This window comes from Kitasatospora sp. NPDC033851 (genome assembly GCF_055576085.1).
This window is the reverse complement of record NZ_JBVIRL010000015.1, coordinates 107118-161559: the sequence shown is the minus strand read 5'-3', so window position 1 is coordinate 161559 and position 54442 is coordinate 107118. Positions and strand designations below refer to the sequence as shown.

51 protein-coding genes, 1 tRNA gene and 5 pseudogenes (2 of these 57 only partly in view) are annotated in these 54442 nt (G+C 74.0%); 26 read left to right on the top strand and 31 right to left on the bottom strand.

Annotation, left to right across the window (positions count from 1 at the left end; genetic code table 11):
* From ACZ51D_RS26685 to ACZ51D_RS26670, 4 genes are all read left to right on the top strand, one after another.
* Positions 1 to 411: the 3' portion of a methyltransferase domain-containing protein gene (locus tag ACZ51D_RS26685; protein ID WP_465615138.1), read on the top strand. The gene continues 408 nt to the left of window position 1, outside the view; 411 of the gene's 819 nt are visible here — the last part of the coding sequence; its start codon lies off the left edge, out of view; the stop codon is at positions 409 to 411.
* Between the two features lie 194 nt (positions 412 to 605).
* Positions 606 to 794, top strand: coding sequence for a hypothetical protein (locus ACZ51D_RS26680; RefSeq protein WP_360497798.1), 189 nt, complete (start codon positions 606 to 608; stop codon positions 792 to 794).
* A 224-nt stretch (positions 795 to 1018) separates the two neighbouring features.
* Positions 1019 to 3079: an NAD-dependent DNA ligase LigA gene (gene ligA, locus ACZ51D_RS26675; protein WP_465615136.1), complete on the top strand. Its 2061-nt coding sequence runs from the start codon at positions 1019 to 1021 to the stop codon at positions 3077 to 3079.
* A gap of 180 nt (positions 3080 to 3259) precedes the next feature.
* Positions 3260 to 4438 (top strand): serine hydrolase domain-containing protein, encoded by a 1179-nt coding sequence (locus ACZ51D_RS26670; RefSeq protein WP_465615134.1) that lies wholly within the window; start codon positions 3260 to 3262, stop codon positions 4436 to 4438.
* Positions 4439 to 4523: 85 nt separating this feature from the next.
* Here ACZ51D_RS26670 and ACZ51D_RS26665 read toward each other — a convergent pair.
* A tRNA-Glu gene (locus ACZ51D_RS26665) sits at positions 4524 to 4592 on the bottom strand.
* 258 nt (positions 4593 to 4850) lie between these two features.
* Between ACZ51D_RS26665 and ACZ51D_RS26660 the strand changes: the two genes are divergently transcribed.
* Entirely contained in the window at positions 4851 to 5885 is a 1035-nt protein-coding gene (locus tag ACZ51D_RS26660; protein WP_465615132.1) for an AraC-like ligand-binding domain-containing protein, read from the top strand.
* A gap of 199 nt (positions 5886 to 6084) precedes the next feature.
* Here the strand turns inward: ACZ51D_RS26660 and ACZ51D_RS26655 are convergent, their stop codons facing one another.
* Positions 6085 to 7077: a DUF4232 domain-containing protein gene (locus tag ACZ51D_RS26655; protein WP_465615130.1), complete on the bottom strand. Its 993-nt coding sequence runs from the start codon at positions 7075 to 7077 to the stop codon at positions 6085 to 6087.
* Between the two features lie 248 nt (positions 7078 to 7325).
* Positions 7326 to 7895: an NADPH-dependent FMN reductase gene (locus ACZ51D_RS26650; RefSeq protein WP_360497432.1), complete on the bottom strand. Its 570-nt coding sequence runs from the start codon at positions 7893 to 7895 to the stop codon at positions 7326 to 7328.
* 279 nt (positions 7896 to 8174) lie between these two features.
* Here ACZ51D_RS26650 and ACZ51D_RS26645 point away from each other — a divergent pair, with 279 nt between their 5' ends.
* Positions 8175 to 8846, top strand: coding sequence for a TetR/AcrR family transcriptional regulator (locus ACZ51D_RS26645; protein ID WP_360497435.1), 672 nt, complete (start codon positions 8175 to 8177; stop codon positions 8844 to 8846).
* 39 nt (positions 8847 to 8885) lie between these two features.
* Here ACZ51D_RS26645 and ACZ51D_RS26640 read toward each other — a convergent pair whose 3' ends face one another.
* From ACZ51D_RS26640 to ACZ51D_RS26630, 3 genes are all read right to left on the bottom strand, one after another.
* Positions 8886 to 9938: an alpha/beta fold hydrolase gene (locus tag ACZ51D_RS26640; RefSeq protein ID WP_465615126.1), complete on the bottom strand. Its 1053-nt coding sequence runs from the start codon at positions 9936 to 9938 to the stop codon at positions 8886 to 8888.
* A gap of 178 nt (positions 9939 to 10116) precedes the next feature.
* A complete protein-coding gene (gene infA, locus ACZ51D_RS26635) occupies positions 10117 to 10341 on the bottom strand; it encodes a translation initiation factor IF-1 (protein ID WP_360497441.1) in 225 nt (74 codons plus the stop codon).
* Positions 10342 to 10372: 31 nt separating this feature from the next.
* Positions 10373 to 11185, bottom strand: coding sequence for a GNAT family N-acetyltransferase (locus ACZ51D_RS26630; RefSeq protein ID WP_465615124.1), 813 nt, complete (start codon positions 11183 to 11185; stop codon positions 10373 to 10375).
* 501 nt (positions 11186 to 11686) lie between these two features.
* Here ACZ51D_RS26630 and ACZ51D_RS26625 point away from each other — a divergent pair.
* The gene (locus tag ACZ51D_RS26625; RefSeq protein ID WP_465663719.1) at positions 11687 to 11977 is read left to right on the top strand and encodes a hypothetical protein; all 291 of its coding nucleotides are present in this window, start codon (positions 11687 to 11689) and stop codon (positions 11975 to 11977) included.
* 125 nt (positions 11978 to 12102) lie between these two features.
* Here ACZ51D_RS26625 and ACZ51D_RS26620 read toward each other — a convergent pair whose 3' ends face one another.
* Positions 12103 to 13200 (bottom strand): baeRF3 domain-containing protein, encoded by a 1098-nt coding sequence (locus ACZ51D_RS26620; RefSeq protein ID WP_465663718.1) that lies wholly within the window; start codon positions 13198 to 13200, stop codon positions 12103 to 12105.
* Between the two features lie 240 nt (positions 13201 to 13440).
* On the opposite strand from ACZ51D_RS26620, the gene ACZ51D_RS26615 reads away from it, so the two are divergent.
* The 3 genes from ACZ51D_RS26615 to ACZ51D_RS26605 all read left to right on the top strand — a co-directional run bounded on the left by ACZ51D_RS26615 (position 13441) and on the right by ACZ51D_RS26605 (position 19243).
* Positions 13441 to 14661: an MFS transporter gene (locus tag ACZ51D_RS26615; RefSeq protein ID WP_465663717.1), complete on the top strand. Its 1221-nt coding sequence runs from the start codon at positions 13441 to 13443 to the stop codon at positions 14659 to 14661.
* 176 nt (positions 14662 to 14837) lie between these two features.
* The gene (locus ACZ51D_RS26610; protein ID WP_465663716.1) at positions 14838 to 16856 is read left to right on the top strand and encodes an NHL repeat-containing protein; all 2019 of its coding nucleotides are present in this window, start codon (positions 14838 to 14840) and stop codon (positions 16854 to 16856) included.
* 155 nt (positions 16857 to 17011) lie between these two features.
* Positions 17012 to 19243 carry an MMPL family transporter gene (locus ACZ51D_RS26605; protein ID WP_465663715.1) on the top strand — a complete coding sequence of 744 codons (2232 nt, stop codon included), beginning with the start codon at positions 17012 to 17014 and terminating at the stop codon, positions 19241 to 19243.
* Positions 19244 to 19257: 14 nt separating this feature from the next.
* Here ACZ51D_RS26605 and ACZ51D_RS26600 read toward each other — a convergent pair whose 3' ends face one another.
* On the bottom strand, positions 19258 to 20148 hold the full coding sequence (locus ACZ51D_RS26600) for a class I SAM-dependent methyltransferase (protein ID WP_465615113.1): 891 nt from the start codon (positions 20146 to 20148) through the stop codon (positions 19258 to 19260).
* A 95-nt stretch (positions 20149 to 20243) separates the two neighbouring features.
* On the opposite strand from ACZ51D_RS26600, the gene ACZ51D_RS26595 reads away from it, so the two are divergent.
* Positions 20244 to 20828, top strand: a complete 585-nt coding sequence (locus tag ACZ51D_RS26595) for a TetR/AcrR family transcriptional regulator (RefSeq protein ID WP_465615112.1) — start codon at positions 20244 to 20246, stop codon at positions 20826 to 20828.
* A 58-nt stretch (positions 20829 to 20886) separates the two neighbouring features.
* Here the strand turns inward: ACZ51D_RS26595 and ACZ51D_RS26590 are convergent, their stop codons facing one another.
* Complete coding sequence (locus ACZ51D_RS26590) at positions 20887 to 22224, bottom strand: M14 family zinc carboxypeptidase (RefSeq protein WP_465615111.1); 1338 nt, start codon at positions 22222 to 22224, stop codon at positions 20887 to 20889.
* A 103-nt stretch (positions 22225 to 22327) separates the two neighbouring features.
* Here ACZ51D_RS26590 and ACZ51D_RS26585 point away from each other — a divergent pair, with 103 nt between their 5' ends.
* A complete protein-coding gene (locus ACZ51D_RS26585; protein WP_465615110.1) occupies positions 22328 to 23005 on the top strand; it encodes a hypothetical protein in 678 nt (225 codons plus the stop codon).
* A gap of 41 nt (positions 23006 to 23046) precedes the next feature.
* On the opposite strand, the gene ACZ51D_RS26580 is transcribed toward ACZ51D_RS26585, so the two are convergent.
* Positions 23047 to 23898: an MMPL family transporter gene (locus ACZ51D_RS26580; protein ID WP_465663714.1), complete on the bottom strand. Its 852-nt coding sequence runs from the start codon at positions 23896 to 23898 to the stop codon at positions 23047 to 23049.
* Here ACZ51D_RS26580 and ACZ51D_RS26575 point away from each other — a divergent pair, their 5' ends adjacent.
* A complete protein-coding gene (locus tag ACZ51D_RS26575; RefSeq protein WP_465615108.1) occupies positions 23899 to 24522 on the top strand; it encodes a TetR/AcrR family transcriptional regulator in 624 nt (207 codons plus the stop codon). It begins immediately after the preceding gene.
* A gap of 37 nt (positions 24523 to 24559) precedes the next feature.
* Here the strand turns inward: ACZ51D_RS26575 and ACZ51D_RS26570 are convergent, their stop codons facing one another.
* On the bottom strand, positions 24560 to 25663 hold the full coding sequence (locus ACZ51D_RS26570; RefSeq protein WP_465615107.1) for a mechanosensitive ion channel family protein: 1104 nt from the start codon (positions 25661 to 25663) through the stop codon (positions 24560 to 24562).
* 254 nt (positions 25664 to 25917) lie between these two features.
* Between ACZ51D_RS26570 and ACZ51D_RS26565 the strand changes: the two genes are divergently transcribed.
* Positions 25918 to 26286 (top strand): PRC-barrel domain-containing protein, encoded by a 369-nt coding sequence (locus ACZ51D_RS26565; protein WP_465615106.1) that lies wholly within the window; start codon positions 25918 to 25920, stop codon positions 26284 to 26286.
* A 76-nt stretch (positions 26287 to 26362) separates the two neighbouring features.
* On the opposite strand, the gene ACZ51D_RS26560 is transcribed toward ACZ51D_RS26565, so the two are convergent.
* From ACZ51D_RS26560 to ACZ51D_RS26535, 6 genes are all read right to left on the bottom strand, one after another.
* Positions 26363 to 26821: an ATP-binding protein gene (locus ACZ51D_RS26560; protein ID WP_465615105.1), complete on the bottom strand. Its 459-nt coding sequence runs from the start codon at positions 26819 to 26821 to the stop codon at positions 26363 to 26365.
* Positions 26822 to 27133: 312 nt separating this feature from the next.
* Positions 27134 to 27526: an STAS domain-containing protein gene (locus ACZ51D_RS26555; RefSeq protein ID WP_465615104.1), complete on the bottom strand. Its 393-nt coding sequence runs from the start codon at positions 27524 to 27526 to the stop codon at positions 27134 to 27136.
* Positions 27527 to 27654: 128 nt separating this feature from the next.
* Positions 27655 to 28557, bottom strand: coding sequence for an RNA polymerase sigma factor SigF (locus ACZ51D_RS26550; RefSeq protein ID WP_465615103.1), 903 nt, complete (start codon positions 28555 to 28557; stop codon positions 27655 to 27657).
* Between the two features lie 170 nt (positions 28558 to 28727).
* Positions 28728 to 29030 carry a DUF7701 domain-containing protein gene (locus tag ACZ51D_RS26545; RefSeq protein ID WP_465615102.1) on the bottom strand — a complete coding sequence of 101 codons (303 nt, stop codon included), beginning with the start codon at positions 29028 to 29030 and terminating at the stop codon, positions 28728 to 28730.
* On the bottom strand, positions 29030 to 29560 hold the full coding sequence (locus ACZ51D_RS26540; protein ID WP_465663713.1) for a RipA family octameric membrane protein: 531 nt from the start codon (positions 29558 to 29560) through the stop codon (positions 29030 to 29032). Before ACZ51D_RS26540 ends, ACZ51D_RS26545 begins: the two co-directional genes overlap by 1 nt.
* 130 nt (positions 29561 to 29690) lie before the next feature.
* A complete protein-coding gene (locus ACZ51D_RS26535; protein WP_465663712.1) occupies positions 29691 to 32615 on the bottom strand; it encodes an AfsR/SARP family transcriptional regulator in 2925 nt (974 codons plus the stop codon).
* A 367-nt stretch (positions 32616 to 32982) separates the two neighbouring features.
* Here ACZ51D_RS26535 and ACZ51D_RS26530 point away from each other — a divergent pair.
* Positions 32983 to 33234 (top strand): annotated as a pseudogene (locus ACZ51D_RS26530) (solute carrier family 23 protein); the annotation flags it as partial.
* A 101-nt stretch (positions 33235 to 33335) separates the two neighbouring features.
* Here ACZ51D_RS26530 and tnpA read toward each other — a convergent pair.
* Positions 33336 to 33646: pseudogene (tnpA, locus tag ACZ51D_RS26525) on the bottom strand (IS200/IS605 family transposase).
* A gap of 85 nt (positions 33647 to 33731) precedes the next feature.
* Between tnpA and ACZ51D_RS26520 the strand changes: the two are divergent.
* The 3 genes and pseudogenes from ACZ51D_RS26520 (at position 33732) to ACZ51D_RS26510 (ending at position 36994) form a co-directional block, all read left to right on the top strand.
* Positions 33732 to 34967: an RNA-guided endonuclease InsQ/TnpB family protein gene (locus ACZ51D_RS26520; protein ID WP_465615099.1), complete on the top strand. Its 1236-nt coding sequence runs from the start codon at positions 33732 to 33734 to the stop codon at positions 34965 to 34967.
* A gap of 13 nt (positions 34968 to 34980) precedes the next feature.
* A pseudogene (locus tag ACZ51D_RS26515) lies at positions 34981 to 36135 on the top strand (uracil-xanthine permease family protein); the annotation flags it as partial.
* Positions 36136 to 36271: 136 nt separating this feature from the next.
* On the top strand, positions 36272 to 36994 hold the full coding sequence (locus tag ACZ51D_RS26510; protein ID WP_465615098.1) for a heparin lyase I family protein: 723 nt from the start codon (positions 36272 to 36274) through the stop codon (positions 36992 to 36994).
* Between the two features lie 69 nt (positions 36995 to 37063).
* Here the strand turns inward: ACZ51D_RS26510 and ACZ51D_RS26505 are convergent.
* The 3 genes and pseudogenes from ACZ51D_RS26505 to ACZ51D_RS26495 form a co-directional block, all read right to left on the bottom strand.
* Positions 37064 to 37195, bottom strand: a pseudogene (locus ACZ51D_RS26505) (DUF397 domain-containing protein); the annotation flags it as partial.
* A 96-nt stretch (positions 37196 to 37291) separates the two neighbouring features.
* Positions 37292 to 37501, bottom strand: a complete 210-nt coding sequence (locus ACZ51D_RS26500) for a DUF397 domain-containing protein (protein ID WP_465663711.1) — start codon at positions 37499 to 37501, stop codon at positions 37292 to 37294.
* Positions 37501 to 38334, bottom strand: a complete 834-nt coding sequence (locus ACZ51D_RS26495; RefSeq protein ID WP_465615096.1) for a helix-turn-helix domain-containing protein — start codon at positions 38332 to 38334, stop codon at positions 37501 to 37503. Before ACZ51D_RS26495 ends, ACZ51D_RS26500 begins: the two co-directional genes overlap by 1 nt.
* A 128-nt stretch (positions 38335 to 38462) precedes the next feature.
* On the opposite strand from ACZ51D_RS26495, the gene ACZ51D_RS26490 reads away from it, so the two are divergent.
* Both ACZ51D_RS26490 and ACZ51D_RS26485 read left to right on the top strand, forming a co-directional pair.
* Complete coding sequence (locus tag ACZ51D_RS26490; RefSeq protein ID WP_465615095.1) at positions 38463 to 38759, top strand: hypothetical protein; 297 nt, start codon at positions 38463 to 38465, stop codon at positions 38757 to 38759.
* Entirely contained in the window at positions 38756 to 39262 is a 507-nt protein-coding gene (locus ACZ51D_RS26485) for an NUDIX domain-containing protein (RefSeq protein WP_465663710.1), read from the top strand. Before ACZ51D_RS26490 ends, ACZ51D_RS26485 begins: the two co-directional genes overlap by 4 nt.
* A gap of 61 nt (positions 39263 to 39323) precedes the next feature.
* Here the strand turns inward: ACZ51D_RS26485 and ACZ51D_RS26480 are convergent, their stop codons facing one another.
* The 3 genes and pseudogenes from ACZ51D_RS26480 to ACZ51D_RS26470 all read right to left on the bottom strand — a co-directional run bounded on the left by ACZ51D_RS26480 (position 39324) and on the right by ACZ51D_RS26470 (position 39755).
* Positions 39324 to 39503, bottom strand: a complete 180-nt coding sequence (locus ACZ51D_RS26480; RefSeq protein WP_465663709.1) for a DUF397 domain-containing protein — start codon at positions 39501 to 39503, stop codon at positions 39324 to 39326.
* Positions 39476 to 39535, bottom strand: a pseudogene (locus ACZ51D_RS26475) (hypothetical protein); the annotation flags it as partial. The gene ACZ51D_RS26480 and the pseudogene ACZ51D_RS26475, both read right to left, overlap by 28 nt.
* Before the next feature lie 10 nt (positions 39536 to 39545).
* Entirely contained in the window at positions 39546 to 39755 is a 210-nt protein-coding gene (locus ACZ51D_RS26470; protein WP_465663708.1) for a DUF397 domain-containing protein, read from the bottom strand.
* 288 nt (positions 39756 to 40043) lie between these two features.
* Between ACZ51D_RS26470 and ACZ51D_RS26465 the strand changes: the two genes are divergently transcribed.
* Positions 40044 to 40271, top strand: a complete 228-nt coding sequence (locus ACZ51D_RS26465) for a hypothetical protein (RefSeq protein ID WP_465615091.1) — start codon at positions 40044 to 40046, stop codon at positions 40269 to 40271.
* 235 nt (positions 40272 to 40506) lie between these two features.
* Here the strand turns inward: ACZ51D_RS26465 and ACZ51D_RS26460 are convergent, their stop codons facing one another.
* The 4 genes from ACZ51D_RS26460 to ACZ51D_RS26445 all read right to left on the bottom strand — a co-directional run bounded on the left by ACZ51D_RS26460 (position 40507) and on the right by ACZ51D_RS26445 (position 44663).
* Positions 40507 to 41703: an erythromycin esterase family protein gene (locus ACZ51D_RS26460; protein ID WP_465615090.1), complete on the bottom strand. Its 1197-nt coding sequence runs from the start codon at positions 41701 to 41703 to the stop codon at positions 40507 to 40509.
* Positions 41704 to 41757: 54 nt separating this feature from the next.
* Positions 41758 to 42117 (bottom strand): hypothetical protein, encoded by a 360-nt coding sequence (locus ACZ51D_RS26455; RefSeq protein ID WP_465663707.1) that lies wholly within the window; start codon positions 42115 to 42117, stop codon positions 41758 to 41760.
* Between the two features lie 107 nt (positions 42118 to 42224).
* Positions 42225 to 43478, bottom strand: a complete 1254-nt coding sequence (locus ACZ51D_RS26450; RefSeq protein WP_465663706.1) for an RNA-guided endonuclease InsQ/TnpB family protein — start codon at positions 43476 to 43478, stop codon at positions 42225 to 42227.
* Between the two features lie 393 nt (positions 43479 to 43871).
* Complete coding sequence (locus ACZ51D_RS26445) at positions 43872 to 44663, bottom strand: alpha/beta fold hydrolase (RefSeq protein ID WP_465615087.1); 792 nt, start codon at positions 44661 to 44663, stop codon at positions 43872 to 43874.
* A 457-nt stretch (positions 44664 to 45120) separates the two neighbouring features.
* Between ACZ51D_RS26445 and ACZ51D_RS26440 the strand changes: the two genes are divergently transcribed.
* The 5 genes from ACZ51D_RS26440 (at position 45121) to ACZ51D_RS26420 (ending at position 52035) form a co-directional block, all read left to right on the top strand.
* Positions 45121 to 46539, top strand: a complete 1419-nt coding sequence (locus tag ACZ51D_RS26440) for an MFS transporter (protein ID WP_465663705.1) — start codon at positions 45121 to 45123, stop codon at positions 46537 to 46539.
* Positions 46540 to 46900: 361 nt separating this feature from the next.
* Positions 46901 to 49687 (top strand): ATP-binding protein, encoded by a 2787-nt coding sequence (locus ACZ51D_RS26435; RefSeq protein ID WP_465663704.1) that lies wholly within the window; start codon positions 46901 to 46903, stop codon positions 49685 to 49687.
* Positions 49688 to 49831: 144 nt separating this feature from the next.
* Positions 49832 to 50935: an NADH:flavin oxidoreductase/NADH oxidase gene (locus ACZ51D_RS26430; protein ID WP_360497544.1), complete on the top strand. Its 1104-nt coding sequence runs from the start codon at positions 49832 to 49834 to the stop codon at positions 50933 to 50935.
* A 162-nt stretch (positions 50936 to 51097) separates the two neighbouring features.
* Positions 51098 to 51520, top strand: a complete 423-nt coding sequence (locus tag ACZ51D_RS26425) for a carboxymuconolactone decarboxylase family protein (RefSeq protein ID WP_465663703.1) — start codon at positions 51098 to 51100, stop codon at positions 51518 to 51520.
* A gap of 47 nt (positions 51521 to 51567) precedes the next feature.
* Entirely contained in the window at positions 51568 to 52035 is a 468-nt protein-coding gene (locus tag ACZ51D_RS26420) for a hypothetical protein (protein WP_465663702.1), read from the top strand.
* A gap of 138 nt (positions 52036 to 52173) precedes the next feature.
* On the opposite strand, the gene ACZ51D_RS26415 is transcribed toward ACZ51D_RS26420, so the two are convergent.
* The 3 genes in view from ACZ51D_RS26415 to ACZ51D_RS26405 are tightly spaced (each overlapping or abutting the next) and all read right to left on the bottom strand, a layout consistent with a single transcriptional unit that may run on beyond the window.
* A complete protein-coding gene (locus ACZ51D_RS26415; protein ID WP_465663701.1) occupies positions 52174 to 53286 on the bottom strand; it encodes a hypothetical protein in 1113 nt (370 codons plus the stop codon).
* Positions 53283 to 54146 (bottom strand): hypothetical protein, encoded by an 864-nt coding sequence (locus ACZ51D_RS26410; protein ID WP_465663700.1) that lies wholly within the window; start codon positions 54144 to 54146, stop codon positions 53283 to 53285. The genes ACZ51D_RS26415 and ACZ51D_RS26410 overlap by 4 nt, the downstream gene beginning before the upstream one ends.
* Positions 54143 to 54442, bottom strand: partial view of a hypothetical protein gene (locus ACZ51D_RS26405; RefSeq protein WP_465663699.1) — the final stretch only. Its footprint extends 570 nt past the window's final position; 300 of the gene's 870 nt are visible here — the last part of the coding sequence; the start codon falls outside the window, past its right edge — the gene reads right to left on this strand; it ends in the stop codon at positions 54143 to 54145. The genes ACZ51D_RS26410 and ACZ51D_RS26405 overlap by 4 nt, the downstream gene beginning before the upstream one ends.

Sequence of the window (54442 nt, the reverse complement as noted above, 5' to 3'; positions counted from 1 at the left end):
CGGGCCGTCGCCGAGATCGCCCGGGTGCTGCGCCCCGGCGGCCGGGTCGCCCTGCTCGACACCGACTGGGCCACCTTCGTCCTGCACCCGGCCGACCCGGAGATCCGCCCCGCGCTGGCCACCGTCACCCAGGCCACCGCCGCCACCCCGGACGCCGGACGCCGCCTGGCCGGCTGGCTGACCGCGGCGGGCCTGACCGTCGACGGGCTCGGCTCCGACGTCCTCCTGCACGACCCGCGCACCGTCAGCCGGCCGATCGTCCGCGGGCTCGCCACGGCGGCCCTCGGGCGGGACCTGATCACCGAGGAGCAGCGCGACCGGCTCTACGCCGGCCTCGAGGCCGCCGCCGGGCAGGGCGCCTTCCACCTGTCGGTGACGATGTTCGCCGCCGTCGCCCACCGCCCCCGCTGACCGTACGGGCGCGGCGGGCGCGGCGGGCACGGCCGGGCCGTTGGCGGTCAGCCGGAGTCGTCCCAGGCCGCGCATTCACTCGAACGGAGTAACTTGGTCGTGTTCCACCCGTCATGGTCCGGCCGTCGGAACGACCATCGAAGGACCGTGCGTACGGGCCACCAGGCGATGAGGTGATGGACATGCGGGAATCGATGAACGAGGGCGTGCCGGAGTCGGCGTCCGGAATGCAGCGGCAGCTCTACACCGGATCGGAGCGTCCCTTCGATCCCGAGGACCTCGTGATGGTGTCGGGCCGCGACGTCACCCCCGGCCGCCTCGAGTGGGCGCGGCAGGAGATCGAGCGCAAGGGCGCCGCTGCACTGGAGCGCTACCTCCCCTGAGCGCAGGCGGGGCCGGCGGACGCGGCGCGGTGGTGCGCCCGTTCGCCGGTGGCACCGCCCTCTGCCCGCCGTGACCGGACGGGCTCCCATGACCGGACGGGCCGGCCGCAAGGGCGGGGCCGGGACGGCCGGGGACGCGGCGGCGGGAGCGGGGCGCGGCCGGTCGCGCCGGTGGTACGGCCCGCCGCCGTCGAATGTCAGTGCCAGTGGCGATGATGCTGCCCATGAACGACGCCGCTCTGCTCACCCCCGGCGACTACGCCGATGCCGTTGCCACCGCCGTCCGGGCGGCCGCCGCCTACTACACCGACGGCGGTACGCCGCTCGGTGACGACGAGTACGACGCCCTGCTGCGTGCCGTCGCGGCCTACGAGCAGGCGCACCCGGGCGAGGTGCTGCCGGACTCGCCCACCGGGAAGGTCGCGGGCGGTGCGGTCGGGGGCGACGTGCCGCACAGCGTGCCGATGCTGTCGCTGGACAACGTCTTCTCGGCCGAGGAGCTCGCGGACTGGGCGGGCGGGCTGGAGCGGCGCCTGGGCCGGCCGGTGGCCGCCTGGTGCGTGGAGCCCAAGCTGGACGGTCTGGCGGTGGCCGCCCGCTACCGTGCCGGGCGCCTGCACCGGCTGATCACCCGCGGCGACGGCCTGGCGGGCGAGGACATCAGCCACGCCGCCGACGCCGTGCTGGGCCTGCCCGCCGTGCTCGCCGAGCCCGTCGACGTCGAGCTGCGCGGTGAAGTCCTGCTCACCCGTGAGCAGTTCGAGCACGCCAACGAGGTGCGCACCGCCCACGGCGCGGTCCCCTTCGCCAACCCGCGCAACGGCGCCGCCGGCACCCTGCGGGCCAAGGACCGGCCCTACCGCGTCGAGCTGACGTTCTTCGGCTACGGCGCGGTCGGCCTCGACGACGACCTCACCCACAGCGCCCTGCTGGAGCGCCTGGCCGCCCTGGGCGCCAACACCGCAGCCACCACCGCCGCCCACCCGCAGCGCTGCGCCACGCTGGAGGAGGCCCAGCAGCGGGTCGGCGAGATCGCCGCGCTCCGCTCCGAGCTGCCGTTCGGCATCGACGGCGTCGTGGTCAAGGCCGACTCCTCGGTGGACCAGCAGGACGCCGGCTCCGGCTCGCGCGCGCCGCGATGGGCCGTCGCCCGCAAGCTCGCCGCCGAGCACAAGGTCACCCGGCTGCTCGACGTGGAGTGGAACGTCGGCCGCACCGGCATCATCGCCCCGCGCGCCGTCCTCGAACCGGTCGTCATCGACGGCGTCACCGTCACCTACGCGACGCTCCACAACCCCGCCGACATCACCCGGCGCGGCCTCATGCTCGGCGACCGGGTCTTCGTCTACCGCGCCGGGGACGTCATCCCGCGCGTCGAGGCGCCGCTGGTCGACGAGCGCACCGGCGACGAGAAGCCGATCGCCTTCCCCGAGGCCTGCCCCCGCTGCGGCGACACCATCGACACCACCGAGCAGCGCTGGCGCTGCGCCCGCGGGCGCAACTGCCAGGCCGTCGCCTCGGTGATCTACGCGGCCGGCCGCGGCCAGCTCGACATCGAGGGCCTGGGCGGCACCCGCGCCGTCCAGCTCGTCGAAGCCGGCCTGGTCACCGACCTCGCCGACCTGTTCTCCCTCACCCGCGAGCAGCTCCTCGGCCTGGAGCGGATGGGCGAGACCAGCACCGACAACCTGCTCGCCGCGATCGAGACCGCCCGGTCGCAGCCGCTCAACCGGGTGTTCTGCGCGCTCGGCGTGCGCGGCACCGGGCGCACCATGTCCCGGCGCATCGCCGCCCACTTCGGCTCCATGGCCGCGATCCGCGCCGCCGACGCCGACACCCTGGCGGCGGTGGACGGCATCGGGGCGGAGAAGGCCCGGGTCATCGTCGCCGAACTCGCCGAGCTCGCACCGCTGCTGGACCGCCTCGCGGCCCGGGGCGTGGGCACCGCCGTCACCGTGCCGCAGGCGCCCGCAGCGGCGTCCGACGCGGCGGACGCCGATGGCCCGGTGGGGCAGGACGCGGCCTCGGGCCCGCTCACCGGCGAGGCCGTCGTCGTCACCGGCTCCATGACCGGCCCGCTCGCCGCGCTGTCCCGCAACGAGATGAACGAGCTCATCGAACGCGCCGGCGGCAAGGCCTCCTCGTCCGTCTCCAAGCGCACCACCCTGCTCGTCGCCGGCGAGAAGGCCGGATCCAAGCGCGCCAAGGCCGAGGAGCTCGGCATCCGCGTCGTCACCCCCGACGACTTCGCCGTCCTGGTCGCCGACCACCTGCCCCAGGGCTGACGGACGGACGGGCCGGCGCCCGGCGGGTCACGGCGGCCGGGGCGCTCGGCTGGGCGGGTCACGGCGGGCCGTCGGCCGTTTCCGCCGGGCGTCGGCGGGTGATCCCTTGCGGCCGGGGCGGCGGTGCACCCCCGCCGCCGAGCCACCCCGATCCACCCGAGCCGTCCGGAAGGCCCCGCCGTGTCCCTGCGCTCCCGCCGTTCGCCGCTGTCCCGCCGCCCCGGGCGCGCGGTCGCCGCCCTGCTCACCGCCGCGCTGGCGCTGGCGCCCGCCGGGGCCGCCGCGGCCGCGCCCCGCGACGACGACGACCTCGCACTGCGGGCCCGGCTGCAGGAACTGGTCGACCGCCCGGACGGCCCGCCCGGCGCCATCGCGGTGCTCCGCGACGGCGAGCGGGTGCGGGTGTTCCGGGCCGGGGTGGCCGAGGTCGGCACCGGCCGGCCGCCCCGGCCCGACGACCACATGCGCCTGGCCAGCGCCGCGAAGGCGTTCAGCGGCGCGGTCGCGCTGCGCCTGGTCGACTGCGGGCTGCTCGGGCTGGACGACACGCTCGCCCAGCGGCTGCCCGCGCTGCCCGCCGCCTGGGGCGCGGTGACGCTGCGCCAGCTGCTGAACCACACCAGCGGGCTGCCGGACTACAGCGCGGCACCGGAGTTCGTCGACCTGATCCGCGCCGACCCGCACCACCGGTTCGACTCCCGGCACCTGCTGGACTTCGTCGCCGGCCAGGACCTGGAGTTCGCCCCCGGCTCCCGCTACCACTACTCCAACTCCGACAACATCGCCGTGGCCCTGATGGCCGAGGCCGCGACCGGGCAGCGCTACGAGGGCCTGCTGGACTCCCAGGTCTACCGGCCGCTGGGGCTCACACAGACCAGCCTCCCCTCCGGCTACCGGCTGCCCGAGCCGTACCTGCACGGCTACGCCGTCCAGCCGCCCGAGCCTGCGCAGGACGTCAGCACCCTGTTCGGCGCCTCGGGCGCCTGGGCGTCGGGCGGCCTGGTGTCCACCCCGAAGGACTTCAGCGCGTTCGCGGCCGGGTACGCGGGCGGCCCGCTGATCAGCGACGCGACCCGCCGCCGGCAGCGGGTGTTCGTCGCGGGTGCCTCCGAGCCGGCCGGCCCGGGGGCCAACCGCGCCGGGCTGGCGATCTTCGAGTACACCACCCGGTGCGGCGTGGTGTACGGGCACACGGGCAACACCGCGGGCTACACGCAGTTCGGCGCGGGCACCCCGGACGGCCGCCGCAGCGTCACCGTCTCCGTCACCGAGCAGGTCAACCAGACCGGCAACCCGGACCTGCTGGCACAGCTGCGCGCGGTCGAGGAGGACTTCGTCTGCGCGCTGCTGGCCGGCTAGGGCCCGGAGCCGCCGGCCGGCCCGGGGGCGCGGAGGAACGCAGCAGGGGCGGAAGTCGCATGCGACTTCCGCCCCTACCGATGGGAGCGCCGGGCTCGGATCGAACGAACCCCTCCCGCTGAAAGCGGGCGTGCTACCACTGCACCACCGACGCCTGTCCGGCGGTTCCCCGACCGCTTCCGCGATCTTGTCCCGCCGACAGGGAAGAAGCTACCAGCCCATGATCGGAAGAGGAAAATCGGCGGCCGCCCACCTCCCGACCGCCACCCGCCCACCTCCCGACCGCCACCCCCGCACTCGTCGTACCGTCACCGTCCCCTTACGCTCTGGCAAGTCGCCGCAGGGTTTGGCGCCGTCAGCGGCAGGCCTCGTCGGCGGGCCGCAGGACGAGCACGGAGGAGGGAACGGGAGCGTGAGCGCGAGGACGGCGAGTGTGTTCCGGGGCGAGGACGTGCCCGCGAAGGAACGGTTCGACTGCTGGCGGGAGCTGATCGGACGGACCCGGGACAGCGAGATGACCAGCGCTCACGCCGACGACTTCACGGCGGAGATGCGGCGCCTGGAGCTGGGGCCGGTGACCCTCCTCAGATCGTCGTTCCCGCCCGCGCGGTTCCGGCGCACCGCCGGCAGGGTGCGGCGCTCGGACCCCGGGGTGTACCACCTGACCATGGTCCTCGACGGGGGCCTGTCGCTGACGCACGGCGACCGCGACCGGACAGCCGTGTTCGGCCCGGGCGAGCTGTACGTGCTCGACAGCTCGCAGCCGTACGACGTGCGGGGCCTCGGCGCACGCGCCACCGACCGGGGCCCCCGCCGGGTCGAAGCGGTGGGCGTCGACTTCCCCGTGTCCGCGCTGCCGCTGCCGCCCCACCGCCTGCGCACCCTGATGGGGCGGGCGTTCTCCGGACGGGAGGGCACCAGCGCGCTGCTCACCGAGTTCATCGTCGGCCTCGACCGGCAGGCCGCCGCCCTGGGACCGGCCGAGGCGCCCCGGCTGGGCACGGTCGTGGTCGACCTGGTGGCCGCCTGGCTGGCCCGGGAACTCGACGCCGAGGCGGCCGTGCCGGACGACACCCGGCAGCGGGCCCTGCTGGAGAGCGTACGGACGTTCATCCTGCGCAACCTGCACGACCCCGAGCTGTCCCCGCCCGTGATCGCCGCCGCGCACCACATCTCCGTCAGCTACCTGCACCGCCTCTTCACCCAGCAGTCGCAGGGCGAGACGGTCGCCGCCTGGATCCGCCGCCAGCGGCTGGACAAGGCCCGCCGCGACCTGACGGACCCGGCCCTGCGCGCCGTGCCCGTCCACGCCCTCGCCGCCCGCTGGGGCATCCCCCGCGCCTCCGACTTCAGCCGCGCCTTCCGGGCCGCGTACGGACTCCCGCCCGGCGAGCACCGCCGCCAGGCGCTGTCCGAGCACACCGGCGGCGGAGGCGCCGGAGAGTAGACGCAGCGCCAAGGGACTGTCGACGCAGCGCCAACTCGGCCGGGCCGCGCCCTGGCATCCTCCACGAGGAGACGAACCGGCGACCCGGCACGCCACGGGGGAGCGTGCCGGGCCGCCGGTCGTGCCGTGCTGTGCCGGGCTGTGTCGTGTTGGGCCGGGCCGTGCCGTGGTGCGCCGTGCCGGGGGGCTGCGGGCGGGGTCAGCCGCCCTGGGCCGGCGGCCGGGTGGCGGGCGGCTTCGCTCCGGCGTCCTCCCTGGCCCAGGCGCCGACGCCGAGGCGGCCGGTGGTGCCCAGGTCGAGTTCCGGGGTGACCATCACGGGGGCCGCGTCCGGGGTGGCGCGGACCCGGACGTAGGGGATGTTCACCGGGGCGCCGTCCCCGGTGGTGTTGCGCCACACCAGGGTGGCGCGGGCGCCCTCGCCCGGGCGCAGCGCGATCTTCTGCGGCGGGTTGTCGGCGCCGGTGCCGGTGGCGATCTCGGCGCCGCCGGAGAGCAGCCGGACCCCGTCGACGGGGTGGTGCTCGGGGTCGAGCAGTTGCAGCGTGGGGTAGCCGTCGAGGGCCAGCGTGGCGGTGCCGCAGTTGCGCAGGTGCAGGCCGGCGACGCGCAGGCCCATCGCGGCGTCGCCCTCGTCCGCGTACAGGCGCAGGCCGGAGGCCGGGCAGGGGCCGTCGGGCTGCGGGGCTTCGGCGCTGGGCACGCTGCGGACCTTGACGATCTTCACCTGGGACGCGGCTGCGCCCGGCAGGGCCGGGCCCGGGCCGGACAGGTCGATCCGCCTCTTCTCGGTGGTTCCGGGGGCGAGCGCGGCGACGGTGTGGGTCACGGTGTCCAGGGCGGCTCCGGCGGCCGAGAGCCGGTTGAACACCACGGTGACGTCGGACGGTTCACCGTTCGGGTTGGCCACCTCGTACTCGGCGCAGGCCGGGCTCGCGGCGGTGATCCGCACGCCGTCCCGCGCGAGTCCGGACGGCGCTTGGGCGCCGCCGGCGGGCGCGGGCAGCGGCGCCCCGCAGGGTGTGGCGCCGGCGGAGGCCGCCGGGGTGGCGAACGCCCCGGCCGCGCCGCTCGCTCCGGTCGTCCGGGTGCCGCAGGCGGTGAGCAGGGCGGCGGCGACCACGGCGAGGGTGACGGCCGCGGCGGGCCGACGGGCCGACGGCGGCGGGGTGGGCTTCTCGGACTCGCGCATCGGCCGAGTCGATCACGCTTCGCCCTCGAACGGCTGTGAGCCGGGCCACTCCCCGTGCAACAGGTCGGCAATGGTCCGGGGTGCCGGGTGTGCGGCGCGGCGGCCGGCCGTATCGGACGGTTCGTCAGCCCAGGTGCCTGGCAGGGCAGTTCACACGCGGGCGGCCCCGGCTCCCCCTCAGGAGTGTTCCGGGGGGCCGGGGCCGGGGCCGTCGGGCGTCAGGCGTCAGGCGTGCAGGCGTGCAGGCGTCAGGAGCGGGCGTCGATCTTGCCCTGGAGGGCGATGAGCAGGTCCTTGAGGATGCCGATGGTGACCTCGTCGGTCAGCTCGCCCTGGTCGTCGAAGCGCTCGTGGGAGCGGAAGGCGACCAGCTCGGGCTTGACCACCACGTCGCTGTCGGTCCAGACGAAGACCTGACGGAGCGCGAGCTGGGCGCGGACCGAGCCGAAGTTGGTCGGCGCGGCGCCCATGATCGCGGTGGGCTTGCGGTGCAGCGGCAGGCCCTCGGTCTTGGTCCAGTCGGTGCTCAGCCAGTCCAGGGCGTTCTTCAGGACGCCGGGGATGGAGTAGTTGAACTCCGGGGTGGCGATGAGCAGGCCGTCGGCCTCGGTGACCTTGCGGCGCAGCTCCTCGACGACGGCCGGGCGCTTGCCGGGGTGGTCGAGGTCGTAGTCGTACGGCGGGATCTCGCGCAGGCCGTCGTAGATCTCGATCTCCATGCCGGCCGGGTTGAACGTGCGGGCGGCGCGCAGCAGCTGGGTGTTGTGCGAGTCGGCGCGCAGCGAGCCGGAGATGGCGAAGACCTTGGACGCGCTCATGACGTGCTCCTTGCAATGGGTACGGGTGTGACCGGCAGGCCGAACTCGTCGGCGTTCGCTGGTGGGCGGCTGCCGCTCGTCGTCGTCCCGACGCCGAGAAATCTAAACGGTTCAGTTCAGTGCGTCAACCATACGGTTCAGTCTTTTGCGGTGAACTGAATCGTATGGTTCAGTCCGGGCGGCGCGTCGCGCGCATGGACTTGTACCGGACAGTTCAGTTCTTATACTGATCAGTACCGTTTCCCCCGCCCTCCGCAGACCCCCTCCGAGGAGCACCCGATGGCCGCCGACACCGCAGGGCCCACCGACGAGTTCGGCCTGCCGATCATCCCGGGCCCCGCCGACGCCGCCCAGCGGCGCCGGCGGGCGATCATCGACGCCGCCCTGGCCGAGTTCCTCAAGGAGGGCTACTCCGCCGCCTCGATGGACGCCATCACCGCACGCTCCGGCGTCTCCAAGGCCACCATCTACAAGCACTTCGGCAACAAGGAACGGCTCTTCCTCGCGGTAATCGGCGGCTTCCTGCCCACCACCTACGAGGGCCTCAAGCCCCACAACTCCACCATCGCCGAAGCCGCCGACCTGCGCTCCGCACTGATCACGCTCACCCACGACTGGGCCCGCATCGTGCTGCGCCCCGACATCATGTCCCTGCGCCGCCTGGTGATCGGCGAGATCGACCGCTTCCCGCAGCTGGGCCGGCTCTGGTACCAGGTCAGCTACGAGATGAACAACGCCCCGCTGGTCGAGGCCCTCACCGAACTGGACCGCCGCGGCCTGCTCGCCGTCCCGGACCCGAAGCTCGCGGTGCAGCAACTGGTGGCCTGCACCGTGGGCGTGCTGCAGCTGGTGCACACCTTCAGCCCCGGGGCCGGGCCGGACGAGGCGGAGACGTGGCGGACGATCAGCTCCGGCGTCGACCTGTTCCTGGCCGAGTACGCGAAGCGCTGACCCGGCGGCCGCCCGGCGACGCGTCACAGGCGGCCGGCGTCACAGGCGGTCGGCGTCCAGGACCGCCCGGGCGAAGGCGTCGGGCGCCTCCTGGGGCAGGTTGTGGCCGACGTCCGCGAGGGTGCGGTGCAGGTAGGGGCCGGTGAAGTACGGGCGGTAGCCGGAGCCGTCGCCGGGGGCGGTGAAGGGGTCCCGCCCGGGGTCGAGGGTGACGGTGGGGACGGCGATGCGCGGCCGCGCGGCGAGCCGCTGCTCCACGCGGTCGTAGCGGTGCTCGCCGTCGGCCAGGCCCAGGCGCCAGCGGTAGTTGTGGATGACGATCGCCGGGTAGTCGGGATTGTCGAAGGCGGCGGCGGTGCGGGCGAAGACGGCGTCGTCGAAGGCCCAGGTCGGGGAGACGCTCTCCCAGACCAGGCGGCACAGGTCGCGCCGCTTGTCCCGGTCCTCCATGGCCTGGCGCCCGCGCTCGGTGGCGAAGTAGAACTGGTACCACCAGGTGTGCTCGGCGGCGGCCGCCAGCGGCTCCTTCTGCTTCTCCACGTCGGTGATCAGGTACCCGCTGACCGACACCAGCGCCTTGACCCGCTCGGGCCACAGCGCGGCGATGATGTCGGCGGTGCGCGAGCCCCAGTCGAAACCGGCCAGCACCGCCCGGCCGATCCCCAGCGCGTCCATCAGGGCGACGATGTCCAGCGCGACCGCCGCCTGCTGCGCGTTGCGCGGCGTACGGGCGGACAGGAACCGCGTCGAGCCGTGCCCGCGCAGGTAGGGGACGATGACGCGGTAGCCCTGCGCGGCGAGCAGCGGGGCGACGTCGACGTAGCTGTGGATGTCGTACGGCCAGCCGTGCAGGCAGATGACCACGGGGCCGTCCGCCGGGCCGTCCTCGGCGTAGCCGATGTCCAGCACTCCGGCGCGGACCTGCGCCAGCCGGGCGAACCCGGTCCGCCCGGCGGCGGCGCCGCCCGGCACGGCCTCCAGGACGGGGGCCGCCGGTGCGGCCTCCGCGGCCTGGGACAGGGCGGCCAGGGACAGGGCGCTCGCGCCCGCCCCCAGCCCGACGGCCCTGGTGAAGGTGCGCCTGTCGATCATGCTCGTTTCCTCCGTCGCGCGGTGGCGTCAGCCGATGCCACCGCGGACCGGCGGCCGGCACCACCCACTGTGGCCCGCGAAACGGTCAAGCACATCAGTCACTTGACTCTCAGTCACCGACCGACGCCACCGTCACCGGCCGCGGTCACCGACCTGAGCCGCCGGCCGCAGCCACCGGCTATGACCGGTAGCGGTAGCGGATGCGGCCGCGGGTGAGGTCGTAGGGGCTGAGCTCCACGAGGACCCGGTCGTGCGGGAGGATCTTGATGTGGTTCTTGCGGACCTTGCCGCTGATGTGGGCGAGCACGATGTGCCCGTTGGGCAGTTCCACCCTGAAGGTGGCGTTGCGCAGGCACTCGGTGACGGTGCCTTCGACTTCGATGCCGTCTGCGGTCTTGCTCATGGCTCTCACCTCTCCGTTCGGTGTTGGGGTGTCAATGGCTTCGGTGGCGGGCGAGTTCGAGGGTGCTGCCGGCGCGGCGGGCGCCGATGCCCTCGAAGAGGGCGGTGGCGGCCGTGTTGGACTCCGTCACCTCGGCCCAGGCCGAGGTGACGCCGTCGCGGTGCAGCGATTCCAGTGCGTGGGCCAGCAGCGCCCGGGCGATGCCGCGGCGCTGGTGGTCGGCGCGGACGGCGAGCAGCCCGATCCGCGGCCGGCGCAGCGGCGCGATCCGGAGCAGCCCGACGTAGCGGCCGTCCTGCCGTGCCACCGCGTACTTGGCGGGGTCGACCACGGTGCTGCACGCCGGCCGGGGCAGCACCTGGGCCGGCATCGCCGGCCAGCCGATGCCGGCCTCGACCTCCTCGTGGATGACGCGGTCCAGGGCGCGCAGCGGATCCTCCTGCGCCTCGCCGGCGGGCACGATCGTCACGCCCGCCGGGGGCCGGACCGGGCCGAGCCCGGTGGCCTGCGGGTCGGTGGGCAGGAGGTAGCACCACTCGCGGCGTACGGTCGTGAAGCCGGCCCGCTGCCAGGCGGCCGTGGTGTCGTGGTCGGCCTCGTCGGTGACGGTGTGCAGCGGTTCCGGCAGGTCGGCCGACATCGCGGCGGCGATGCGGTCGAAGACCGCGCCCTGCCATGCGTCGACGCTGACGAAGAGCCGGCCGTCGGGCCGGCGTGAGGCGTCGCCGTGGCCGACCACGCGGTCGTCCTCCACGGCGTGCCACTGGGTGTCCGAGATCCGCGTGACCGCGAGCGCGTGGTCGTCGGCGGCGGGGATGTCGGGGGTGGGGTGCGAAGTGTTCATGGTGTTGCCCTTCGGGAGTGCCTGGTCTGAGGCGCTCCCGGGCGACACCTGTGTCAATCGCCCGCCGTGGCGGAAAGGGGGAGCACCCACACGGATACAGCCTTCATGGGTGACACCTCCTCGCGTTTTTCTCACGGCTGCGCAGACCGTAGCAGTCGGCGGTGTGCCCGGCCAACCGGTTTACGGGCGGCGGCGGTGCGGCGGCGGTACGGCGGCCCGCGCGGGGACGCCGACCGGGTGCCACGTCCGGGCCGCGGGCCTTGCGCCGCCGGGTCACCGCGGCCGTCCCGCAGGGTGAGACGCCTTGTCCCACCCCGGCGGGTTTCTGCCAGCATGCGGGGCATGCAGCAGCAGCTGATTACCAGCGGCAGCGTGCCGGCACCGCGCCGGGAGGAGTGACCCTCCCCCGGCCCACCGCCCGCACGCAGACCTCTCGCACTCCGCGAGGGGTCTTTCTGCTTTTCCGGCCCGCCCGTCCCATCCACCGACAGGACCGCCGCCATGGAACACACCCGGATCACCGTCACGCTGCGCCCCACCACCGGGACGCTCGCACGGCTCGCCTCCACCCTCAACAACCACCGGGTCCTGGACCTCGCCTTCAGCACCGTGGCGCCGGCCTCGGCCCGGGCGGTCGTCCGTGTCCCGCGGCGCGAGGCCGTACGGGTGCAGCAGAAGCTGCGCAGGATGGTCGACGTGCTCGACGTGGCCCTGGAGCCGGCCGGCCCCGACAGCGGCGCGGCCTCCCGGGTCCCGGCCCCTCAGGTCCCCGCCGCAGCGGCCGCCGGGTAGCCGACCCCGCCGCCGGTGTCGCGTATCCGCTCTCCTGGCAAGCCGGTTGGGACCGGCACGCCCGGCACGCCCGTCGGGACCGGCACGCCCGGCACGCGCGTGGGGCCCGACGCGCGGAAGGCGGGTCAGTAGCGCAGGGCGGCGGCGATCCGGTCGCTGTCGGCGAGGGTGCCGTCGGGGACGAAGCTGACCCGGGCGCCGGTGTCGAGGCCGCGCTCGATGACCTCGTCGACGATGTCCTCGCGGACGCCGGCCTGGCCGGCCTCGGCGGGGACGAGGTGCTCGCCGTCGTCGCGGACGGTGGCGCGGTAGTTCTCCTCGACCACCAGCAGGTCGATCCGGCCCTCGCCGGCGGCCCGCCAGACCTCGTCCAGGCCGGCGGCGAAGCCCTGGCGGCCGCGGGCCTTGTCGAGCAGGGCGAGGGCGTCGGCGACCTCGCGCTCGGCGCGGGCGCGCACGGCGGGCTCGACCACCCGGCGGACGGTCTCGGCGTCGGCCTGGGCGAGGCCGCCGTGCGGGATCTGCGCGGTGGCCTGCTGGGCGATGGGGCCGACGGTGTCCAGCAGGGCGAGCGCGGCGGCCTCGCCGACCACGTACAGCGGGCGGGGGTCGGCGGCGAGCAGTTTGCCGATCCCGGCGTCGGCCTGGCGCAGGAAGGTCTTGGTCTCCTCGTCGCGGAAGGTGCTGGGCGTGTCGCCGATCTGCTCCTGCCGTTCGGGGTCGGGGTTGTCGTGGACGCGCACCAGCGGGAAGCCGTTGCCGGTCTCCTCGGCGACCCGCTCCTGGGTGCCGCCCCACAGCGCCACCCGGTCGGCGGCGATCGCGACCACCCAGTGGGGGCGTTCGGCAGCGTGCGCGGCGACCAGGTTGCGGGTGAGGAAGGTGTCGGACAGGACCACCCGGGCGGGGGCGGTGCGCCCGAGTGACCAGATCCGGTGCTCGCCGGGCGCGGCGAGGATCGCCAGGCCGTCCTCGGCGTGCACCAGGTCGACTTCGCTCAGGGCCCGGTCGAGCTGCTCCAGGACGTCGATCCGCTCGGCGCGGGAGACCGCGGGGTCGGCCTGGACCTTCTCCTTCGCTTCGGCCAGCAGGTTGCGCAGCCGGACCGGGTCCTGCGTCTTGTCCGGTTCCCGGCGGTGGGTGGGCATCAGGATCGACACCGCCGGGTAGGGCCGGGGCCGGCGCAGCTCGGCGAGGACGGCGGGGCTGAGGGCGGGGTGCATGGAGACCCTTTCCGAAGGCGGTTCGGCCTTCTGTGCGTGGACGCGCGAAGCCTGGCGCTGCTCCCGATCGCCCTCAATGTACCGATGTGCGGCTTTTACGGCGCGCGTCAGTGGTCTGGACCACTGGCCGGACGGTCACGGCGCGTGCGCCCTACTCGCGATTGCACTTATTGCGCGCGTGCAACTATTGTCGAAGCACGCTAGCCGCTCACTCAAGCAATCACAGAAGGGTTCGGGCCTTTGCCTCTCGCTCTCCTCGCCCTGGCCATCGGCGCATTCGGGATCGGGACCACCGAGTTCGTGATCATGGGCCTGCTGCCCCGGATCGCCGGCGACTACGGCGTCTCCATCCCCCACGCGGGCCTGCTGGTCACCGGCTACGCCCTCGGCGTCGTCATCGGCGCGCCGCTGATGACCGCCCTCGGTACCAGGATCAACCGCAAGACGATGCTGATGCTGCTGATGGGCCTGTTCGTGGTCGGCAACCTGCTCTCCGCGTTCGCGCCGAGCTTCCCGCTGATGCTGGCCGGCCGCATCGTGACCTCGCTGGCCCACGGCGCCTTCTTCGGCATCGGCTCCGTCGTCGCCGCCGACCTGGTCGCCCCCGAGAAGAAGGCCGGCGCCATCGCCACCATGTTCACCGGGCTGACCGTCGCCAACATCGTCGGCGTGCCGCTGGGCACCTTCATCGGCCAGGCCGTCGGCTGGCGCACCACCTTCGGCGTCGTCGCCGCGCTCGGCGTGGTCGGCCTGCTCGGCATCGCCAGACTGGTGCCCGCGATGCCGCGCCTCGAGGGCGCCCACCTGCGCCGCGAGCTGACCGCCTTCCGCAACCCGCAGGTGCTGCTCGCGATGGCGATGACCGTGCTCGGCTTCGGCGGGGTCTTCGCCGCGATCACCTACATCGCCCCGATGATGACCCAGGTCGCCGGCTACTCCGACGGCGCGGTCACCTGGCTGCTGGTGCTGCTCGGCGTCGGCATGTTCCTCGGCAACCTGCTCGGCGGCAGGTTCGCCGACCGCCGGCTGATGCCGATGCTGTACACCGCCCTCGGCGGCCTGGCCGTCGTCCTGGCGCTGTTCACCCTGACCGCGCACAGCAGGATCCTCGCCGCCGTCACCCTCCTGCTCGTCGGCGCCCTCGGCTTCGCCACCGTCCCCCCGCTGCAGAAGCGGGTGCTGGACCAGGCCCACGGCGCGCCCACCCTGGCCTCGGCCGTCAACATCGGGGCCTTCAACCTCGGCAACGCGCTGGCCGCCTGGCTCGGCGGGATCGTCATCACCGCCGGCCTCGGCTACACCGCCCCGAACTGGGTCGGCGCCGCCCTCGCCGCCGCCGCGCTCGTCCTCGCCCTCTGGTCCGCCGCCCTGGAACGCCGCGACCAGGCCCGCGCCGCCACGGCCACCGCCCCCGAGCAGGACCGCTCCTTCGCCGGCGCCGCCCCGGCGCAGCTCGGCTGACGCCCCGTCCACCGGGGCCGCCCGCGCCGCCGCCTCGCCCGTACCGGGCAATTTCCGCCGCGTCCCGCGGCCGGTCGCGCGCGGGCGGCCCCCGGATGTGGCAGGCAGGAGGGCGGCGGCCCCGCCCGTGACGGGCGCACGGGCCGCCGTTGCCCTGCGACCGAACGGAGCCCCCCATGCGCCGACGCCGCGGCGTCCTGCTGACCGCCGCCCTCCTGGCCCAGCTCGCCGCCGGACCCTCCCACGCGGCGGCCGCCGCCCCCGCCGGGTGGGAGACCGTCGACCGGTGCGGGGTGGTCCGCAGCGGCGACACCCCGCTCGGCGGCGCCGAGGTGACGCTCTACCAGGCCGGGGACGGCGAGGGCGCCGCGCCACGGGTGCTGGCCCGCACCCGCAGCGCCGAGGACGGGCGCTTCACCCTCGACTACCGCCGCCCGCACGACCCGCGCGCCGTGCTGTACGTGCTCGCCGGCCTCGGGCACCCGGGGGAACGCACCGCGCAGGACGGGGCCGCGCTGGAGGGGGCGCCGCAGGACGGGCCGGCCGTGCTCGCCGCCGTGCTCAGCGGGGCCGACGCCCCACCCGAACTCGTCGTCAACGAGCGCACCACCGTCGCCGTCGCCTACGCCCTGGCCCGCTTCACCGGCCCGGCCGGCGTCTCCGGCCCCCGCCCCGGGCTGCCGAACGCCGCCGCCGTCGCCCACAATCTGGCCGACACCGGCACCGGCGACATCGCCGCCCCCCTCGCCACCGCGCCCAACGGCGCCCTCACCTCGACCATGGCCGAGTTCAACACCCTGGCCAACCTGCTCGCCGCGTGCGTCACCGGCGACGCCTGCGAGCAGCTGTTCGACCTGGCCCGCCGCCCCGGCCACGACCGGCCGCGCGACACCCTGCGGGCCGCCGTGGACATCGCCCACGACCCCGGCCACAACGCCGCCGCCCTCTTCGCCCTCGCCGACACCACCCCCCGCTACCGGCCCGCCCTGCCCGCCGCCCCCGACGCCTGGACCCTCGCCCTGCGCTACGACGGCAACGGCCACGAGCTCGACGGCCCCGGCAACCTCGCCTTCGACGCCGACGGCAACGCCTGGGTCACCAACAACTACCGCTACGGCGCCGACCCCGCCGTCCCGGTCTGCGGCGGCCGCACCGTCCTCACGTTCACCCCCACCGGCCGGGACGCCCCCGGCGCGCCCCACCGCGGCGGCGGCCTGTACGGCGCCGGCTTCGGCATCACCGTCGACGCCAGGGGCAGCGCCTGGGTCGGCAACTTCGGCTTCCAGGGCCGCGGCTGCCCCGTCGACCCGACCCCGCTGGAGCGCAGCGTCTCCCAGTTCGCCCCCGACGGCGCCCCGCTCTCCCCGCCCGAAGGATGGCGCACCGGCGGCATCGCCCAGCCGCAGGGCATGGCCGCCGACCGGGCCGGCACCGTCTGGGTCGCCAACTGCGGCGGCGACAGCGTGACCCGGATCCCGGACGGTGACGCCACCCGCGCCCGGGAGGTGCCCACCCCCGCGCTGAGCAAGCCCTTCGGCGCCGCCGTCGACCCCGCCGGGCGGCTGTGGGTCAGCGGCAACGGCAACGACAGCGTCCAGGTCCTGGCCCCCGACGGCACCCCGGAGCGGACCGTCACCGGCGGCGGCCTGCGCCGCCCGCTCGCCGTCGCCACCGACAGCAAGGGCTACGCCTGGGTCAGCAACAGCGGCATCCTGCCGGTCCCCTGCGCGGACACCACCGCGGACGACTTCGCCGACGCCGTTGCCGCCGAGGCCGGACCGCGCCCGGGCGCCTCGGTCACCCTGATCGGGCCCGACGGCACCCCGGCCCCCGAACCCTTCACCGACGGCGGACTGTTCCTGCCCTGGGGCATCGCCGTCGACGGGGACGACACCGTCTGGGTCGCCAACTTCGGCGGCCACCGCGTCGCCCGCCTGTGCGGCACCGACCTCACCGCCTGCCCGCCCGGCTACCGCACCGGACAGCCCCTCTCCCCGCCCGACACCGGCTACCCGAGCGACGGGCTGGAGCGCAACACCGGCCTGCAGATCGATCCCTCGGGCAACGTCTGGCTGGCCAACAACTGGCGCACCGTCCCCGTCCGGACCAACCCCGGCGGCCACGAACTGGTCGTCCTGATCGGCGCCGCCGCCCCCGTCACCACCCCCGGGCTCGGCGGCCCCGCCCGGCCCTGACCCCCCAGCCCACCAGCCCGCCGTTCCCGACGGCCCCGGACGCCACGCCGGGGCCGTCGGGACGACTACCCGCCGGTACCCGGGGGCGGTCCGGCCCCGCCGGGAACACTGCGCCGATCCGGCGCACCAGCGCGCAGCAGACCCGGGAGCCGTCCATGCCGCTGTCCGCCCGCCCCGTCCCCTCGGCCGCCGAGCGCCCGACCAGGCGGGCGGCGCTGCGCCGCCTGGGCGAGTGGTGCGCGCGCCACTCACTGATCGTCATCGTCCTGTGGATCGTCGCCCTGGCCGGCATCCAGGCCGCCAACAAGACGGTCGGCGGCACCTACTCGGACGACTTCTCGCTGCCCGGCACCCAGGCGCAGCAGGGCCGCGACGTCCTGCAGGCGCACGAGCCGGCCGCCGCGGGCACCAGCTCCCAGGTGGTGCTGCACGACGCCGCGCCGCTGACCGGCTTCCAGCCGCAGATCGCCCAGGCGGTCGCCTCGCTGCAGCAGCTGCCGCACGTGATCGCGGTGCAGAGCCCGCTGCCGCCGCCGGGGCAGCCGGTGGCGCCGGGCGGTCCGCTGGCCGCCGACGGGCTGACCGGGTACATCACCGTCCGGTTCGACACCACGCCGACGCTGCTGGGCACCGACTACCTGACCGGGGTGGACGAGGCGGTGGCGCCGCTGCGCCAGGCCGGGGTGCAGGTGGAGTACGGCGGTCCGCTGGGCGAGCTGGCCCGGCCGGCGCCGGACGACCGCTCCAGCGAGGCGATCGGCTTCGCGGTGGCGATCGTGGTGCTGCTGGTGGGGTTCGGGAGCGCGATCGCGGCCGGGCTGCCGCTGGTGACGGCGCTGTTCGCGGCGGTGGTCGGGCTGGGGGCGCTGGGGCTGATCGCGGCGCTGTCCACCTTCGCGACGGTCGCGCCGACCCTGGCGACGATGATCGGCATCGGGGTGGGCATCGACTACGCGCTGTTCCTGCTGACCCGTCACCGGCAGAACCTGATGGACGGCGTGGACCCGGTGGCCTCGGCCGGGCAGGCGGTGGCCACCAGCGGGCGCGCGGTGCTGGTCTCCGGCTGCACGGTGATCATCGCGCTGTCCGGGCTGTCGGTGTCGGGGATCTCCTTCATCGCCAAGCTGGGTGCCGCGGCGGCCGTCACCGTGGTGTCGGCGGTGCTCGGCGCGCTGACCCTGCTGCCGGCGCTGATGGGGCTGATCGGGCGGCGGATGGACCGCTTCGCCGTGCGCCGTCCGATCGCCGAGTCCGGCGGCGCCGAGGGCGCGGAGGGCGGGAGCTGGCACCGCTACGCCCGGCGGGTGGAGGCGCGCCCCTGGCGGTACCTGGTGGCCGGGGTGGTGGTGCTGGGGGTGCTGTCGATCCCGCTGTTCTCCATCCAGCTGGGCCACATCGGCGACGGCGCCGACTCCACCGACTTCACCGACCGGCGCGCCTACGACCTGATGTCCCAGGCCTTCGGTCCGGGCTCGAACGCGCCGCTGACGGTGGTGGTGGACCAGAGCGCCGTGCCCGCCGAGACGCGGCCGGCCGTGTCGGCCTCGGTGCAGCAGGCCCTCACCGGCCTGCCCGGCGCCGCCAGCAGCACCCCGCTGCAGACCAGCCCGGACGGCGCGGTGCTGTTCGGCACCGTCATCCCGGCGAGCGCGCCGCAGGACCGCGCCACCACCGACCTGGTCAACCACCTGTCGGACACCGTGCTGCCCGACGCGGTGGCCGGCACCGGCGCGAAGACCTACGTCACCGGCAACACCGCGGCCCAGGTCGACTTCCTGGACATCGTGTCGAGCCGGCTGGTCCTGATCATCGCGGTGGTGGTCGGGCTGGCCTTCCTGATCATCCTGGCGGTCTTCCGCGGCCCGCTCGTCGCGGTCAAGGCCGCGGTGCTCAACCTGCTGTCGATCGCGGCCTCGTACGGGGTGGTGGTGGCGGTCTTCCAGTGGGGCTGGGGCGGGCCGGCGCTCGGGGTGGCGGGGAAGGTCCCGATCGAGAGCTACGTGCCGATGATGATGTTCGCGATCGTCTTCGGGCTGAGCATGGACTACGAGATCTTCCTGCTCTCGCGGGTGCACGAGGCCTGGCTGCGCACCGGGCGCAGCCAGGACGCGGTGGCGCACGCGTTGGAGATCACGGCCCGGGTGATCTCCTGCGCCGCGCTGATCATGGTCAGCGTGTTCGCGGCGTTCATCGTCAGCGACAACGTGGTGATCAAGATGATGGGGCTGGGCCTGGCGGTGAGCGTGCTGGTGGACGCCACGATCGTGCGGCTGCTGCTGGTCCCGGCGGTGATGACGCTGCTGGGCGCGTCGGCCTGGTGGACGCCGCGCTTCCTGGACCGGATCCTGCCGCACATCGACGCCGAGGGCGAGGGCGAGCAGGCGTAGGGCGCCCGGGGCGGTCAGGGGCGGGTGGCGGTGACCAGCCAGGCGGCGGTGCGCAGCCGTACGCCGTCGGGTCGTTCGTAGGGGGCGAGGGCGGTGGTGAGGGCGGCGCGGAGGCGGTCGGTGCCGGTGGGGGTGTCGGTGTCGCCCGGGTGGGTCCGGTCGAGTTGTTCGGCCAGGTCGCGGGCGGGGCCGGAGCCGAGGAGGTGGTCGGCGGCGTCGGCGGTGTCGCGGCCGAAGTGTCCGTGGGCCTCGGCGGGTTCGGTGCGGATGTCGGTGAGGGCGGCGGAGCCGAGGACGCGGTGGATCTCGGCGGGGTCGGCGAGGGAGAACATGCCGGGGCCGGCGGGCGGGGCGTCCTGCTGCTTCGGGAGAGGGAGGGCGGCGCGCGTCTCGTCGAGGACCCGGACCCATTCGGTGCGGGCGGGGTCGGCCACGCAGACGAAGGCGAGGCGGCCGCCGGGGCGCAGGGCGCGGGCGATGTTGGCGAAGGCGGCGACGGGGTCTTCGAAGAACATGATCCCGAAGCGGCTGATCGCGACGTCGAAGGCGGCGGTGGGCAGGGGATGGATCTGGGCGTCGCCCTGTTCGAAGGCGATCCGGCCGGAGGGGGTGTGGTCCGGGTCCTGGTCGGCGGTCAGGGCGCGGGCCCGGGCCAGCATCGGGGCGGAGAGGTCGAGGCCGAGGACGGAGCCGTGGGTGGCGGCTCGGGCGGCGCGGCGGGTGGTGTGGCCGGCGCCGCAGCCGATGTCGAGGACGCGGTCGGCGGGGGTGATCGCGGCGGCGGCCAGGAGCAGCGGGTCGAAGCCTTCGTTGACGGCGTCCCAGCGGTCGTGGTGGTCGCTCCAGTGCTGGCCTTCGTCGCCGTTCCAGGCGTGGGACTGGGCGGTGTTGACGGGTGTGCGCATGGGTTCGCTCCTGTCGGACACTAGTATGGGCGATCGCCCATAGCAAGGTATGGGCACTCGCCCATACTGTGCAAGACCCGTTCCGGAGGACCTGGATGTCACCACGCGGCGTAGCGATCCCCGACGTGCGGGAACGGCTGTTCACGGCGGCCGAGCGCGTGCTCGCCCGCGAGGGGCCGGCCGGGCTGACCAACCGGTCCGTCACCGAGGAGGCCGACTGCGCGAAGGGGCTGCTGTACAACCACTTCGCCGACCTGGACGACTTCATGGCCCAGCTCGTCCTGGACCGCTTCGCGCGGATCGCCGCCGAGGTCGCCCCGCTGCCCGGGCGGGCGGGCAGCGGGGAGGTGCGGGAGAACCTGACCGGCGCCGCGCTCGTCCTGCTCGGCACCACCGGGCCGGTGATCGCGGCGGCCGCGCTCGCCCGGCAGGGCGCCACGCAGCGGGTGCGGCTGGCCTGGGAGGCCGGCGCGCCCGGACCGGACGCGGTCGAGGGCGCGGTCGTCCGCTACCTGGAGGCCGAGCAGCGCCTGGGCCGGGTCCGCGCGGACGCCGACTGCGCGATGCTCGCGCTCGCCCTCGTGGGCACGGTCCACCACCTGCTGATGTACGGGGACCGGTCGGCCGACGGCGCGCAGCTGGTCCGGCGACTGGTCGCCGCGCTGGTCACCGAGGCCTGACCCGACGGCCCCGGCCGCCCTCCCGCCCGGGCCCTTCCGCCCGGGACGGCCGGGCCGGTCAGGCCGTCAGGTGCAGCTCCACGGCGGCCTGGACGATGTTGGCCTGGTGCTCGGCCTGGCGGGCCACCGGCAGCCAGGCGGGCCGGAAGCGCCGCTGGTAGCGGGCGCACCAGTCCTGTAGGAGGGCGTCGAGGCGGGCGGTGTCGGGGGCCAGGCGGGCCCCGGCCGGGTCGACGACGCGCCGCAGCAGGGCGGCGGCGCGCACCGGGATGCGGTGCGCCCACAGGTCGATGCCGGCCAGTTTCGCCCGGGTCATCAGCCCCGGGCCCAGCAGACGCCGGCCGAGCGCCCGCGGGTCCCATTCGTCGGCGAGCTGCCGGGAGGCGGTCAGCGGGCTGCGGACGGCGCGGAGCAGGGCGGTGTCCCGGTCGGGCAGGTGGGGCAGGGCGGCGTCCAGCAGGTCGGCGAGCAGGGCGGTGCGGGTGCGCAGCCGGTCGGCGCTGGCGGTCAGGCGCTCGGGGGCGTCGTCGGCCGGGCGGGTGTCGCCGAGGCGGTCGCTGGTCCAGGCGGGTACTTCGACGATGACGGTCTCGCCGCCGTGGCGCTGCGGGGCGAACCAGGTGGAGGCCCGGACGCCGCCGGTGTCACCGGCCCTCTCGGCGCGGTGCGGTGTCAGCATGCCGGTGCTGCTCTCCTGGCGGTCGATGTGGTGGGGCTCCATCAGGAAGACGCCGGGGCCGGACTCGCGCAGCCAGAAGGTGTCGTAGGTGCCGGTCTCGACCGGGATGCCGAGGGCGGCGGCGGAGGTGGCGAACGGGGCGGCGAGGTCGGCCGGGTCGCGGGTGGCCTGGAGGAAGGTGCCGCCCACGTCCATGCTGTGCAGGGTGAACTGGAGGGTGGGCCGCAGTTCGTCGATCAGGTCGAGCAGGGCCCGGCTCTCCGGGAGGCGGCCGCCGACCGCCGGGGCCCATTCGGGTTGTTCCTCGGCGGCGGGGCGGAAGTAGCCGGCGAAGTACTCGGGCAGGGTGCGGGCGGTGAGGGCGCCGCGTGCGAGGTGCGCGCCGTCGGGGTCGAGGCAGAGCAGGAAGTTCCAGGTCGCGGCGGTGCGCAGGGCGGGGCGGGCGAGGACCCGGTGGGCGAGTTCCACGGTGCTGGCGCGGCCGGCGAACTCGTCGGCGTGCGCGCCCGCCACGACCAGGACGTTGCGCTCGGCGCGGCCGACCGACAGGAGCGTGAGCGGGCGGCCGGCCCGGGAGGTGCCGACGGTGCGCACCCGGCAGAGGTCGGGTCGCAGGGCGGCCAACCGGTGGGCGGTGTCGGCGAGTTCGGCGAGCGTGGGACAGCGGTCGTGGAGCAGTACCGCCTTGCCCGCGCCGGTCGATGTGTCGGTCAGCATCCGGCCCCCTGTGGTCGTCTCCCCGGGCTCGGAGCGTACGACGGACGGGGGCGCGGCGGGAGTTGTCCGCACGACCCTTGAGTTGACATATCATCCGATGATCTTGGAAGCCAGGGACGGGGAGTACGGCATGGCCGCGCACATCGGCACCACCGCACGGGGGTTGGGCATCGGCATCGCATCGGTCGTACTGGGCGGCGCGCTGACCGCCTGCGGCTCCGGCCCGGTCTCCGGCGAACTGGCCGCCGGTGCGCAGAAGTGGCCGGACTTCCAGACCGTGCTCTCCGACAAGGTCGCGCTGAAGCAGACCCTGCCGGGCCGTGCGGCCATGCCCGGCTGGGAGGTCCACAACAACCGGGTCTCCGTCGAGGACGGCACCGACAAGGACTGCCCGGGCTGCAAGCTCGACGGGACCGCCGACTTCGAGGACGGTCCCGTCACGGCCACGTTCAAGATCACCACCTTCGCCACCAAGGACCAGGCCGACGCCTACCTCGCGATGACCGCGAAGGAGTTCGAGACGAAAGCCGGCAAGACGGCCTCCAAGCTGTCGGTGCCGACCATCGGCAACGAGACCGTCGCCTTCAGCGGCACGCACGGCAGCAGCGCGCGCAACGTCATCCTGATGCGGGTGGGCACCACCTTCGCGGGCGCCATGCTGGAGGACTCGGCGGACGTGCCGAAGCTGCGGAAGCTGGCGACGATGCTCGCCCGGCGCGTCGAGCAGGCCGCCGCCGGGCAGGCCGTCGACGCCGCGCTGGAGGCGGCGGACTCCGACTGAGCAGCGAGGCGGGACCGGCGGCGGGCGCGGGCACGGGGGGCTCACGCCCCGGTTGCGGCCGCCGCGGGGACGGTGTGCGGTGCGGCGGGGTGCTCCCGGTGGCCGTCGCCCTCGATGTCGACGTGCGGCAGGAGGCGGTCGAGCCATCGGGGCAGCCACCAGTTCCCGTCGCCGAGCAGGACCATGGTGGAGGGGACCAGCAGGCCGCGGACGACGGTCGCGTCCAGGGCGACGGCGGTCGCCAGGCCGATGCCGAACATCTTGACGACCGGATCGTCGGAGAGCAGGTAGCCGAGGAAGACGGCGACCATGATCAGGGCGGCCGAGCTGATGATCCGTCCGGTGCCGGCGAGGCCGGCCACCACGGCGCGCCGGTTGTCCCGCTCCCGCAGGTAGCCCTCCCGCACGGCGCCGAGCAGGAAGACCTCGTAGTCCATCGACAGCCCGAAGAGCACGGCGAACATCAGCAGGGGCACGTAGCCGGGGATCGGCACGGCGCCGTCCAGGCCGATCAGCCGGGCACCGTGGCCCTGCTGGAAGACGGCGGTGAGCACACCGTAGGCGGCGGCGACCGAGACCAGGTTCATCACGGCCGCCTTCGCCGCGACGACCGGCGAGCGGAAGGCCAGCAGCAGGAGCAGGCCCGCAACGGTCAGGACGAAGCCGACGACCAGCGGCATGCGCTGCGCGATCCGCGCGTTGAGGTCCGCCTGGGCGGCGGGGGTGCCGCCGACGTGGAGGACCTGGCCGCTCCCGGTGGCGGCGGGCAGCACGTCCGAACGCAGCCGGTGGACGAGGGCGGTGGTGGCGGGGTCGGAGGGGGCGGTGGCCGGAGTGACCTGCCAGCGGACGGTGCGGCCGTCGGCGGCGAGCGCGGAGGGCGAGGAGCCCACGTGAAACGGTCCGAAGCCGCCGCGCCCGTCCCCGACGGGCGCACGGAACGCGGGCGGCAGACCCGCGAGAAGATCGCCGACGCCGTGCTGTCACTGCTCGACGAGAACCAGGCCCACTTCCCCGCCGACAAGGTGGCCGAACGGGCAGGCGTCTCGCGCCGCCTGGTGTTCCACCACTTCGCGGACATGGCCGAGCTCGCCGAAGTGGCCGTCGACCGGCGCCTGGAACAGCTCGCGGCCCAGATCAGGCCGCTTCCCACCGAGGGGCCGCGCGAGCTGCGCGTGGCAGCCCTCACCGAACAGCGCGCCCGCATCCTGGAGGGCGTCACCCCGGCCAGACTGGCCGTCATGCGGCTGGAGAACCCCTCCTCGCGGATCCAGGAGGCCGTCCGGCAGATGCTGGACTTCGCGCGCCTGCGCCTCACCCAGGTCTTCGCCGCGGAACTCGACCCGCTCCCCGAGCCCGCCCGCACCGACCTGCTCAACGGCCTGGACGCGGTGACCACGTGGAGCACCTGGCACCACTGGCGCGGCTGCGGCCTGGACGTCGAACAGGCGCGCCACACCATGGCCGCCACCGTGCACGCGCTCCTCGCCGCCGCCGGGGCGCCCGCGCGGGGATGAACCGCCGCCCCGTCCGGGCCGCCCGGCCCGGTGCCGGTCACGGCCGGGGCGGGCCCTGGGGAGGGCGGGGCGCCTCGTCGGCGGCCCGGGGGTCCGGGACCTGCGGGCGCGGGCCGGGGGCCTGCGCCACGGACAGGCGGGGCAGGGCGTACGGGTGGTGGTCGCGCAGGAAGCCGACCAGGTGCTCGCGCAGCTCGCAGCGCAGTTCGAACGCGTCGGCGCCGTTCGCGGCGGTGGCCAGCACCCTGACCACGATGGTGGTCGGGGTGGTGTCGACCACCTGTAGGGCGCTGCCCTCGCCGTCCCACAGCGCGTTCTTCGCCAGGAACGCGTCGAACTCCTCCCGCAGCTGGGCGACCGGGGCGTGGTGGTCGAGGTGGAGCAGCGCGGTGCCGGTGATCCGGCTGGAGCGGCGGGACCAGTTCTCGAAGGGGCGGCCGACGAAGTAGGACATCGGCATCACCAGTCGCCGCTGGTCCCAGGTCTCGATCACCACGGCCGTCAGGGTGGTCTCCTCCACCGTCCCCCATTCGCCGCCCACCACGACCACGTCCCCGATCCGGGCGAGGTCGCCGAAGGCCAGCTGGACGCCGGCGAAGACGTTGGCCAGCGTGCTCTGGGCCGCCACACCGGCCACCACGCCGACCAGGCCGGCGGAGGCGAGCAGGCTCGTGCCGATGCCGCGCACCGCCGGAAAGGTCATCAGGACCGCGCCCAGCGTCACCAGGGCGACGATCGCCTGGCCGATCCTGCCGAGCAGGTCGGCCTGGGTGCGGGCGCGGCCGGCCCACGCCGGGTCGCGGCGGTGCACGGCGAGCCTGAGGGTGCTGTCCACGAGCAGCGCCACCACCCGGGCGCACAGCCACCCGCCGGCGGCGATGGCCAGGATCACCGCCAGGTGGCGCAGCCCCTCGCGGGCGGCGGCCGGCGCGGCGACCCACGGGAGGGCGCCGAGCAGGAGCAGGCACGCTGTCAGAGCCAGGATCGGCAGCCGGCACCTGCGCACCAGCTTCGGCACGCCGGTGGTGCCCCCGCGGGCGGCCAGCCGCCGTACCGCGAACTGCGCGATCCGGTCCAGACCGTACGCGGCGAGGACCGCCGCGGCGCCCGCGAGTGCCAGGCGTACCAGACTCCACCACATCGTCCGTTCTTCCCTTCCGCCCCGGGCCCCGACGGCTGGGCGGTCCACGCCGCCCGGCCCGGTGCCGCCTGCTCGTTTTTCCCGGCGCGGCCCAACCATTCCTGCCGGCGCGACGACAGGGGGCGGACCCGGGCGGGCCCGGGCGCGGGCGCGGCATGGAAGCGGCGCTGCGGGGCACGCGGTCATCGCGCGTACGCGCGGGGCCGGGCACCCGTCCGGCCCGCACCACGGCACGAAAGGGAAGGGAACGGGACATGAGTGGGGACGTCGACATCTGGGAGTTCCGCAGCGCCAGCGGCCACACCGCCGGCACCGACCTCATCGGGTTCCACGTGGAGGCCGAGGACGGCCCGATCGGCAAGGTGGACAAGCTGTCCGAGGAGGTGGGCGCCCAGTACCTGGTGGTCGACACCGGCCCCTGGATCTTCGGCAAGCGGGTGCTCCTGCCGGCCGGCACCGTCGCCCGCATCGAGGTCGGGGAGCAGAAGGTGTACGTCGACCGGACCAAGGCGGAGATCCGTAACAGCCCCGACCTCGGCGACGAGACGGCCGAGGCGGAACTCGACGCCCGCGACCGGTACGGGCTCTACTACGGCCCGTTCTACAGCGGTCGCATCCTCTGAGGCGCATCCTCTGAAACGCGCCCGCGTCCGCTGACCGCCGGCCGCCCGCCCGCCGTGCGCGGGAGGGGCGGCCGGGTCAGGCGCGGGTCAGGCGCCGGGCGTCGAACTCGGCCCAGATCGTCTTGCCCTGGCTGTGCGCTTCGGCGCCCCAGCGGTCGGCGATGCGCTGCACGATGACCAGGCCGTGGCCGCCGGGCAGGGCCGGCACGTGGGGCAGACACGGGACGGGCATGGCCGGGCTGCGGTCGCTGACCTCGACCCGCAGCCGGGCCCCGGTGGCGTCCAGGACCAGCTCCAGCGGGCCGCCTCCGTGCAGCATGGCGTTGGCCACAAGTTCCGCCACCAGCAGGACGACGTCCGCGGCGGCGCCCTCGCCGGTGCACGCGTACCAGTCGGCCAAGGCGCCGGCGGTGAAGGTCCTGGCGTGGGCGACCGGCTTGGGGAGCCCGGCCAGGGTCAGCCGTCTGCGCTGGCCGCCGACGGGCAGCGCGGTCCCGGCCCGGTGCGGATCACCATCGAGGGTTCCCCGGCTCATCTGATATCTCCGTGGATACTCCCGGCTTCAGCCAGGGAAGGAAATGGATCGCCCGCGTAGCGGGTCATGGACAGCCGTTTCGCCGCCAGGGCGGAACAGCATGTTGATATGTGATCATCCGTCAGGTAGTCACACGGATTGCTGTGAGGGCACCCTTTCGGATCGACGGCGGTTCGCATGGTCGGATTCCCGGTGCTTTCCGGATTATGCACCGCCACGGCCCCGGGCCGTGGCGCGAACGGCACACCCGGGCCGCGGCCCGGACGGCGCGCCCGGTGCGCCGCCCGCGCCGGGAGGACCGACCGCCCCGGCTCAGGCCTCCAGGGCCGCTGCGACCGACTCGTGAAGGGAGAACACGGCCTGCGCGCCGGTCAGTTCGAGGACCCGCATGACGGTGGGTGACACGGCGGCCAGGTACAGGGCCACCCGCTCCTCCCCCGCCGCGAGGCGCGTCTTGAGCAGCAGGTTCAGGCCGGAGGAGTCGCAGAAGCCCACGCCGGCGAGGTCGATCACCACCGCGCGGGGGCGCTGCGCGACCAGGGCGGTGAGCGCGTCGGCGGCCGGTGCGAGCGTCTCGATGTCGAGGTCGCCCACCAGGACGCACACCACCGCGCCGCAGGCCTCGTGACGGGTCCGCACCGCCAGCTCAGGCCGGGGCGGGGAGGCCGCCAGCACGATCTCCCTCTGGTCGTCGGATGGCGTCATCGTCGTCCCCTCCCTGTCCGTGCCCTTCGACCATACGGAGGTCGCGCCCGTCGGCCAAGCAGGGGGTCGTGGATCGGTGCCGCCCCGGGCGGGTTGCCCGCCCGGGGCGGGTTCGCCGCGGCGCACGGTCAGGCGTCCTCCAGTCCCTCGCGCAGCTGCCGCAGGGTGCGGCTGAGCAGCCGGGAGACGTGCATCTGGGACAGCCCGAGGCGGGCGCCGATCTGGGACTGCGTCAGGTCCTCGCAGAAGCGCATCGAGAGGATGAGGCGCTCGCGCTCGGGCAGGGCGGCGACCAGCGGCTTGAGCGCCACCAGGTCCTCGACGAGGGAGAGGTCCGGGTCGTCCTCGCCGAGGCGCTCGCCCAGCGGGCCGGGGCCCTCGTCGTCCTCCGTGCCGGTGTCCAGGGAGCCGGCGGTGTGCCCGTTGGCGGCGGTCAGGCCCTCGACCACCTCCTCCGCGGAGAGGTCGAGGTGGCGGGCGAGTTCGGCGACCGTGGGGGCCCGGTCCAGCTCCTGTGCCAGGCTCTCCTGGGCCCGGGCCAGGACGATGCGCAGCTCCTGGAGGCGGCGCGGCACGTGGACGGCCCAGGTGGTGTCGCGGAAGTGGCGCCGGATCTCGCCGAGGACGGTCGGCATGGCGAAGGTGGTGAACTCGACGCCGAGGCCGGGGTCGAAGCGGTCGATGGCCTTGATCAGGCCGACCGCGCCGACCTGCAGCAGGTCCTCCTGGGGCTCGCGGTGCGCGGTGAAGCGGCGGATCGCGAACCGCACCAGGGACAGGTTCATCTCCACCAGGGTGGCGCGGACGTAGGAGTACTCCCGCGTCCCCTCCTCCAGGGTGGCGAGCCGGCGCAGCAGCACCCGGGTGAGCTGCCGTGCGTCGGCCGGGGCGATCTCGCGCGGATCGTCGGCCGCGGCGAGCTGCGGTGGGAGCAGGTCCCGCAGCCCCCCGTCGGGCACGGCCGCGGGGGCCGACGGCTCACCCGTCGACGGCTCGGCGGAAACGGGCAGTTCACCAGTGGGCACGGCCATCGGATTCCCTTCCTCGTGTCGGCACGGTCGAACCGCCCGGTTACCCGGTGACAGCCGGTCGATGCGGCCATCCGGGGTGGAGGTTTCGTGAAACCCGGCGGCGGCTGCCCGGCGTGACCGGCGGCCCGGGCCCGCGGCGGCGGCACTGCCCCGTCCGCGGGCCCCGGTCCTCAGCGGGCCGTGGGGTGGTGGAGTTTGCGGGCGGCGGTGCGGATGGCCAGCGTGTAGGGGGTGTCCAGGGCGCGGGTGGGGGCGTCGAGTTCGTCGAAGGGCACCAGGGCCTGGTGGGTGTCGTCGGTCGACTGGGTCCAGGCGGTCCAGGCGTTGTGGACGTCCTCGTCGGTGACCTGGTCGCCCTTGGCCTGGAGCAGGACGGCGTAGAGGCGGAAGAGGTCGTCGGAGCCGGCGGGAGGTCTCGCCTCCGAGGGCAGGCAGGCGCGGATGAGATCGGCGATGGGATCGAGGTGGCTCATCAGGCCAGTGTGCCGGTGACCAGGGTGCCGGTGAGCAGGATCAGGTGGGCCGCCGCGAAGACGACCGGCACGGCCCGCTCGGTGGTACCGAGTTCGGTGTAGTGCTTGTGCCACCGGCCGCTGCGGGTCGCGTTCCTGAGGGTGTCCCACTCGTCGGTGTAGATCCGCGTCGCGAGTTGCTCCTCCAGGGCGTTGATGATCTTGAACTTGGCGGCGTTGAGGTCCCGGTAGCTGCGCAGCTGCATCCACCAGGCGACGGAGAGGGTGATGCCGGCCAGGGCGACGGCGGTGGGCACCCACCACGGGGACTCGGAGAGCCTGGGTATGCCGAAGCCGATGAGGGTGACCAGGGCGGTCTGCACGGACAGGAAGAAGGTGTTGGCGGTGCCCCGGCGGGCCGAGACGCGGTCGGCCATCTCCACGGCGAGTTTGTACAGCTCCAGCAGTTCGGTCTGGCGGTTCCACTCCGGCGGCACGGTCATCGCGCTTCCCTCGGTCGGGCGGGCGGCGAGGACGAACCGTTCGGGCACGGTGCCGCCCCCGCCGACACTGATGCGACGTCACTTTCCCTGTGGCGGACGGTTCTACCGGTGGCGGAGGGTTTTACCGGCCTCGGGTCAGCGCGCGGGGGCGGGCCGCAGGCGGTAGGCGTCGCCGCGGTCAGCGGCCGCCCGGGGCGGGCGCCCCGGCGGTGGCCCTCGCCGTCGCGGTGGCCGTCGCGGGAGCCGGCACCGTCGCGGTGACCGTCGCGAGGGCCGTGGCCGCCGCGGCCGGGAGGGCGTGCAGGGCTGCCAGGGCGCCCGCCTCCCCCTCCCCGAACCGGTGGGCGCGGGCCTCGCGGACGGCGGCGTCGAGGTGGTGGGCGGCTTCCTCCGGGTGGCCGGTGGCGGCGAGGGCGCGGCCGTAGAGGGTCAGCAGCAGGACCCGGCGGGCGGCGGGGAAGGGGGGTTCGGCGACGGCCAGGCCGCGGGCGGCGTGGTGGGCGGCCTCCTCGGGGGCGCCGGCGGTCAGGCATTCCTGGGCGAGGTGCTGGCGGGCGAGGGCGACCAGGTCGGCGCGGGCGGCCCGCTCGGACAGCGAGAGGGCGCGGACCAGCAGGCCGCGCACCCGCGCGTTCCTGCCGTAGCGGCCGAGGGCGACGGCCAGGTTCATCAGGGCGACGGCCTGCGCGGTGCCGTCGCCGGCCTGGGCGGCGAGGTCGGGGGCGCGTTCCAGGTGGACGAGGGCCTGCTCGTGGCGGCCCTCCTCCAGCAGGACCCACCCGAGCAGGGCGCGGGCGCGGGACTGGGCGGCTGGGTCGTGGTCGGCCTCGGCGGCGGCCAGGCCGTGTTCGAGCAGCGGCACCCAGCCGTCCCGGACCTGCCACACGATCAGCGGCCACTGCAGCAGGACCAGGCGCCAGGCCCGGTCGTGCAGTCCGGCCGCGACCGCCGCCTCGACCGCGCCGCGCAGGGTGTCGCGCTCGGCGGCGTACCAGGCGAGTGCGCTCTCCCGGTCCGGGAACGGGCGCACGTCGGCGGGGCGCCGGCTGCCGGCCGGCGGGGTGCAGCAGGGCTCGCTGCCGGGTTCGGCGGCGTCGCAGGCGACGAGCAGGGTGTTCAGCAGGTGGTCGAGCAGACGCGGCAGCACCTCGTCGTCGACCTCGCCGGGCAGGCTGCGGGCGTAGAGGCGGACGAGGTCGTGCAGGGTGTAGGCGTCCCGGCCGATCTCGACGATGAGGTGGGCGGTGGCGAGCTGGCCGAGCGCGCCGGAGGCCTCGCCGGGGCGGCAGTCGGCGAGCGCGGCGGCCGTACGGCTGTCGAGGGTGGTGCCGGTGTGCGCGCCGAGGCGGTGGAACATCCGGCGGGCGGGATCGGACAGGTGCTGGACGGTGAGGGCGAGGGCGGCGGCGACGCTGGTGTCCTCGATGTCGAGGATGCCCAGCCGGCCCTGTTCGTCGGCCAGTTCGTCGGCGAGGACGGCGAGGTCGCGGGCCGGGCCGGTGGCGACGCGGGCGGAGGCCAGGCGCAGCGCGAGCGGCAGGCCGTCGCACAGGCCGGCCAGCCGGGCGGCGGCTTCGGGTTCGGCGGCGACCAGGTCGGCGCCGAGGGTGGCGGCGAGCAGGGTGACGGCCTGCGGGGGCGACAGTTCGGCGAGCGGGACGGGGCGGGCGGCGTCGGAGGTGACCAGGCCGCCGAGCCGGTCGCGGCTGGTGACCAGGGTGACGCAGTCCTCGCCGTCGGGCAGCAGCGGACGGACCTGGTCGGAGCGGCGGGCGTTGTCCAGGACGATGAGCATCCGGCGGTCGGCGGTCAGCTCCCGGTAGCGGGCGGCCATGGCCTCCGGGGTCGCGGGCATCTGCTCGGCGGGCAGGCCCAGGCCGAGCAGCAGTTCGCGCAGGACGGCGGGGGTGGAGCGTTCGGGCAGCGGGCTGTGGCCGCAGAGGTCGACGAACAGCCGGCCGTCGGGGAAGTCGTCCTGGCGGCGGTGGGCCCAGTACAGGGCGAGGGTGGTCTTGCCGATCCCGGCGCCGCCGGTGACGACGGCGATCGCGCCGGGGCCGGTGGTGGCCCGGTCGAGCGCGGCCAGTTCGTCCTCCCGGCCGGAGAAGCCGCGCGGGCGGCGGGGGAAGGGCCAGGGTGTGGCGCGCGGCGGGCGCGCGGCGCCGGCCGGGGCGGTGGCGGTCGCGGGTCCGGCGGTGGCGGCGGCTCCGGCGGCCGGGGTGGGCATGGGGGCGGGGACGGGCGCCGCGGCCGGTGCGGCAGGGGCGGGGGCGTGTGCGGGGACCGGGTCGGGGACGGAGGCCAGGCCGCCGACGGTGGCCACCCGCGGGGGCGGGACCCGGTCGGGCCGCAGGGAGGCGGCGTCCGTGCGCAGCAGGGAGTCGTAGGCCTCGACGAGTTCGGGACCGGGGTCGATGCCCAGTTCCTCGGCCAGCGCCCGGCGGGTGCGGTGGAACCAGTCCAGCGCCTCCGAGCGCCGCCCGGCCCGGCCGAGCGCCAGGATGAGCGCCGCGACCAGCGACTCGCGCAGCGGGTTCATGGTGGCCTCGGTGGACAGCACGCCCGCCGCCGCGCCGTGGTCGCCGAGCCGGCCGTGGGCGCGCGCCAGCTCCTCCACGGCCGCGAGCCGCAGCTCCTCCAGGGCGTGCGCGGCGCACTGCAGCGGGACGCTGGGCGCGGTGCCGGCCAGTGCGGGGCCGCGCCACAGCGCGAGCGCCTCCCGGAGCGCCGCGACCGTCTCGGCGGTGTCGGGTGTCGAGCGGGCGGAGCGCAGGAGGTGTTCGAAGCGGGCGGTGTCCACCGCGAGGTCGGGCACCCGCAGCAGGTAGGCGCCGCCGTCGGTGACCAGCTCGACGCCGCCGGCGGGCGCGTCGTGCGCGGCGAGCAGCGCGCGCAGGCCCGAGACGTGGTTGTGGATGACGGTGCGCGAGTGCCGGGGCGGTTCCTCGTCCCACAGCGTCTCGGTGAGCCGGTCCACGGCGACCGGCGCGCCGGGGTTCAGCAGCAGCATGGCCAGCAGGCTGCGGCGCTTGGCGGACCCGACCGGCAGCTCCCGGCCGTCCGCGGCCACCGCGGCCACCGAGCCCAGCAATCGGAAATCCAAAACCCGCTCCCCATTCAATGTGACAAGCATATGACAGTAGGCGATCCGCTGATCACAGGGTGTCGCCCAGGCGACACCCAGGTGACCGCACAATGACGACTGGGCGTCACGGGCCCCTGGGCGCAGGACCGTTGCCGGTGCGTGACGGGGTCCGCGGCCTCGGGTGAGAGCTTGCGCGGTGATCCCTCCCGGCCGCCAGGGATCACCGGCAGTTCGGGACGGCGGAACGCCCGGGCAGGCGCTGACCAGGGCGGATGCCGGGCCCCTGGAACGCGGGGCCGAGACGAGGGGGGATTCGGCGCAACCCGCGGCGGCCACCAGAATGGTGCGGACGGATCTTCGGAAGTACAGAAAGCGAAACCCCATCATGGATCTCGGCGTCCGCTGGAAGCTGCACGGCGACGGGCGCACACCCGCGCCGGGGGCGGTCGTCCGCCCCGACGAACGGCTCTCCTGGCCCCGCACGGCAGGGCTCGGCGCCCAGCACGTGGTGGCGATGTTCGGAGCGAGCTTCGTGGCGCCCGTCCTGATGGGGCTCGACCCGAACCTCGCGATCATGATGTCCGGCGTGGCGACCGTCATCTTCCTGCTGTCCACCCGCGGCCGGGTGCCCAGCTACCGGGATTAATCGCAGTGCGCCGGGCCTCAGCCCGGTGGCGAAGCGATTCCGAACCCTGCTCTCCGCTGAATCCGGCGGTCTCCCGCGCTGTTGGCCTCGGCTCAGACGGGTCGGTTCTGCTGCTCGACGTCCGATCCGGCGACATACGACCCGGACCAGAGGCACTGTGCGCGCCAGTAGTGCTTGAACAGCGCGGGATACTCCTGGCGTAGACGGCGGGAGCCGACGCCCTTGAGGCTGTTGACCACCTTGGAGATCGCCACCTGGGCGGGAATTTCACCAGCGGGTGGACGTGGTTGGCCTTGCCGTTGAATTCCACCGGCTCGGTTTCGAAGTCCGCACAGGCCGCGGGCATGATCTCTTCCGTGCGCTTGAGGTGGGCGTCGGTGAACGCGCGACGCCGGTGCTTCATCACAAGAACCGAGTGGGCATGAGGAAAGCGAAGTGATGTTCTGATACCCGGCCATAAAGGAACTTTAGTTAGTACAGTGTTTTTCGTGCAGCTTCGGTACAGCTTCCGCTTGTACCCGAACGGGCCTCAGCGTGCTGCGCTGGCACGGGCGTTCGGGTGCGCGCGGGTGGTGTTCAACGACGCCCTTCGGGCTCGTGAGACAGCCCGTGCGGACGGGTTGCCATACCCGACGATCGGCGACCTGTCGAAGCTGCTGATCACCGAAGCGAAGAGGACCCCCGAGCGCGCATGGCTCGGCGGGGTGTCGGCGGTCGTCCTGCAACAGTCCCTCCGGGACCTGGAGACCGCGTACTCCAACTTCTTCGCCGGCCTCAAAGGCACCCGCAAGGGCCCGAAGCCCGGCGCGCCCCGCTTCAAGGCCAAGCGGGACACACGTCAGTCGGTCCGGTTCACCGCGAACGCCCGGTGGAAGATCACGCCGGGCGGTGACCTGTCCTTGCCGAAGATCGGCGATGTGCGGGTGAAGTGGTCCCGCGCACTGCCGTCGATGCCGTCCACGGTGACCGTGGTCAGGGACAGCGCGGGCCGGTACTTCGCGTCCTTCGTCATCGAGACCGATCCGGCCTCCGACCTCGGGCGCATGCCCGAGACGGGCGGGCGCATCGGGATCGACCTCGGCCTGACCCACTTCGCCGTCCTCTCGGACGGCCGGAAGATCGACAGCCCCCGTTTCCTGCGCCGGGCCGAGAAGCGTCTCAAGAAGGCACAGCGGGATCTCTCCCGTAAGGAGAAGGGCAGCAAGAACCGGGACAAGGCCCGTGCCAAGGTCGCCCGCGCGCACGCGCGGGTGGCCGACGCCCGGCGCGAATTCCACCACCAGCTCTCAACGAAGATCATCCGCGAGAACCAAGCGGTTGCCGTTGAGGACCTGGCGGTCAACGGACTCGCCCGGACCAGGCTCGCCAAGTCCGTCCACGACGCCGGATGGTCGGCGTTCGTCACGATGCTGGAGTACAAGGCCACCCGCTACGGGCGCACCTTCACCCGCATCGGCCGTTTCGAACCTACCTCGCAGGTCTGCTCGAACTGCGGCGTCCAGGACGGCCCCAAGCCCCTGGGCGTCCGCGTCTGGCAGTGCCGGGCATGCGGCGTGTGGCTCGACCGGGACATCAACGCCGCCGTCAACACAGCCAAGGCCGCCGGACTGGCGGTGACAGCCTGTCGAGCGCAGGTAAGACCGGGACCTGTTCCGGCACAGCGCGAAGAAGCAGGAACCCACCGAGACGGTCAGACGACCGTGGCAGGAATCCCCCGGCCCTAGCCGGGGGAGCGGAAGTCAACTGGGGTGCTCGCTGTCCTTCGTGGGCGCCGCCGCGGTGATCCGGGCCCAGGGCGGCACCAGCGCGACGGTGACCGGCGCGGTGTTCGTCGTGGGCGTGGCGCTGTTCCTGGTGGGCGTCGCCGTCCAGCGGTTCGGGGCGCGGATCATCCACGCGGCGATGCCGCCGATCGTCACCGGCGCGGTCGTCATGCTGATCGGCTTCAACCTGGCCCCGGTCACGGCGTCCACGTACTGGCCGCAGGACCAGTGGACGGCGCTGCTGGTGATGCTCTTCACCGGGCTGGCCGTGGTCGGCCTGCGCGGCTTCTGGTCGCGGGTGGCGATCTTCCTGGGACTGGTCTTCGGGTACGGGATCTCCTGGGTCTTCGACCGCGTCTTCGGCAAGATCCACTCGGTGGACGCGGGCGGCCACATGACCGACCACTGGCGCCTGGACCTGTCCGGCGTCGGCAAGGCCGACTGGGTCGGCCTGCCCACCTTCCACGGCCCCTCCTTCCAGTGGTCCGCGATCCTGGTCGCACTGCCCGTGGTGATCGCGCTGGTCGCCGAGAACGCCGGACACGTCAAGGCCGTCGGCGAGATGACCGGCTCGAACCTCGACGACAAGCTGGGCACCGCGATCTCCGCGGACGGCGTCGCCTCCATGCTCTCCACCGCCGTCGGCGGCCCGCCGAACACCACCTATTCGGAGAACATCGGCGTCATGGCCGCGACCCGGGTCTACTCCACCGCCGCCTACTGGGCGGCCGCCGGCTTCGCGCTGCTCTTCGGCCTCTGCCCCAAGTTCGGCGCCGTCGTCGCCGCCATCCCCGGCGGGGTGCTCGGCGGCATCACCGTCATCCTGTACGGCATGATCGGCCTGCTCGGCGCGCAGATCTGGACCAAGTCCGGCGTGGACCTGCGCAATCCGCTCAACCTGGTGCCGGCCGCGGCGGGCATCATCATCGGCATCGGCAACGTCACCCTGAAGTTCACCGACACCTTCAGCCTCAGCGGCATCGCCCTGGGCACCCTGGTCGTCATCACCGGCTACCACGCGCTGCGGGCCCTGGCCCCCGCCCACCTCAAGACGCAGGAACCGCTGCTGGACGAGGGCACCTCCTCGGACGACGAGCAGGCCGACGCCGGCACCGGCGCCGACCGCTGACGGCTCGTACCGGAGTCGACCGGCGGAAGTGGCCCCATGGCTACTTCCGCCGGTTGTTCCGCCTGGTCACAGGGCCCGGAGGATGGTCGAATCGCTGCGTACGCCCATGTCCGCCCCTTCGACCCCGGGGAGACCCATGTCCCGTCCGTCCCGCCGCCGCAAGCTCTCCTACGGAGGCGTGGCCGCCGCCACTCTCGCCATCACCTGTGTCTCGGTGACGCCCAGCAGCGCGGCGGGCAAGGTCCTCTGGACCCCGAACACCAGCAAGGGGGCGTCCTCCTTCGCCTCCGTGCAGTGCGCCTCCGGCAACTTCAAGGTCGTCGACGACGCCGCCAAGGGCAAGGTGTGGCGGGCGCACCAGGCCGCCGGCGAGGAGCGCTGCGAGACGGTCGGTCCCGACCTGAAGAACGGCGACACCTTCTACCTCGGCTGGTCGTCCAAGGTGGACATCAAGGACGACAACAGCCGGTACGTCTTCCAGCTCAAGTGCTCGCCGAGCACTGATACGGCCAACCACCCGATCGAGATCGACGCGACCAACGGCCGCATCCGGCTGCAGGAGTGGGACACCGAGCACGTGTCGCACACGCTGTGGACCGCGCCGACCGCGAACGGCCAGTGGCACTCCTACGCGCTGAAGATCCGCCTGGGGCGGACCGACGGCACCATCGACTTCTGGTTCGACGGCAAGAAGCAGACCTTCACCACCGGGTCGGGCACCTTCAAGGGCACCACCTGGGACGGCGACCGCAACTACCTCAAGTGGGGCTCGTACCACGAGTCCACGGCGGACGCGACGAACACCTTCACCAGCCCGGTGATGGCCACCACCCTGGAGGCGGCCACCGCCGGCTCGTAAGAGACGGACGGACGGAAGAACGTCCGCAGGCCCGGACCGCATGTGGGAGCGGCCCGGGCCTGCGGCATGTCAGCTTCCGATGTCGCCGAACTCCCCGCTGCGGACGGCGGAGACGAACGACTCCCAGGCCGCGAAGGGGAAGATCAGGGCGGGCCCTTCCGGGTCCTTCGAGTCACGAACCGGCATGACACCCAGGAACCCCAGCCGAGCGTCCTGACTGATTCTTCGTAGCCTGGCCCCGGACAACCAACGCCCCTGAAACCGCCCCAAGCGGGGGCCTTCGCTTCCGGCTTCGACTCAGACCCCGCCGAACTCGCCGCTGCAGACAGCGGCGACGAATGACTGCCATTCCTCGATCGGGAACACGAGGGCCGGACCTTCAGGGTTCTTGGAGTCACGGACCGGAACAAGACCGGGGAAGCTCGGGGCTACCTCAACGCAATTGCCGCCTTGCTGGCTGTAGCTCGCCTTCACCCAATGGGCGGCGGTCAAGTTGATGTCGGACATTAGATCCCTTTCCGAGCAGCGCGCATCCATTCGAGAGTCGCCGTCTCGGCCAGCGCTCCCACCTGGAGTCGATCGTAGTGTTTCCTCCAGATGGCGAGCCGTTCGGTGTCCCGCTCCAGGTGGCTTCGGCCCTCGGATTCTGAGTAGCCCAGGAGAGACTGGCCGGGGAGAGTCAGGAGCACCATCGGCAAAGCGAAGGGGCGTTCCTCCGCCAGCGCGAACGGTGCAACTTGAAGGATCACGTTATTGACGGCATACAGCTCCTCCAGGCGGGAGAGCTGAGCCCTCATCACCTCGCGACCGCCGATAGGACGATGCAGGCAACTCTCGTCCAGTACAGCATGCACCAGCGGCGGTCGGGCGCGCTGGAGTAGCTGCTGCCGCGTGAGCAGGTAGGTTACTCGTTCGTCCGCTTGCTGCGGTGTGATCGTGCCCCGACGGACATCGCTGGCTGCCAGAGCCCGGGCGTAGGGCTCGATCTGGAAGAGGCCTGGGATGATTCCAGCCTCGTAGATCCTTATCTCGGTGGCGTTCTGCTCCTGAGCTGCGTACTCGGGGAACCCCTCCAGCAATGCCGAGTGCTTGGCCTGGAGCCACATCAGCAGCAAGGTTCCGCCCGTCTCAAGCACACGATCGGCGTCACGTGCGAACTTCTCGCTTGGCGGGGTTCGGTCGGGCGGGGCAAGTTCGGCGTAGGAGACATAGGAGGGATCGACTCCCACGCGCCTCGCCAACTGAGCTTGCGTGAGACCAGCAGCCTTGCGTGACCTGCGAAGTTGCACTCCGAACGGCGCCCACGGGCCTGATGTTGGATCAAGTTCCTTGAGCTTCATTGACCTTCACCTACTTGCCGAGCACTGACTTCAAGCTTCAGATCGGCTTCCGATCGTAGGGGGCGGAGCGCCACCATGGCTACACCCGGTGATTCACCGGAAGCGCAGCGCAACCTACGGAGACCCCCATGCCCGATGTGCAGAGACCCGATACCTGGTTCCAACTCCACGAGGTGGTGCGGGACTTCAGCAGCCTCGACAGCGGCAAGCCGTGCGAGGGCGTCTTCGTCGAGGTGGCGTTCGGAAAGGCGGTGCTTCGGCCGCTGGGGTCCACCGGGCCCGAGCGGCGGGTCGACCTGGGCCTGATCCGGTCGCTCGACCCCCGGGAGACCGCGCCGGGGACCTGCGGGAAGTCGCGTCGGCGGCCGTTCGGCGGGTGGCCGCTTCCTTCCGGCATCAACTCATCACCCCGGGAGCAGAGTTGAGCAAGTCCCTCTTCCACAGCAAGCCTCCCGGCCGGCGGTCGGGGCAGCAGGTCTTCGTTCTGCGCGAGGACCCCGGAGGGTCGGGCGACTTCTTCGTGCTCCTGGTCGATTCCGTCCACCACGACGGGCTGGTCATGCCCGGTGGCAGCGCCGAGCAGAACGAGCTCCCCCACCTCGCCGCCCGGCGTCACCTCGAAACGCAGACCGGGCTCGTCCTGCCGCTGCGGACGATCCTCTCGGTCGACTACTCCCCCGCCGGCGAACTCTGCGAAGGCCTCGACTTCGTGTACGCGGGCGGGGTGGTCACCTCCCGGCAGGCCGCAGCGGTCCGCCCGCACCAGCCGCCGCAGGACATCCGCGCCCTGCACTGGGCGCCCCCGGCCAAGCTGCGCAGGGTCATGACGGACGACCAGTACCGGCGCGTCGAGGACGCCTGGGACGCGTGGGAGCACGGCGCCGGCCTCCCCCTCCTCGTCCGGGGCGTCCCGGTCCCGGTCGGCTGATCAAGACGGCAGGGACCGGGACGGACCGCTGGGGGCGGTCCGGGCCTTCGGCTTGTCGAGGTCAGACGTCGCCGAACTCGCCGCTGCGGACAGCGGCAATGAATGCCCCCCACGCCTGAGCCCGGAAGAGCAGGGCCGGACCCTGGGGAGCCTTCGAGTCAGGACGGGAACAAGACCGGGGAAGTCCGCGGTGAATTCGACGCAGTCGCCACCGTTGTTGGAGTACGAGGACTTCCGCCATCTGCCGCCGGTCAGATCTACGTGCTCGGCCATGACGCTCTTCTCAAACCTCGCCGAACTCGCCGCTGCGAACAGCGGCGACGAACGACACCCAGGCCTCGGCCGGGAAGACCAGGGCCGGCCCGTTCGGGTCCTTGGAGTCCCGGACTGGCATCAACTCACAAAAGCCGCGCGCAACCTCAAGGCAGTCCCCGCCTTGTTGGCCGTACGTCGACTTCATCCACGATGCGGTAGCCAAGTCGAGATCAGCCATGCGATCACCTCCGAAGCAGCGCAGTCACATCTCGGCTCCAGCGTAGAACGGCGGCGGCGCCCGAAGGGGGCTGCCGCCGAATCCGACTGACGAATCGTCACTGTTCGACCGAGGCTGGCGGAGTGCCGAGCCGCCCGCCCCTTCCACCCTTCCCCCTGTGGGCTGGCTGGACTCCTCCGTGGCGTGGACACGGCCGGGCTCGATGATGTCGGCGGGGAGGCCTCGTCGGGCCGGGCCTGACGCTGGACGTACTCCTCGAACAGAGCCCGGAACGGGCCGGGGGTGAGGATGACGGCGCCGGTGCTGGTGGCCTGTCGCAAGCCCTGTCGGCTGCCGGCGGGCAGCATGATGGCCACCACGCGCCTGGCTACCGTGCTCTACCGGCAGGGCGACCGCGCCGAAGCCGACCACCACGCCGCCCAGGCGGCCGCGCTTGCGGCCACCGTTGGCTCTGCCCGGCTGGCCTCAGCCCTCGCCGACATGCGTCGCGCCGCCGGTGCGCTGGCGGCCCGGTGACGAATCACCGAGCCGGTGGCCGCCGGTCGCCGCAGCTGCCGGACCTCGCGTCCGGAGGATGAAGCGCAGGCCCGGACCGCGAACGGTCCGGGCCTGCGTCGGTGTTCGGAGGTTCTCCGGATCCCGGCCCGGCCCTCTCGCCCAAGCCGTGGGGCCTGCGCAAGCCCGCGGTATCCCGTTCGTCACGGCGTTCCTGGCGCCCGTCGTGGGTTTTCCGGTCGTCCGGCCGACGGGCTCAAGGCAGCCGGCGCACCGGGGTGACCTCGCGGATGTGGATGAGGACGTCGAAGGCTTCGGCCAGGGAGGCGACGGCCAGGTGTTCGGCGGCGTCGCGGTCCGGGGTGTAGACGCCGCTGATGACGCGGGCCTTCGCCGGTCCGTCCCACTGGCCGCGGACGTCGTCGTGGCGCAGGTCCAGCCAGCGGGCGGGCAGGTCCGTTGCGCCGAGCTTGGCGTCGACCAGGTCCGCGCCCGGGGCCGGGAGGACGGCGACGCCGAGGGCGCCGTGGTGGAAGCCGATCGCCGCGGAGACGTACTGCGCGCCGTAGCGTTCGCGCAGCAGGGTGCCGGCGGTGGTCTGCGGACCGCGCTCGGGGGCCAGGCCCAGCACCGTCTCGGCCGCCGACGTGTGCGCGATGCCGTCCCAGTAGACGGTGCGCAGCCCGGTGGCGTGCTGGAAGTCGCCGACGATGTCGGCGCTCACCTCGGCGTCGCCCGCGTAGCTGCCGCGCCCGGCGACGCTGTGCTCGTGGAACTCGACGATCAGGCGCATCCTCGCGACCACGCCGGCATCCCCGACATCGGGGAGGGATTCGACCAACGCGAGTGCGTCGCGGGCGTGTTCGGCGAACGGCCGTCCGGGGTGGAGGCCCCGCGCCCGCTGCACGTGCTCGTCGGTCGTGTGGGCGGTGCGGATGGGGTCCAGGTGGGCCGCCAGCTGCGCGAGCCGCTCGGGCGCCGACGCGCGCACGTGCGCCAGGACGGCGTCGTAGTCGGCGGGTGCCGCCTCGGCCGGCTTCACGCCGAAGATCCGGACCGGGTCGTCCGCGTGGCCGCGGTTGAACGCCCGGATCCACTCCAGGGCCGTGGCCATCTCCTCGGTGCGCCAGGGCCTCCAGGCGCCGGCCAGCGCGGACGCGGCCGAGCCCCCGCCACCGCCCACGTACGCGTCGAGGGCCGCGGCGGCACCCGCGCTGTCCTGGACGGCCAGCGCGCGGAAGCCGTGGTCCCGGACCAGCCGGCGGAACAGCTGGTCCCGCACCCCGAAGGTCTCCCGGGAGAAGCGCGTGGACTCCCCGATGCCCACCACCGTCGCCCCGGCGGCCAGTTGTGCGGCGATCCCGTCGAGCACGGTGTCGGACAGCGGGAGAACCCGGGTGTGGTCAGTGTTCGAAGGGGCGGGGTGGCGGAGGGGTGCGGTGTCGTTCGGCATGCCGCTCAGTCTTGTACCTCAAGCTGACTTGAGGTCAAGCTTCTCGATCGCCGGCTACTCCTGCACCCGATAGGCCGTCCCCGCGGCTTCGGCGTAACTGAGCCAGGCCGCCCCCGCGGAGTGGACATGCAGGTCGACGACGACCTCATCGCCCTCCCAGCGGCCGCCCTCCGAGATCGCGAGGCCGATCAGCGCCAGGTTGCCGGCCTGGTCCCGCACCTCGTACTGCTCACGGGTCTCCTCGCCGAGCTCGCCGTCCGAGTCGTCCCGCTCCCAGGCGTCCACCGCGGCCTGGGCCACGACCCTGGGCAGTCGCACCGTGACACGGCCGACCTGGGCGTGGACGTGATCCCCGATCTCGGCCAGCGCCTTCGCTTCTTCCCGGTACAGGGCGTACCGCTCATGTTCCGTCACAGGGCGAGGCTACTGGGACCGCTGGGCCCGTCTCGACCGAATTGATCCGGCGGAACCCCGTGCGGTCGGAGCACGAGCTACAGCAGGTGCTTGACATCCTCCCCGCCCTAAAGGACGGGGATTCCTCCCGCGCCTGCGGCACGGATACCCGTGCGTGGCAGGTCGCCGAGGTGGGTTCCCCGTTCGACGGGCCGTGCCTGGCGTGGGATCGCCACGCCGGGTCTTGCCGGCCCTCCAGGGGCGTTTAACCTGTCCGCCTGCCCGGCGGCCAGGATGTTGCGAGCAGCATTGAGGTCACGGTCATGCCGCACACCACACGCCGTACAGGCCCACTCGCGCACCGCGAGGGGCTTGGGACCGTCACGGTGCCCGCACGCCGAACAGAGCTGGGACGACGGGAACGCGCGGTGCACGATCCCGACGGCGCGCCCGAACCGGGCGGCCTTCTCCTCCAGCAGTCGCCGGAAGGTCGACCATCCGGCGTCGTGGACGGACTTGGCCAGAGGGCCACGGGCGAGGCCGCGCACGTTCAGGTCCTCCAGGTACACCGCTTGGGTTTCGCGGATGATCTTGGTGGTCTGCTTGTGCAGCCAGTCCATGCGGGTGTCGGCCACCTTGGCGTGCGCCTTGGCGACCTTGACGCGGGCCTTGGCCCGGTTCTTGCTGCCCTTGGCCTTGCGGGACAGTTCCCGCTGGGCGGCCTTGAGCTTCCTCTCCGCCTTGCGGAGGAAGCGCGGGTTGTCGATCACGCTGCCGTCGGAGAGGACGGCGTAGGTGGTCAGCCCGAGGTCGATGCCGACCTCGGCATCGACCTCGGGCAGGTGATCGGGTTCGACGTCCACGACGAACGAGGCGTGGTACCGCCCGGCCGGGTCCAGCACGACCGTCACCGACGACGGATCGGCGGGCAGTGCCCGCGACCACTTCACCCGCACATCGCCGACCTTCGCCAGGTACAGCTTCCCGTTGGACCGCAGACGGAACCCGTTGCGGGTGAACCGCAACGACTGCCGGCTGTCCTTTCGGGACTTGAACCGGGGAAGACCCACCGGGCGGCCGGCCCGCTTTCCGGAGACGGAATCGAAGAAGTTCCGGTACGCCGTGTCCAGATCCCGAAGGGACTGGATCAGCGGGTCCACCCCCACCGAGGCCAGCCACGCCCGCTCAGCCGTCTTCTTCGCCCCGGTGATCACCAGCTTCTGAAGATCCGCGCTCTTCGGAAACGGCAGCCCGGCTTTCCGGGCTTCCTTCCGAGCCGCCAACGCGTCGTTGTACACCACCCGGGCACACCCGAACGTCCGGGCCAGCGAAGCACGCTGACCAGCCGTCGGGTAGATGCGATACGAGTACCTCAGGTGCACACGGTCAACCTACCGACAGGCACTGACATCAACAGCTCACGTCACAACCTCCGGAGACCACTCCGGCGCTACCCGGCTCCGAGCCAAGCCCCATTCCTCCCCGGCCCGAAGGCCGGGGCATCCTGGGAGATCAAAGGTGAACAGGAAGCGCACCGGCACCCGAACGCCCAGCTCCTCGGTCAACCTCGCGAACGATGCGTCAGCCGGCGTGGTGCATGGGCAAAGCCGCACCTTTCGGACCCGCGTCGGTGAGAGGAACCGTAACGGAGATCCACGAACGCGCCCGCCAGTCCGCCGAGCGCGCGTGCGAGTGCGGGCTCCGGCCTCCCCCTCCTCGTCCGGGGCGTTCCGGTCCCGGACGGCTGACCGGCCAGGACCGGGAGGAGCGCCCTCCTACCGCCTGCGCGGGGCGGTGGTGAGGAAGTCCAGGACGAGGGGGCCGGCCTGGGCGCGGAACTCCTCGAAGTAGGCGTGCCGGGCCTCGGGGATCAGGTGCAGCCGGGCACCGGGGATGCGGTCGGCGAGCAGGGGGGCGTTGGCGGCGGGGTTGAGCAGGTCGTCGCTTCCGTGGACGACCAGGGTGGGTGCGCCGATCTGCGGCAGGAGGTCCCAGGCGTCGTGCCGGTTGCTGGCCACGAGGTGGTGGCGCCGGGCGTGGGCGGGCATGTCGGGGTCGCCGAGGGTGTGGTGCGGGCCGGGATGGGAGTCGAGCCATCGTGGGGTGTACATCAGCTCCAGCAGGGCCTGCCGGGCGGCGCCGGGCTGGGATTGCGCCAGGGCTCGGCGGACATCGTTGCCGCGTTCGACACCGTGCGGGCCACCGGGTGAGGTGCAGCCGAGGACCAGGGCGCCGACCCGGCGCGGGTGGCGGGCCGCGAGGTGCTGGGCCACCCGTCCGCCCATGCTGGTGCCGTAGACGTCGGCCCGGTCGATGCCCAGTTCGTCGAGGACGGCGATGACGTCCCGGGCGAACAGCTCGGTGCTGTAGGGGGCGTCGGGCTTGTCGCTGTCGCCGGTGCCGCGGTAGTCGAGCGTGAGGGTGCTGCGGGCGGGGTGGAAGTCGGCGCGGACCGCGTCCCACCAATGGTGGTTGTTGGCCTGGCCGGCCAGCAGGACCAGCGGCGCCCCCTGGCCCTGGAGCTGGTAGGCGATGCGGACGCCGTCCGGTGTCATCGCGTGCGTCATCGGCCTCGGCCCCCCTCGTTCCCGTGTCGGCCGTCAGGCTATCCCGCTCAGGCCCCGGGCCCAGCGCGGACGGCGAACGGTGAACGGCGAACGGCCGAGGGCCGACGGCTGACGATGTGGCACGGGCCACACATAAGGGCCGGTTGAGGGCCCCGGAGTGACCAGGGTCACGCCGCGTGCGCGATCGGGCGCCCGGACGGCGCTCGGCCCCGGCAGGACTGGACGAGCCGTTGATCGGCACAGGCGGAGGGCCCGTCCGCTTCGGGACCTTGGTCATGAATCCGGCCGACCTTCGGCCCGGTGGTGACGGTGGCGAACCCGGGCAACCGTGGACGGTCGCCCGGTGTGATCGGGCGGTGGCGCCGTCCGAGGTGGGCGGCGTCGTCCACCTGCCGTCTACCCGGCGCACGGTGAGCGGGCCCGCCCGCCTCCGTACGCTCCGGAGGACCCCAAGCACATGTCCCAGACCATCGACAACGCCCCGTATACCGCCTTCCACCGCAGACTGGCCCTGGCCTGCTCGGGCGGGCCGCTGCTGGACGGCTACATCCTGAGCATCGTCGGCGTCGCGCTGATCGGGATGCGTCCCGAGCTCGGGCTGTCCACCGCCGAGGTCAGCCTGATCGGCGCCGCCGCCCTGGTCGGCATGTTCGTCGGCGGCGCGCTCTTCGGCGTGCTGACCGACAAGATCGGCCGGGAGGTGATGTACACCGCCGACCTGCTCGTGATGGTCGCCTGCTCGGTGCTCTCCTTCTGGGTCGACCAGGTGTGGGCGATCGCCGTGCTGCGCTTCGTGCTCGGCATGGCCGTGGCCGCCGACTACCCCATCGCGACCTCGCTGCTCGCCGAGTGGCTGCCCGCCAAGCAGCGCGGGCGGCTGCTCGGTCAGCAGATCGTCGCCTGGTACGCCGGCTCCGTGCTCGCCTACGTGGTGGGCTACCTGTTCCTGGAGCTGGCCGGGCCGGGCAGCTGGCGGTGGATGCTGGCGAGCTCCACGGTGCTGTGCGTGGTCTTCCTGGTGATCCGCCGCGGTTCGCCGGAGTCGCCGCGCTGGCTCGCCGCGAACGGGCGGGTCGGCGACGCGGTGCGCGTGGTCGAGAAGCACCTCGGGGTCCGGGTCGACGGCCGCGAGCTGATGCCCGACCCGGCCGAACGCGGCCGGCCCGCCGGGCTGCGCCTGCTGATGACCCAGCCCTACCGGCGCCGCACCCTGTTCTGCGGCCTGTTCTTCCTCTGCCAGGTCGGCCCGCTGTTCGCGATGCTCACCTTCGGCCCGCAGATCCTCTCCTCCTTCGGCCTGCCGGGCGGCACCGTCATGGAGACCCTCGGCACCGGGCTGATCAGCCTGGTCTTCCTGCTCGGCTGCTACCCGGCGCTGCGCCTGATCGACAGCCGCGGCCGGCGCCCCGTCATCATCTGGTCCTTCGCGCTGATGACCGTCCCGCTGGCCCTGCTGGGCGTGTGGCCCACCGCCCCCGCCGCGGTCGCCCTGCTGGCGCTGTGCGCGTACGCGTTCCTGTGCGGCGGGCCCAACGTGCTCGACTGGACGTACCCCAACGAGCTGTTCCCCACCGAGATCAGGGCCACCGCCGTGGGTGTGGCCACCTCGGTGAGCCGGATCGGCGCGGCCGTCGGCACCTACCTGCTGCCGCTGTCCCTGACCGGGCTCGGCACCGGGCCGACCATGCTCATCGCCGCCGGCACCACCGCGCTGGGCCTGCTGGTGTGCGTGCTGTGGGCGGAGGAGACCCGCGGCACCTCCCTCGGCGCCGCCCCGGCCGCGTCCGACGTGTCGGCCGCCTCCGACCCGGGCTCGTCGGCGACGAGCCCGGCGCCGGGCGTCCCGGCCCAGCGCCTCCCGCAGCCGGTGCGCTGACGGTGTGCTGACGGCCTGCTGACGGCCACCGCGTGAACCGCTGACGGCGCCGCCCGGTCCTCCCGGGCGGCGCCGTCGCCGGTTCACCGACCGTCGACCGCCGTGTGCCCGAGGCGTTCCGGGGTGCGGCGGTAGGGCCTCCGTTCGGGGCCCGGAAACCCCCAGGGGTGCGACACGAACGGGTCGTCCGTACCCGACTTTTCCGAGCGGGGGCGGCGCGGGGCCCGGGCCGGGCAGAGCCGCCCCCCGCCCGCACTCGGGGTGCGGCGGCCGGCTTTGTCAAGCCTGCACCGGAGCCGGGCGCACGGCAGTAGCGTCGGCCTCTCAACAACCGTTCCGACACGGTGAATTGGAGGCGAGGGTGACCGAGGAAAAGCCCGGGGGCGGCGGGTCCGGCGGGGAGGGCGGTCCGCTGCACGAGCGCGAGGCCGAGATCCGCTCGGCAGGGCGGGCGATCGAGGCGCTCACCGGGCCGGCCGACGCCGGGGTCGGGGAGCTGCTGCTCTACACGGGCGCGGCGGGGCTGGGCAAGACCGCGGTGCTGACCGAGGTGCGGCGGGCGGCGCGGCGCGCGGGCTGCACGGTGCTGTTCGCCCGGGGCGGGCAGCGCCAGTGCCACGAGCCGTTCCACGTGGTGCGCCAGCTGGTGCGCCCGGTGCTGGCGGCCCTGTCCGAGGAGGAGCGGGCGCAGGTCTTCGGGCCGTGGGAGGACGTCGTCGGCCCGGCGGCCGGGCTGCTGCCGCCGCGCGGGCAGCTCGATCCCCAAGGGGTGCGGGACGGGCTGGACTTCGTCCTCACCCGCCTCGTGCAGCTGCGCTCCCCGGTGGCCGTGATCGTCGACGACCTGCACTGGGCCGACCCGGAGTCGCTCGGCTGGCTGGCGGGCTTCGCGGTCCGCGCCCGGGAGCTGCCGGCCCTGCTGGTACTCGCCTGCCGCGACGAGTTCCCCGACGACGCCCTGGCGCTGCAACGCGGCCTCGCCGACCGGGCCGACCGCCGGCACGAACTGCGCCCGCTCCAGCCCGCCTCGGTCGCGCACCTGGTCCGCGCCGCCCTGGGCGCGGCGGCCGAGGACGCCTTCTGCCGCCACGTCTGGGCCGTCACCGGCGGGAACCCGTACGAGACCGCCACCCTGCTGCGCGAGGTCGCCGACCAGCGACTCGACCCGGTCGAGGAGAGCACCGGGCAGCTGCGCGAACTCGCCGCCACCGCCCGGGGGATGACGCTGCGGCACTGGCTGGAGCGGCTCGGCCCCACCGCGCTGCGCTTCGCCTGGGCGGCGTCCGTGCTGGACACCGACATCCGCTCCGACCTCGCCGCGGCCATCTGCGCCCAGGGCCCGGAGACCGCCGCCCAGTCCGTGCGGGAGCTGCGCCACCACCGGGTGCTGACCGGCACCGCGGCGGGCCGGCTGGAGTTCGTCCACCCGCTGGTCGCCACCTCGGTCTACCAGTCGATGTCGCCCTCCACCCGGACCGGGATGCACGGGGTCGCCGCCGTCGAGCTCGAGAACGCCGGCCTCGGCCTGCTGGCCGCCTCCCGCCACCTGCTGGAGATCCTGCCCGAAGGCGACGGCGAGATCGTCGACAAGCTGCGCCGGGCGGCCCGCGAACACCTGGCCATCGGCGCGCCCGAAGCCGCGCAGCGCTGCCTGCGCCGCGCCATCAGCGAGCCGCCCGCCGACTTGGACCGGGCCTCGGTGCTCTACGAACTCGGCTGCTCGGCGCTGCTCACCGACCCGGCGACCACCGTCAACCAGCTGCGCCTGGCGCTCGCCGACCCGTACGGGCTGGACCCCGAGCTGCGGGTGGACGCGACCTTCCGGCTCGCCCAGGCCCTCGCCCACAGCAACCGGCTCGGCGAGGCCGCCGCGCTGTGCGCCGAGGAGGCAGCGCGCACCGGGCCCGGGCCGGGGCGGCTGCGCCTGGAGGTCGCCCACTTCATGTTCGCCGCGTTCCAGTCCGAGGACGCGGACGGCCCGGGCCGCTCGCGGCGGCTCGCGGAGTTCGACCGGATGCTGGGCACGGTCGGCCTGGCCTTCACCGACGCCGACCCCGACCCCGGCTTCGGCGGCGGCGGTGAAGGCGCCGACGCGGACGCGGCGGCGGCCCCGGGCGAGGGCGTGTTCGAACGCGACGGTCTGGCCCACGCGGTGGCCGTGCTGCGCTGCTGGGACCTCACGCTGCGCGGCGTCGACAGCGCGGAGGCGATCGCCCTGGGCGAGTCCGCGCTGCCGGGCGGCCGGCTGCCCCACAGCCTCGGCTGGACCAACACCACCTGGGGCTTCGAGCTGCCCGGGATCCTGGGCATCAGCTTCCTGTACGCCGACCGGGTCGACCGGGCGGAGGAGCTGTTCGGCGAGGCGGTGCGCGCCTACGAGGTCGCCGGGTGGAGCGGCGGCCACCTCGGCTTCGCCTACCTGCTGACCGGCATGCTCCGCTTCCGCTGCGGCGCCCTCGCCGCGGCGGAGGACTACCTGCGCCGGGCCCTGCGCATCGCCGAGCGGATCGGCCCGGGCATCCCGCTGCACTGGGACGCGGTCGGGGCGCTGGCCGAGACCCTGGCCGCGCGCGGCCGGGTGGCGGAGGCCCTGGAGCTCGCGCACAAGCACGCCTTCGGCCCGCCGTACCCGACGGTGATGGTGCTGCCCGACGCCCCGACGCTGTACGGGCGCCTGCTGCTGGCCCGGGGCGACGCGGCGGGCGCGGCCGCGACGCTGGCCGCCGCCGGGGCGGCCCTGGACGCGCGCGGGTGGCGCAACACGGTGTGGGCGCCGTGGCTGGGCCACCTGGCGCGCGCGGTGGCCGCCGAGCAGCCGGACCGGGCCCGCGACCTCGCCGAGGAGGCGGTGCGCCGGGCCCGGGAGTCCGGCACGGACTCGGCCGTCGGCAGCGCGCTGCGGCTGTGCGCCGCGGTGCACGAGCGGCCCCGCAGGGCCGGGCTGCTGGCGGAGGCGGTCGGCCGGCTGGAGCGCTCGCCCGCCCGCTACGAGCACGCGCTCGCCCTGGTCGACCTGGGCGAGGCGCTGGGCACCGCGGCGGACGCCCGCACGGCGCTCACCCGGGGGCTGGAGCTGGCCACCCGGTGCGACGCCGACGGCTTGGCCGCCCGGGCCCGCGATCTGCTGGGCGCGGGCGGCGCGGGCTGAGGCGGGGCGGGGGCCAGGGGGGATGGGGATGGACCTTGCAGATGCGTGCGCGCGCAACTATCTTTGGAGTCATAAGTTGCAGCTGCAATCAGTTGCGGGTGCGCCCCTGCGTCCTGGCGCCGCCGACCCCACCGGGAGTCCGACATGAGCACCACCCTCTTCACCCCGTACACCCTGCGGGCGCTGACCGTCCCCAACCGGATCTGGATGCCGGCGATGTGCCAGTACAGCGCCGTGCCGGGCGGGGACACGGCCGGCGTCCCGACGGACTGGCACTTCACCCACCTCGCGGCGCGCGCCGCCGGCGGCACCGGGCTGATCATCACGGAGGCCACCGCCGTCAGCCCCGAGGGCCGCATCAGCCCGTACGACCTCGGGATCTGGAACGACGAGCAGGCCGCGGCCTTCCGGCGGATCACCGCCTTCCTGAAGTCCCAGGGCACCGTCGCCGCGATCCAGCTCGCCCACGCCGGGCGCAAGGCGTCCACCGAGCGGACCTGGGTCGACCGCGGGCGCCCCGTCGCCGCCGACGAGGAGCACGGCTGGGTACCGGTCGGCCCCAGCGCCGCGCCCTTCTCCCCCGCCCACACCACACCGCAGGAGCTGACCGAGGAGCAGATCGGCGCGATCGTGCGCCGGTTCGCCGACGCCGCCCGGCGCGCGCTGGACGCCGGCTTCCAGGTCGCCGAGATCCACGGCGCCCACGGCTACCTGATCCACGAGTTCCTCTCCCCCCACACCAACCGCCGCACCGACGGCTACGGCGGCTCCTTCGAGGGCCGCATCCGCTTCGCGCTGGAGGTCGTCGACGCGGTGCGCGCGGTGTGGCCCGAGGAACTGCCGGTCTTCTTCCGCGTCTCCGCGACCGACTGGCTCACCGAGAACCCGCAGGACGGCCGCGAGGGCTGGACCTCCCAGGACACCGTCCGCCTCGCCAAGGAACTGCAGGCGCACGGCGTGGACCTGCTGGACGTCTCCACCGGCGGCCTCGTCCCCGACGCCCGGATCGAGGCCGCGCCCGGCTTCCAGGTGCCCTTCGCCGAGGCCGTGCGCACCGAGGCCGGCCTGCCCGTGGCCGCCGTCGGCCTGATCACCGACCCCGCCCAGGCCCAGGCCATCGTCGCCGAGGGCCGCGCCGACGCCGTCCTGCTCGGCCGCGAACTGCTGCGCGACCCGTACTGGGCCCGCCGCGCCGCCGCCGAACTCGGCGGCGAGGTCCCCTCCCCCGTCCAGTACCACCGCTCCTGACCGTCCCTGACGCCCGCGGCCCCGGAGTGTCGGGCTTGAGTTGGAGTGCACTCCAAGTCCTACGGTTCTGCCGTGGGTCCCGCCCGCCGACCTCGGCGGGCGGGACCGGTCGGGATCGGGACGAGGGCCGCCGGTAGGGGCGGCCGGGAGAGGAGTGCCGCGATGAGCACGGCCGCGAACGACGCAGAGGTCCGCCGGGAGCGCTTCGAGCACGGGATGGAGGTGCTCGAGCGCATCGACGGCGAGGTCGGGCGCCGGGTCGTGCAGTCGCTGGACGACATCAGCCCCGAACTCGGGCACCAGATCGTCGCCTGGGGATTCGGGGAGATCTACAGCCGCCACCAACTCGCCCCGCGCGACCGCCAGTTGGTCACGCTGGGGATGCTCACCGCGCTCGGCGGGTGCGAGCCGCAGCTGGAGGTCCACATCAACGCCTCCCTCAACGTGGGGCTCACCCCCGAGGAGATCGTCGAGGCGCTGCTGCACTCCGCCGGCTACTGCGGCTTCCCCAAGGCGCTGAACGCCACCTTCGTCGCCAAGAAGGTGTTCGGCGAGCGTGGCCTGCTGCCGGTCGCCGGCGCCTGACGAGCAGCAACGGCTGGCAGCTGGCCTGGCTGCCGGGCGGCCGGGCGGTGATCAGCGGCTTCGACGTGGACTTCAGCACCGAGCGCGACGAGGCGCAGCTGCTGGCGGGCGCGCCGGACTGGGTGCCCGCGCCGGCCGACCGGGCCGGGTTCTGCTTCTGGTGGGAGCCGGACGGCGGGAACTGGCGCAGCGCACCCGGCGAGACGGACCCCGGCGCACGCCTGACCGGCGCGGTGGAGAACGTCGAGGACCACCTGGCCGACCGGGTCCGGGAGCGGGTCCCGCAGGGGGAGGCGGACGAGTCGGCGTACGTCGCCGGCTTCGGCCGGCGGCTGACGGAACTGCTGGACGCCGCCCGCGCGCAGCGCCTGACCGTCGGCGAGCTGGCGCCGGTCCTGGCCTGCTTGGCCGATCCGCAGGACCTGCGGCCGGCCGCCGCCCTCGCGGTCGCCGCGCGGGCGGGCTTCACGGCGGGCACCCGCCGGCCGTGGGACGCGGCGCCGGCGCAGGCCTGACGCCGTCCGAGGCCGTCTGACCGCGCCGTGCCGCCGTCCGCCGCCGTCCGCCGCTGCCTGGCGCCGCCGTGTGGCCGCCGTGTGGTTGAGCGCAGGAAGTCGGCCGGGCCGACTTCCTGCGCTCGGCCACGCCCGGGCTCAGGCCAGGATGTCGGACTGCAGGGTGACGACCTGGCGGAACGGGGCGGTGGGCACGCCGTTGGGATAGGTCATGGTGACGACGGCCAGGATGTCGGAGGCGCAGAGGTAGGCGACGCGGGCGGTGGGGTTGCCCTTGGGGGCGCTCGCAGTGGACTCCAGGGTGGTCAGCTCCACGCCGTCGACGGTGTCCCAGTCCGTGTGGGCGGTGGACTTCGTGTCGGGGGCGGCCTTGGAACGGCCCTTGGAGCGCAGCGAGGTGTAGGTGTCCCAGGACTCGCCGGTGGAGCCGAAGCGCAGCAGCCGGATCTGGGTGCGGGTGCCGTCGGAGGCCGTCCACTCCCGGACGGTGGCCGCGCGGCAGGCGTTCTGCAGGAGCAGTTCGCGCAGCTTGGCCGGGTCCTGCTGCTCGGCGAGGATCGCGTCGCAGGGCACCCAGGCCGCGGCGGCTGCGGCGGCCTGGGCGGGGGTGGGGGCTGCCGTCGGGGACGCGGCCGGCGGCGTGGTCGGCGACGCCGTCGGGGATCCCGAGGCGGTGGGGCTCGCCGTGGGGGCCGGGAAGGTCGGCGCGGTCACGGAGCCGCCGGCCTCCTTGGGGGCGGGCAGCAGCAGGTAGCGCAGGTCCGCGTAGTGGAGGGACTTGCCCTTGGCGTCCGGCGCGGCCTTGCCCGAGGGCAGGGGCGGCAGGGTCAGCGGCGGGAAGGTGTAGCGGCCGTCGCTCGCGGTGGCCAGGCCCGGGATGTCGGTGCGCTCGGGGGCGGTGACGGCCAGGGCGGTGCCGGTGCCGGCGAGGGCGAACACCAGGGCGGCGCAGCTCCAGCGCACCGCGGCCTTGCGGCGCCGGGCCCGGCGGGCCTCCTGCTCCGCGAGGGCCTCGGGGGTCAGGGCGGGCGCGGTGAACTCGACGGCCCCGATGGCGGTTTCGGGCAGCGGCGGCGCGGGCGGGGCCGTCGGTGCCTCCGGGGTCACGGGCGGCGCGGGCGGGGCCGTCGGTGCCTCCGGGGTCACGGGCGGCGCGGGCGGGGCCGTCGGTGCCGCCGGGGTCACGGGCGGCGCGGGCGGCGGCGGGAGCGGGTCCGACGCGGGCTGCGGCGGGGTGGCGTGGTCGGTCATGCGGACGCTCCCGGGCGGGCGAGGCGGTCGAGCTGCAGGGTGAAGAGGGCGACGATCTTGTCCTTGGGCAGCGGTGCCACGCCCTCGGCGTTCATGACGACCAGCAGGTCGCCCTCGGCGGCCGAGCACTCCAGGTAGTCGATCGGCGCGGACGGCGCCGCCGGCATCAGGTAGCAGTGCGCCTCGGGGTGGCCCGGGATCGCCGGGCCGATCCGGAAGAGGCCGGTGTCGCCGGTGAAGACCGCGGTGTACTCGTTGATCCGCTGCACTTCCTGCTGGTTGAACTGGCGCAGCTTCAGGCCGATCACCAGGTCGTCCCCGCTGGAGAGGTAGGAGCGCACGCCGGTGGCCTTGATGTGCAGGCCGTCCCAGTAGGAGCGGAGCTTGTCGCGCTTCTCCTTGGGGACCTGCTGGAGTTCGGCGTCCAGCTGGGCGGCCAGCTGCTCGCCGTTCAGCTCGGTGTCGTTGCCGTAGACGCCGTCGTCGGGGCCGAGTTCGTAGCCGGCCGGGACGGGCAGCAGCAGGTCGCGCAGCGCGCCGAAGTGGCTGCCGTTGGACTTGGCGCCGTACGGGGTCGCGGTCGCGGTCGGGGTGGGCCCGGTGGACGGGGCGGCGGCGGTGGCCGGGGCCGGGTCGTCGTACTGGGTCTTGATGATGCCGATGCCGATGACCACGCCGACCAGCGCGGCGGCTGCCGTCGCGGCGCCCGCGCGCAGCAGGCGGCGGGAGGCGGGGTTGGGCGCGGTGGGGGCCTGCGCGTCGGCGGCCTGCGCGTCGGCGGGCACCTGGTCAGGCGTGGGCGTCGGCTCGGGCTCGGGTGCGGGCGCGGCCGGGTTCGCGGTCACGGTGTCGTCGTTCATACCAGCCGCTCCCACTGTCGCTTGGCGAGGTCCTTGAGGAGGTCGGCGTTCACCTGCTGGGTGCCGAAGACCTCGATCGTCATCTGCAACGAGCCGCGCTTGGCGACGGCCTGGCCGTAGTAGTACTGCTCGGTGCTCTCGGCCCAGTGCCGGGGCTCGGACTCCACCTTGTAGCCGCCGTTGGCGCCGTCGGCGAACGACGGCCAGCTGGCGGACTTCGCCTCGTCGGCGTGGTCCGGCGCGAACTGGATCAGCGAGACGCGGTAGAGGGTGTTGTCCTTTTTCCAGTCCACCTC

What these genes read in the sequence shown, in the direction of transcription:
- ACZ51D_RS26650 (WP_360497432.1), bottom strand. Translation starts at nt 7,895, where the DNA reads ATGAGCGCGTCCAAGGTCTTCGCCATCTCCGGCTCGCTGCGCGCCGAC.
- infA (WP_360497441.1), bottom strand. Translation starts at nt 10,341, where the DNA reads ATGAGCAAGACCGCAGACGGCATCGAAGTCGAAGGCACCGTCACCGAG.
- ACZ51D_RS26570 (WP_465615107.1), bottom strand. Translation starts at nt 25,663, where the DNA reads ATGTGGTGGAGTCTGGTACGCCTGGCACTCGCGGGCGCCGCGGCGGTC.
- ACZ51D_RS26480 (WP_465663709.1), bottom strand. Translation starts at nt 39,503, where the DNA reads ATGGCGGAAGTCCTCGTACTCCAACAACGGTGGCGACTGCGTCGAATT.
- ACZ51D_RS26640 (WP_465615126.1), bottom strand. Translation starts at nt 9,938, where the DNA reads ATGATCGACAGGCGCACCTTCACCAGGGCCGTCGGGCTGGGGGCGGGC.
- ACZ51D_RS26630 (WP_465615124.1), bottom strand. Translation starts at nt 11,185, where the DNA reads ATGAACACTTCGCACCCCACCCCCGACATCCCCGCCGCCGACGACCAC.
- ACZ51D_RS26510 (WP_465615098.1), top strand. Translation starts at nt 36,272, where the DNA reads ATGTCCCGTCCGTCCCGCCGCCGCAAGCTCTCCTACGGAGGCGTGGCC.
- ACZ51D_RS26610 (WP_465663716.1), top strand. Translation starts at nt 14,838, where the DNA reads ATGCGCCGACGCCGCGGCGTCCTGCTGACCGCCGCCCTCCTGGCCCAG.
- ACZ51D_RS26490 (WP_465615095.1), top strand. Translation starts at nt 38,463, where the DNA reads ATGCCCGATGTGCAGAGACCCGATACCTGGTTCCAACTCCACGAGGTG.
- ACZ51D_RS26620 (WP_465663718.1), bottom strand. Translation starts at nt 13,200, where the DNA reads ATGCACCCCGCCCTCAGCCCCGCCGTCCTCGCCGAGCTGCGCCGGCCC.
- ACZ51D_RS26425 (WP_465663703.1), top strand. Translation starts at nt 51,098, where the DNA reads ATGAGCACGGCCGCGAACGACGCAGAGGTCCGCCGGGAGCGCTTCGAG.
- ACZ51D_RS26550 (WP_465615103.1), bottom strand. Translation starts at nt 28,557, where the DNA reads ATGGCCGTGCCCACTGGTGAACTGCCCGTTTCCGCCGAGCCGTCGACG.
- ACZ51D_RS26605 (WP_465663715.1), top strand. Translation starts at nt 17,012, where the DNA reads ATGCCGCTGTCCGCCCGCCCCGTCCCCTCGGCCGCCGAGCGCCCGACC.
- ACZ51D_RS26410 (WP_465663700.1), bottom strand. Translation starts at nt 54,146, where the DNA reads ATGAACGACGACACCGTGACCGCGAACCCGGCCGCGCCCGCACCCGAG.
- ACZ51D_RS26495 (WP_465615096.1), bottom strand. Translation starts at nt 38,334, where the DNA reads ATGAAGCTCAAGGAACTTGATCCAACATCAGGCCCGTGGGCGCCGTTC.
- ACZ51D_RS26565 (WP_465615106.1), top strand. Translation starts at nt 25,918, where the DNA reads ATGAGTGGGGACGTCGACATCTGGGAGTTCCGCAGCGCCAGCGGCCAC.
- ACZ51D_RS26500 (WP_465663711.1), bottom strand. Translation starts at nt 37,501, where the DNA reads ATGTCCGACATCAACTTGACCGCCGCCCATTGGGTGAAGGCGAGCTAC.
- ACZ51D_RS26680 (WP_360497798.1), top strand. Translation starts at nt 606, where the DNA reads ATGAACGAGGGCGTGCCGGAGTCGGCGTCCGGAATGCAGCGGCAGCTC.
- ACZ51D_RS26655 (WP_465615130.1), bottom strand. Translation starts at nt 7,077, where the DNA reads ATGCGCGAGTCCGAGAAGCCCACCCCGCCGCCGTCGGCCCGTCGGCCC.
- ACZ51D_RS26590 (WP_465615111.1), bottom strand. Translation starts at nt 22,224, where the DNA reads ATGCTGACCGACACATCGACCGGCGCGGGCAAGGCGGTACTGCTCCAC.
- ACZ51D_RS26600 (WP_465615113.1), bottom strand. Translation starts at nt 20,148, where the DNA reads ATGCGCACACCCGTCAACACCGCCCAGTCCCACGCCTGGAACGGCGAC.
- ACZ51D_RS26460 (WP_465615090.1), bottom strand. Translation starts at nt 41,703, where the DNA reads ATGCCGAACGACACCGCACCCCTCCGCCACCCCGCCCCTTCGAACACT.
- ACZ51D_RS26470 (WP_465663708.1), bottom strand. Translation starts at nt 39,755, where the DNA reads ATGGCTGATCTCGACTTGGCTACCGCATCGTGGATGAAGTCGACGTAC.
- ligA (WP_465615136.1), top strand. Translation starts at nt 1,019, where the DNA reads ATGAACGACGCCGCTCTGCTCACCCCCGGCGACTACGCCGATGCCGTT.
- ACZ51D_RS26440 (WP_465663705.1), top strand. Translation starts at nt 45,121, where the DNA reads ATGTCCCAGACCATCGACAACGCCCCGTATACCGCCTTCCACCGCAGA.
- ACZ51D_RS26445 (WP_465615087.1), bottom strand. Translation starts at nt 44,663, where the DNA reads ATGACGCACGCGATGACACCGGACGGCGTCCGCATCGCCTACCAGCTC.
- ACZ51D_RS26555 (WP_465615104.1), bottom strand. Translation starts at nt 27,526, where the DNA reads ATGACGCCATCCGACGACCAGAGGGAGATCGTGCTGGCGGCCTCCCCG.
- ACZ51D_RS26430 (WP_360497544.1), top strand. Translation starts at nt 49,832, where the DNA reads ATGAGCACCACCCTCTTCACCCCGTACACCCTGCGGGCGCTGACCGTC.
- ACZ51D_RS26595 (WP_465615112.1), top strand. Translation starts at nt 20,244, where the DNA reads ATGTCACCACGCGGCGTAGCGATCCCCGACGTGCGGGAACGGCTGTTC.
- ACZ51D_RS26560 (WP_465615105.1), bottom strand. Translation starts at nt 26,821, where the DNA reads ATGAGCCGGGGAACCCTCGATGGTGATCCGCACCGGGCCGGGACCGCG.
- ACZ51D_RS26545 (WP_465615102.1), bottom strand. Translation starts at nt 29,030, where the DNA reads ATGAGCCACCTCGATCCCATCGCCGATCTCATCCGCGCCTGCCTGCCC.
- ACZ51D_RS26645 (WP_360497435.1), top strand. Translation starts at nt 8,175, where the DNA reads ATGGCCGCCGACACCGCAGGGCCCACCGACGAGTTCGGCCTGCCGATC.
- ACZ51D_RS26465 (WP_465615091.1), top strand. Translation starts at nt 40,044, where the DNA reads ATGACGGCGCCGGTGCTGGTGGCCTGTCGCAAGCCCTGTCGGCTGCCG.
- ACZ51D_RS26415 (WP_465663701.1), bottom strand. Translation starts at nt 53,286, where the DNA reads ATGACCGACCACGCCACCCCGCCGCAGCCCGCGTCGGACCCGCTCCCG.
- ACZ51D_RS26625 (WP_465663719.1), top strand. Translation starts at nt 11,687, where the DNA reads ATGGAACACACCCGGATCACCGTCACGCTGCGCCCCACCACCGGGACG.